Raw genomic sequence first — 54,991 nt, 5'->3', positions numbered from 1 at the left:
CACGCCTGCGTGACGTGGTTGAACTTGTTCTTGTTGAAGTCGAAGCCGCCCACCATGGCGTGAATCGCGCCGTCGCGCGGATCGAGCGCGACGAACGCGCCCTCGACTTCGGGCAGCTGCGTGATTTCCCAGGTGTCCTTCGGCGTCTTCATGACGCGGACCACCGCGCCGCGGCGGATCTTGATCTTGGGCGGCGCCTTGTCCGAGAGGCCGGACTGGGCCGGGCGCAAACCCTCGCCCACGATCTCGAAGCGCTCGCCGCTCTGGCGCACCGCGAGGATCTTCTTCGGTCCCGCTTCGAGGACCACGGCCGCCATCACGTCGCCGTTGTCGGGATGGTCCGAGAGCGCGTCGTCCACCGCGTCGTCGAGCTCCGCGCCGTCCTGGGCAGGCAGCTCCACGAACTCCTCGGGGCCGCGGTAGATCTGCCGCTTCTCGTAGTCCATGATGCCCTTGCGCAGGGCGCGGTACGCCGCTTCCTGTTCCTTGGCGACCAGGGTCGTGTACACGTTCAGCCCGCGCGTGTAGGTCTCGTCGCCGTACTGGGCGAACACGAGCTGCCGCACCGTCTCGGCCACGTACTCGGCATGGATGCCGAGCTGCGGCAGGCCGTGGCGCACCTTCAGCTCCTGCTTCTTCGCGGTCTCGGCTTCGGCGGCGGTGATGTAGCCGACGTCCTCCATCCGCTCGATGATGTAGAGCTGGCGCGCCCGCGCGCGCTGCGGATTGGTGATGGGGTTGTAGGCCGACGGCGCCTTGGGCAGCCCCGCGAGCATCGCAGCCTCGGCGATGGTGAGCTCCTTCATCGGCTTGCCGAAATAGGCCTCCGACGCGGCCGCGAAGCCGTAGGCGCGGTTGCCCAGGAAGATCTGGTTCATGTAGATCTCGAGGATCTGGTCCTTCGAGAGCAGGTGTTCCAGCTTGAACGTGAGCAGGACCTCGTAGAGCTTTCGGGTGAACGTCTTCTCGGTGGAGAGGTAGACGTTGCGCGCGACCTGCATCGTGATGGTCGAGGCGCCCTGGCTCTTGGCGCGCCCGAGGTTCGCGAGGCCGGCTCGCAGCAGGCCGCGATAGTCGACGCCGCCGTGCGAATAGAAGCGCGAATCCTCGATCGCCAGCACCGCCTCCTTCATCACCTTCGGAATCTGGCCGATGGGGGTGAGGTTGCGCCGCTCTTCGCCGAACTCGCCGATCAGGACGCCGTCGCGCGAGTAGACGCGCAGCGGCAGCTTGGGCCGGTAGTCGAGGAGGTCGGAGACGTCCGGGAGGTTCGGGTACGCGACCGCGAGCGCCACGCCGGCCACCGTGACGATGGACGCGAGCATGGCGAGCGTGAGCCCGCCGGTCCACAGCACGAAGTACAGCAGCCAGCGTTGCCAGGAAGGGCGCGGCGCGGAGACGCGGGGGACGCCGGAATTCGGTTCAGAAGGCATGGGGCTCCAGGGCAGTCGCCCGGTCGAGGACCATTATAGAAATGGACGGGGTGAGACCTGCCCGCAGAGTCGTCGGTTCCGCTGTCCGGCTTGCAGAGGCTCTGCAGCGTCGGTTTTTGGCAACGGCGCACGAGGACCGATGAGGCAAAATCCTTTGTGCGACAAGGATGTTACTGCTAGCATTCAAGTGGATTCTTAAGTTTGTTACGCCTCGAAACGAAGCGTGCAGGAGACTCGATTGGCCTTTTTCGGCTCTTTGTTCAGCCGTCAGCCGGCGCCATTGCTGGGGCTGGACATCAGTTCGTCGAGCGTGAAACTCGTGGAACTGGGGCGTGGCAAAGACGGCGGACTCATTCTCGAACGCTGTGCGATCGAGCCGCTCGAGCGCGGCTGGATCACCGATGGCAACGTCGAGAAGTTCGACGAAGTGGCCGAAGCCATGCGCCGCGTGGTCAAGAAAAGCGGCACGCGCACGCGCAACGTCGCGATGGCGCTGCCCGCGTCGGCCGTCATCACGAAGAAGATCATCCTGCCCGGCGGCATGAGCGAGCAGGAGCTCGAGGTGCAGGTCGAAACCGAGGCGAACCAGTACATCCCGTTCTCGCTCGACGAGGTGAGCCTCGACTTCTGCGTGATCGGACCCAGCACGTCCTCGGCCGGCGACGTCGAGGTGCTGATCGCCGCGTCGCGCAAGGAAAAGGTGCAGGACCGCCAGGGCCTGGCCGAGGCGGCCGGCCTGCGGCCCGTGATCGTGGACGTGGAGTCGTATGCCTCGCGCCTGGCCGCCAGCCGGCTCATCGCCGAGCTGCCGGAAGAGGGCCGCGACATGCTCGTGGCGCTGTTCGAAGTGGGCGCGTTCAACACCAGCATGCAGGTGCTGCGCAACGAGGAAGTGCTCTACGACCGCGACCAGGCCTTCGGCGGCGCGCAGCTCACGCAACTGATCGTGCGGCAGTACGGCTTTTCCCAGGAAGAGGCCGAGACCAAGAAGCGCAACGGCGACCTGCCCGAGGATTACGAGGGCGGCGTGCTGCGGCCCTTCGTCGACAGCATGGCGCAGGAGATCGCGCGCGCCCTGCAGTTCTTCTTCACCAGCACGCCGCACAACCGCGTCGACTACATCATGGTCGCCGGCGGATCGGCCGCGCTGCCGGGCCTGGCGGACGCGAACACCGCCCAGACCTCCTTTCCCTGCAACCTGGTCAATCCGTTTCACGGCATGAAGATCGGCGAGTCGGTGCGCGAGACGAAGGTGCGGCGCGACGCGCCCTCGTACCTCACCTCCTGCGGGCTCGCCATGCGGAGGTTCATGCAGTGATCCTGATCAACCTGCTGCCCCACCGGGAAGCGGCGCGAAAGCGACGCAGGGAAGGCTTCTTCGTCTCGCTGGGCATCTCGGCCCTGCTGGGCGGCGTCATCGCGGGGATGGTCTTCCTCTGGTACCAGGCCCAGATTTCCGGCCAGCAGAGCCGCAACACGATCCTGACCAACGAGATCAAGCGCCTGGAGGGGCAGATCAAGGACATCGCGACGCTGCAAAACGAGATCGCGGCGCTGCGGGCCCGCCAGCAGGCGGTGGAGGATCTGCAGGCCGACCGCAACCTGCCCGTGCATCTGGTCAACGAGCTCGTGCGCCTGCTGCCCGAGGGCATCTACTTCACCGCGCTGCGCCAGGAGAACCAGGCCGTGACCCTGACCGGGCAGGCCCAGTCGAACGAGCGAGTCTCGGAGCTGCTGCGCAACCTGGGCAACGGCAGCGCGTGGCTCACCCGGCCCGAGCTCGTGGAGATCGTTGCGGCCAACACCAACCTCGGCGGCCGCGATGCACGCCGCATCTCCAACTTCACCATCCGCGTGCGCCTGTTGCGTGCGAGCGAGGCCCAGAAGGCCGCGAGCGGCGCCTCGGCGCCCGAGAGCGCGAGGACGGGCGCCGCGCCCGGCCCGGGCTTCGCGGCCCCGGCCTCCGCGAAGAAATGAGAGCCTGACCCATGGCCACCGTCTCCCTGCCCAAAGTCGATTTCGCCGCGTTCGGCGAGAAAGTCCAGTCGCAGTTCCGCGGCCTCGATCCCAACGATCCCGCGTCATGGCCGCTCGTGCCGCGGCTCGCGCTCAATGCCGCGGTCGCGGTCGCGATCGTCGTCGGCCTGTGGTTCTTCTGGATCAGCAACTCGGCCGACGAGCTCGAGAGGGAGACCGCGAAGGAAGCGACCTTGCGCGAGGACTACAAGAAGAAGCTCGCGCAGGCGATCAACCTCGACGCGTTGCGCAAGCAGCGCGAGCAGGTGCAGCAGTACGTGACCCAGCTCGAGAAGCAGTTGCCCAGCAAGGCGGAGATGGATGCCCTGCTTTCCGACATCAACCAGGCCGGGCTCGGGCGCAGCCTGCAGTTCGACCTGTTCCGGCCCGGCCAGGTCAGCGTGAAGGAGTATTACGCCGAACTCCCGATCGCGATCCGCGTCACCGGCCGCTTCCATGACATCGGCTCGTTCGCGTCCGACATCGCGCAACTTTCGCGGATCGTGACGCTCAACAACGTGGCCATTGCCTCGGGCGGCAGGGAAGGCGTGCTCGCGCTCGAAGCAACCGCGAAGACCTTCCGCTACCTCGACACCGACGAGGTCGCCGCGCAGCGCAAGGCGGCGGCGCCGGCGAAGAAATGACGCTCGGCCTCGCCTCCCTCCTGCGCGCCGCCCTGGCGGCGTCGCTGCTCGTGTCGGCGCTCGCCGGCTGCGGCTCGGAGAGCCACGACGAACTGCAGCAGTGGATGAACGATCAGCGGTCGCAGACGCGGCCCAAGGTCCAGCCGATTCCGGAGCCGAAGAAGTACACGCCGCAAGCCTATACGCAGGAGGCGGCGGTCGATCCGTTCAGCACGCAGAAGCTCGCCCAGGCGTTGAAGAAAGACACGACGCAGAGCAGCACGAGCGCCGCCCTCATCGCGCCCGAGCAGAACCGCCGCAAGCAGCCGCTCGAGAGCTTCCCCCTCGACAGCATGTCGATGGTCGGCAGCCTCGTGCGCCAGGGCCAGCCGGTCGCGCTCCTGCAGGTCGACAAGCACCTGTACCAGGTGCGCCCCGGCGAATACATCGGCCAGAACTTCGGCCGCATCACCAAGGTAGGAGAGACGGAGGTCGAACTGCGCGAGCTCGTGCAGGATGCCACCGGCGAGTGGATCGAGCGCAAGGCGACGCTCCAGCTCCAAGAGAGGTCCAGATGAACAAGTACAAGCACATTCCTTGGCGGGCGTTGGCCGCTTTCGCGCTCCTGCTCGGCGCGGCGTTCGCGGCGCTGCCTGCGCGCGCGCAGGCCGTTGTCGAATCCGTGACGGGCTCGCTGCAAGGCGGCGCCGAAGTGATCCGTGTCGATTTCTCCCAGCCGCTCGCGGCGGTGCCATCGGGCTTCGTCGTGCAGGCGCCGGCGCGCATCGCCATCGACGTGCCCGGCGCGACCAACGGGCTCGGCCGCTCCGCCGTCGACGTCAATCTCGGCAACGTGCGCTCGGTCAACGTGGTGCAGGCCGGCGACCGCACGCGCATCGTGCTGAACCTCAAGTCCGCGTCGAACTATCGCGCTCAACTGCAGGGCAAGTCGCTGCTCCTGGTCCTCGACGGCGGGGCCGCCGCCACGGCGCAGCAGACGGCGCCGCAGGCATTTGCCGAAGCGCGCGGGCGCGACACGCAGCCGCTGCGCGACCTCGACTTTCGCCGCGGCGCCGACGGCGCCGGCCGGGTGGTGGTCGACCTCGCGAACAACCAGGTGGGCGTCGACATCCGCCAGCAGGGCCAGGGTCTCGTCGTCGAGTTCATGAAGACGACGCTGCCCGAAGGCCTGCGCCGCCGGCTCGACGTGTCGGACTTCGGCACGCCGATCCAGACCGTGACGACCACGCAGGTCGGCGACCGCGTGCGTATCGCGATCGATCCGCGCGGCACCTGGGAGCACAGCGCCTACCAGAGCGAGAACCAGTTCGTCGTCGAGGTTCGGCCGCAGCGGCTCGATCCCAACAAGCTGTCGCAGGGTCCGGGCTACACCGGCGAGAAGCTGTCGCTCTCGTTCCAGAACATCGAGGTGCGCGCACTCCTGCAGGTGATCGCCGATTTCACCAACTTCAACGTGGTGACGTCCGACTCGGTGACCGGCAACGTGACGCTGCGCCTGAAGGATGTCCCCTGGGACCAGGCGCTCGACATAATTCTGCAGGCCAAGGGCCTGGGCATGCGCAAGTCGGGCAACGTGCTGTGGATCGCGCCCAAGGATGAAATCGCCGCGAAGGAAAAGCTCGAGCTCGAATCCCGTGCCGCGATCCAGAGCCTCGAACAACTGCGCACGCAGTCGTTCCAGCTCAATTACACGAAGGCCGCCGACCTCGCCGCGCAGCTCACGCGCGGCACCGGCGCGGCCCGCATCCTGAGCGTGCGCGGCAGCGTGCTCGCCGAGTCGCGCACCAACCAGATCTTCGTGACCGATGTCGGCGAAAAGCTGGAGCAGGTCCAGGCCCTCATCGCCAAGCTCGACGTCGCCGTGCGCCAGGTCCTGATCGAAGCGCGCATCGTGGAGGCCTCCGACACGTTCGGCAAGTCGCTGGGCGTTCGGCTGGGCGGCAGCGACCTTCGCGGCGTGCGGGGCGGCGACGCCGGCTACGGCATCGGCGGCACCAACCGCGTCACGATCGGCGGCACCTACGACGCGGTGGCTTCCCAGACGCAGGAAGCGGCGAACGTGCTGAACACGATCAACACGAACTTCGTCAACATGCCCGCGACGGGTCAGGGCGGCTATCCGGCGGCGAACTTCGCCATCTCGCTCTTCAGCGCCGCGGCCAACCGCTTCCTGAACCTCGAGCTGTCCGCGCTCGAAGCCGACGGCAAGGGCAAGCTCGTGTCGAGCCCGCGCATCGTGACGGCGGACCAGCAGAAGGCACTCATCGAGCAGGGAACGGAGTTTCCCTACCAGCAGGCCACCTCGAGCGGCGCGACATCGGTGGCTTTCCGCCGGGCGACCCTGAAGCTCGAAGTGACGCCGCAGATCACGCCCGAGGGCAACATCATCCTCGACCTCGACATCACGAAGGACAGCCGCGGCGAGACCACGGCCGCCGGCATCGCGATCAACACGAAACACATCCGCACGCAGGTGCTGGTGGAGAACGGCGGCACCGTCGTGATCGGCGGCATCTTCGAGCTGACCGAGACCGAGAGCGAGGCGCGCGTCCCGCTGCTGGGCGAACTGCCGGGCGTGGGCAATCTTTTCAAGAGCCGCCAGCGCAACACGAACAAGCAGGAAATGCTGGTGTTCATCACGCCGAAGATGATCGCGGACCGCGCGGCCGCGCGCTGATCGCACAGAAACTAGGAAGGAACCGAACGAGATGATCCGATCGATCAAACTGCTGGCGGGCGTGCTGCTCGCACTGGGACTGGCGGCCTGCGGCGGCGGCGGCGGCAGCGCCGGGACGACGAGCGGCACCCAGGGGTCGAGCAGCATCCCGGCGCAGGGAACGGCAACCGCGAGCGTGACCGACTTCGCGATGTTCACCGACAAGACGACGATCAACAACAGCGGCTCCGACAAGGCGACGCTGACGGTGCAGGCGGTCGACACCAACCGCAACGTCGTGGCCGGCGCCACCGTCGCGGTGGCCGCGAACAGCAACGGCGTGTTCACCTCGCTCGCAACCGACAACAAGACCGATGCGACCGGCGCCTATCGCGGCGAACTGCAGATCGGCAGCGACAAGTCGGACCGCGACATCACCCTGGCGGTGACCGTCAACGGCATCACGAAGCAGTCCGTGGTGCGCGTGGCCGGCAGCAAGCTCACGCTCCAGGCCGTGCCCAGCGCGCCCGCCCCGGGCGAAGCCGTCGTGCTGACGGCTTCCCTCGTCGACTCGTCGAACAACCCGATCCCGAACATCCCCATCCGGCTCGGCGGCACCATCCCGGCGCTGGCGGGCACCGTCATCACGACCGACATCGCCGGCCGCGGCACGCGCTCGTTCGCGGCGCCCACCACCGCGGCGATCTACACGATCTCGGCTTCCGGAAACGGGACGAACTCGACCGACTACCAGGTGCAGGTGTTCAGCACGTCGGTCCCGGCCGCCACCATTCCCGCGGGCTCCGCGCCCTCGCTCTCGAGCTCGCCCAACGTGCTGTCGGTGAACGCGCCCAACTCCTCGACGAACAAGTCGCTCATCCGCTTCCTGTTCATCGACCCGACCAACAAGCCGATCACCAACGTGCGCGTGCGCTTCGTCGATGCGACGACCGGCATCGCCGCCGTGGGCGCGAGTCTCGCGAGCGGCACGCAGACCCTATTCACGGATGCGAGCGGCACGGTGACGACGCAGTACATCGCGGGCCAGAACTCGAGCCCCACGAACGGCGTGACGGTGCGGGCCTGCTACTCGGCCAACGACTTCGCCAATGCGACCGATTGCCCGAACTCGGTAACCACGTCGCTGACGGTGGCGGGCACGGCCCTCGCGGTGTCGGTCGGCGACGACAACCTGCTGGTCAAGAGCGGGCAGACCTACATCAAGAAGTTCTCGGTCACCGTGGCCGACTCCGCCGGACGCGCGGTGCCGAATGCCGCGGTCGACATCTCGGTGGACCTCACGCACTACGGCAAGGGCGCATTCCTCGACGCCTACACCGTCGCGGTGCCGACGGATGCCTCCGCCTACTATCCCTCGTCGTCGACGACGCCCACGACCACGCGCGTCTTTTGCATCAACGAAGACCTCAACCGCAACGGCAACGTCGATCCTTCCGAGAACCTCAACGGATCCGTCGACAGCAATGGCCAGCCCACGCTCGAGCCGCGCCGAAGCGACCTCATCATCAGCTACGTCGATCCCACGAAGACGACCACCGATGCCACCGGCGTGCTCGACATCCAGGTCCAGTATGCGCAGGTCTTCGCCACCTGGCTGGCCTACAAGATCCGCGCGACGGCGAACGTCGCCGGCTCTCAGGGCAATGCCGAGCGGACCTTCGTGACCGACGCGGTGGCCGACGACCTTCCCAACGGTGCATTCCGCACGCCGCCGTATGGCACGGGCGCCTGTAACAGCGCCAACTGACGATGTGATCCTGGCTCTCGTCGGCATGCCCGGCAGTGGCAAGTCCACTGTCGGCCGTCAACTCGCCCGCCGCCTGGCGCTGCCCTTCCACGATTCGGATGCCGTCATCGAGCAGCGTATCGGCTGCACGATCCGCGACTACTTCGCAGAGCACGGCGAGGCCGCCTTTCGCGACGAAGAGCAGGCCGCCATCGAGGCCCTCACCGACGGCGAGAGCGCGGTGATCGCCACCGGCGGGGGGACCGTCCTGCGCGAGGCGAATCGGCGGCGCCTGCACGACAAGGCGCAGGTCGTCTACCTGCGCTCCACCGCGGACGAAGTCTGGCGGCGGCTGCGCCACGACACCGTGCGGCCGCTGCTGCAGGTCGCGGACCCGCACGCGAAGCTGCGCGAGCTGTTCGCCGAGCGCGACCCGCTCTACCGCGAGGCCGCGCACTTCGTGATCGACACCGGCCGGCCCTCCGTGCCCACGCTCGTCAACATGATCCTCATGCAGCTCGAACTCGCCGGGGTGCTGCCGCCGCGCGCTTAAACTCGCTGGATGTCCCCGCGCGCAGACGTCTCCATCGATCTCGGCGATCGAAGCTATTCCATCCAGATCGGCTCGGGCCTGCTCGGCTCGCCCGACATCTTCGCGGGCCTTCCCAAGGCGGGCGCGGCGCTGATCGTCACCAACACGACGGTGAAGCCGCTCTATGCGCAACGACTGCGCGACGCCATCGGCGCCCGCTACGCGAAAGTGCATGAAGTCGTGCTGCCCGATGGCGAGGCACACAAGAACTGGGAGACGCTCAACGCGATCTTCGATGCGCTGCTCGCCAACGCCTGCGACCGCAAGACCGTGATCTTCGCGCTCGGCGGCGGCGTGGTCGGCGACATGGCCGGCTTCGCGGCGGCGAGCTACATGCGAGGCGTCCCCTTCGTCCAGGTGCCAACGACGCTGCTCGCGCAGGTGGATTCGTCGGTGGGCGGCAAGACGGCCATCAACCATCCGCTGGGCAAGAACATGATCGGCGCGTTCTACCAGCCGCTGCAGGTTGTGTGCGACCTCGACACGCTGCATACGCTGCCTCCGCGCGAGTTCAGCGCGGGCCTGGCGGAAGTGATCAAGTACGGACCCATCGCCGACATGGCATTCCTCGACTGGATCGAGGCGAACGTCGAAGCGCTGATGCGGCGCGACACCGCGGCCCTGGCGCATGCGGTCAGGCGCAGCTGCGAGATCAAGGCGCACGTGGTGGGCCAGGACGAGCGCGAAGCGGGCCTGCGCGCCATCCTCAACTTCGGCCACACCTTCGGCCACGCCATCGAAGCGGGCCTGGGTTACGGCGAGTGGCTTCATGGCGAGGCCGTCGGCTGCGGCATGGTGATGTCTATCGAACTGTCGCAGCGCCTCGGCACCGTCGACCGCGCCTTCGCGACGCGCCTGACCCGCCTGATCGAGCGCGCGGGATTGCCGGTGCGCGGCCCGGCGCTCGGGCCGGACCGCTACATCGAACTGATGCGCGTCGACAAGAAGGCGGAAGCCGGCGAGATCAAGTTCGTCGTGATCGATGCGCCGGGACACGCCAGCGTGCGCGGCGCGCCGGACGCCCTCGTGCGCGACGTGCTGGCCGCGACCTGCGGCTGACGCAATGCCGCTCGCGCCCTACGCATGCGACCCGGCGCGCACGCGCGGACGCAGATTCGACGAACCCGCCGCGCCCACGCGCACGGAGTTCCAGCGCGACCGTGACCGCATCGTCCATTCGACGGCGTTTCGCCGGCTCGTCTACAAGACCCAGGTGTTCCTCAACCACGAGGGCGACCTGTTTCGCACGCGGCTCACGCACTCGCTCGAGGTCGCGCAGCTCGGGCGCTCGATCGCGCGGCCGCTCGGCCTGAACGAAGACCTCGTCGAGGCCATCGCCCTCGCGCACGACCTCGGGCACACGCCCTTCGGGCACGCGGGACAGGATGCGCTCGACGAATGCATGCGCGAGCACGGCGGCTTCGAACACAACCTGCAGAGCCTGCGCGTGGTCGATGCGCTGGAGGAACGCTACCCGCGCTTCGATGGGCTGAACCTGTGCTTCGAGACGCGCGAGGGCATCCTCAAGCACTGTTCGCGCGCGAATGCCGTGCGGCTGGAAGCGCAGGAGCCGGGCGGGGTGGGGCGGCGTTTCCTGGATCGGACGCAACCGTCGCTGGAGGCGCAGTTGTGCAACCTCGCCGACGAGGTGGCGTACAACGCCCACGACATCGACGATGGCGTCCGCTCGGGGCTGATCACCCTGCAACAGGTGCGCGAGGTGCCGCTGTTCGACTGCTTTTGCGCCGAGACCGAGGCGGAGTTTCCCGCGCTCGGCGGCCGGCGGCTGCTCTACGAGGCGACTCGCCGCATGCTGAGCGCGCAGGTGTACGACGTGATCGATGCGACGCGGGCGGCGCTGGAGGCGGCGAGGCCCGCCGATGCCGATGCGGCGCGCGCCGCGCCGCCGTTGCTGAAGTTCAGCGAGGGAATGCGGCAGCATTCGGGCTCGCTCAAGACCTTTCTCTTCCGCAACCTCTACCGCCATCCGCAGGTGCAGGGAACGACGCATCAGGCGCGCCGCGTGGTGCGGGAGCTGTTCGACGCCTACCGCACGCAGCCGTCGCAGATGCAGCCGGATTTCGCAGCGCGCGCGGATTCGGTGCGCGCGGTGGCCGACTACATCGCCGGCATGACCGACCGCTTCGCGGCCCGGGAGCACGAACGACTCACGGGCACGCGAATCATCGACTCCGGTTCTAGAATCGGGTCATGAGACGCCCTCACGCATCGCACTTCTGGCACGGGCCGGCCACGCCATGAGCTTCCTCAACCAGCTGAAATCGCAGGCGAACGCGCTCCAGAGCCAGCGTTCGCAGCAGGACGTCCTGCTCGAGGACAACATTCAGCACGTCGAGCTGGCCTGCCGCCAGGTGCTGGCCTATCTGCAGGACCTCGCGCGGCAGCTCAACGTGATCGAGCCGCCGTCCGCCCCGTTCACGCTCGACGGCAAGACGCCCTGGCCCGCGATGAAGCTGCGCGACTTCCGCACCGATTTCCGCCGCAAGCAGTTGCGCGACCGCGAGGTGTTCGACTACCTGGGCATGGGCTGGCAGGCCATCCCGCAGATGGGGCGGGCGGTCGGCGGCCTCGTCACCGTCAATTTCCCGCCGGACCAGCAGCGCGTGGAGTCGCGCATCGCGCTCGGCATGGTGAAGCACGAGCGCAAGGAATCGCGGCACCCCGAGAAGAACACGCTGCTGGCGATCAGGTACGAATATCAGACCGAGACGCGGGGCAACGTCACGGTGTCCGCCGACCACGAGAAGGGGATGCTGAACTTCCGCCTGGTGAACACGGACGGCTTCGAGGTGCAAAACGTTCCCTGGCCCGCCGCGAAGATCACGACCGCACTGCTCGACGAACTCGCCAAGCGCATCGTCGGGCAACCCAGCAAGTTCGTCTGACCGTCATGGAAGACGCCGCGTGTGCGGTCGAGCGCGACACGCGCGCCTGGCTGGAGCGCGCGGTCATCGGCCTCAACCTGTGTCCCTTCGCGAAGGCGGTTTATGCGAAGGGGCAGGTGCACCTGGCGGTCAGCGGGGCCTCGGACGCCGAGGAAGCGTTGCGCGAACTCGAGACGGAGGCTGCGGCGCTCGTCGCACTCGCCGCGTCGGTGCGCGACACGACGCTGCTCGTCGTGCCGGGCGCGCTGGACGACTTCCTGGAGTTCGATGGGGCCGTGAAGCGCGGCGAGCGGATGCTGCGCAAGCGCGGCTACGAAGGCGTGCTGCAGCTCGCAAGTTTTCATCCTCGCTTCGAATTCGCGGGCAGCGAGCCCGGGGATGCGGCGAATCGCACGAACCGGTCGCCCTATCCGATGCTGCACCTCCTGCGCGAGGAGAGCATCGACCGCGCCGTCGAAGCATTCCCGGATGCGGCGGCGATCTACGAGCGCAACATCGAGACGCTCGAGCGGCTGGGCGACGCGGGCTGGGCGGCGCTTGGCGTGGGGCGATCGGCGTGAAGGCCGTGGCCCCGCCCGATCTCGACCTGCGGCCCGGGCAATCGCTCGAGTTGCTGAAGGAACTGCACATCCTCACGCGCGACGGGCGCATCAACCAGGACTCGCGGCGCAAGCTGAAGCAGGTCCATCACCTCCACCAGTTCATCGAGCGGCTGCTGCTGGAGCTGCCGGAGTCGGAGGCGGGGCCGACGCTCGCGGATCACGGGGCGGGCAAGTCGTACCTCGGCTTCCTCCTGTACGACCTCTACTTCCGGCCGCTCGGCCGCGGGCACATCTACGGAATCGAGACTCGGGTCGAGCTCGTCGAGCGCTCCCGCGAACTCGCGCGGCGGCTGGGCTTCGAGCGGATGTCCTTCCTGCACGTGAGCGCGGCGGACTCGGTGGAGGCCGCGGAACTGCCCGCGACCATCGACGTCGTGACCGCGCTCCATGCCTGCGACACCGCGACGGACGATGCCATCGCCTTCGGGCTGCGCAAGAACGCGCGATTCATGGTGCTCGTGCCCTGCTGCCAGGCCGAAATCGCGGCCTGCCTGCGGCAGAACAAGGCGCTGGCCCTCGCGCGCACGCCCCTGGCGGAACTCTGGCGGCATCCCTTGCATACGCGGGAGCTCGGCAGCCAGGTCACGAACGTGCTGCGCTGCCTCTATCTCGAGGCCATGGGCTACCAGGTAACGGTCACCGAGCTGGTCGGCTGGGAGCACAGCATGAAGAACGAGCTCATCATTGCCCGTCGCACCGGCCAGCGTAAGCGTGCCTCGGCCGACCGCCTGCTCGCCCTGCTCGCGGAGTTCGGCCTCTCCGACCTCGCCGCCACGCGCTTCAAACTGGAAAATTAATTGGGGTCAGATTCCAATTTATGATCGGCCGATGGCCCGTCTCCCGCGCTTGACCGTCCCGGGCTACGCGCACCACATCATCCAGCGCGGCAACAACCGCCAGCCGATCTTCTCGGGTACCGCCGACTATGAGGCGCTGCTCGGCATGCTCGACGAATACGCACGCGAGCAGAAGGTGGCCGTGCATTCCTATGTGTTGATGAGCAATCACTTCCATGTGCTCGCAACACCGGAGACCGCCGAAGGTGTTCCCCAGATGATGCAAGCCCTGGGCCGCCGTTACGTCCGCTACTTCAACCAGCGCCAGGCGCGCACCGGAACGCTCTGGGAAGGACGTTATAGGTCGACGCTGATCCAGGCCGAGCGCTATCTCCTCGCGTGCATGGTCTACATCGACCTGAACCCGGTGCGCGCCGGTATGGTCGACGACCCGGCGGACTACCGGTGGTCCAGCCACGGCTTCTACATCGGAAAGACAGCGGATCGAGTCGTCACACCTCATCCTCTTTACTGGGAATTGGGCAACACGCCCTTTGCCCGGGAGGCCGCCTATCGCGACCTGGTCAATGCAGGCGTTGGCATCGACCAGCAGCGTGTACTCACAACCTCGACATTGAGCGGCTGGGCGCTTGGCGAACCGGATTACGTCGCGGAACTGCAAAGGCGTACGTCGCGCCGGCTCGCGAAGGGGAAAGTCGGGCGCCCAACGCTTGAGAAATGATCTGTCCCCATTTTTTGGCGAGATGACGAGAGGGGGAAATTAATTGGGATCTGACCCCAATTAATTTTCTTGGCAAGCGGGAGGCGGTGAACTATCCTCGGGTTTCCCCGGATCAGAAGGAGGGTGCCATGACGACGGCTGCCGAAATTTCTCATTTGCAAGAACAGGGCCTGTATCAGGCCGGCCATGAGCACGATGCGTGCGGCGTGGGCTTCGTGGCGCACATCAAGGGCGAGAAAAGCCACAACATCGTCCAGCAGGCGCTGAAGATCCTCGAGAACCTGGATCACCGCGGCGCCGTCGGCGCGGACAAATTGATGGGCGACGGCGCCGGCATCCTCATCCAGCTGCCCGACGCGCTCTACCGCGACGAGATGGCCAAGCAAGGCGTCGAACTTCCGCCCGTGGGCGAGTACGGCGTCGGCATGATCTTCCTGCCGAAGGAGCATGCCTCGCGCCTGGCCTGCGAGCAGGAAATGGAGCGTGCGATCAAGGCCGAAGGCCAGGTGCTGCTCGGCTGGCGCGACGTGCCGGTCGACACTGCCATGCCGATGTCGCCCGCGGTTCGCAAGAAGGAGCCGATCATCCGCCAGGTGTTCGTCGGCCGCGGAACGGACGTGATCGTGCAGGAGGCGCTGGAGCGCAAGCTGTACGTGATCCGCAAGACGGCGAGCGCCGCCATCCAGAAGCTCAAGCTGAAGTATTCGAAGGAATACTACGTCCCCAGCTTCTCCAGCCGCACCGTCATCTACAAGGGCCTGCTGCTGGCCGACCAGGTCGGCGTCTATTACAACGACCTGCGCGATTCGCGCTGCGTCTCGGCGCTCGGCCTCGTGCATCAGCGTTTCTCGACCAACACCTTCCCCGAGTGGCCGCTCGCGCACCCGTACCGCTACGTCGCGCACAACGGCGAGATCAACACGGTCAAGGGCAACTACAACTGGATGCGCGCCCGCGAAGGCGTCATGTCCTCGCCCGTGCTCGCGGCCGACCTGAAAAAGCTCTATCCGATCTCCTTCCCCGACCAGTCGGACACGGCGACCTTCGACAACTGCCTCGAACTGCTGACGATGGCGGGCTACCCGCTCGCGCAGGCCGTGATGATGATGATCCCCGAGCCGTGGGAACAGCACACGCTCATGGACGAGCGCCGCAAGGCCTTCTACGAATACCACGCCTCGATGCTCGAGCCCTGGGACGGCCCGGCCTCCATCGTCTTCACCGACGGCCGCCAGATCGGCGCGACGCTCGACCGCAACGGCCTGCGTCCGTCGCGCTATTGCGTGACCGACGACGACCTCGTCATCATGGGTTCCGAGTCCGGCGTGCTGCCGGTGCCCGAGAACAAGATCGTGCGCAAGTGGCGCCTGCAGCCCGGCAAGATGTTCCTGATCGACCTCGAGCAGGGCCGCATGATCGACGACGAGGAGGTCAAGGCCTCGCTCGCGAACTCGAAGCCCTACAAGCAGTGGATCGAGAACCTGCGCATCAAGCTCGATGACCTGTCCGACACCTCGGGCGACGCGCCGAGCAGCGACGTCGAGCTGCTCGACCGCCAGCAGGCCTTCGGCTACACGCAGGAAGACATCAAGTTCCTGATGTCGCCCATGGCGCAGGCGGGCGAAGAGGGCATCGGCTCGATGGGCAACGACAGCCCGCTCGCCGTGCTGTCGGACAAGAACAAGCCGCTCTACAACTACTTCAAGCAGCTGTTCGCGCAGGTGACGAACCCGCCGATCGATCCGATCCGCGAAGCCATCGTCATGTCGCTCGTGTCCTTCATCGGACCGAAGCCCAACCTGCTGGACATCAACCAGGTGAATCCGCCGATGCGGCTGGAGGTGAGCCAGCCGATCCTGGACTTCGCCGACATCCAGAAGCTGCGCGAGATCGAGAAGCACACGCACGGCAAGTTCCGCAGCTACACGCTCGACATCACCTATCCGCTCGCGTGGGGCAGCGAAGGCGTCGAGGCGCAGCTCGCGTCGCTGAATGCCGAGGCCGTCGATGCGCTCAAGTCCGGGAAGAACATCCTGATCATCAGCGACCGCGCCGTTGGCCCGGATAAGGTCGCGATCCCGGCGCTGCTCGCGCTGTCGTCGATCCACCAGCATCTGGTGCGCGAGGGCCTGCGCACGACCGCGGGCCTCGTGGTCGAGACCGGCTCCGCGCGCGAGGTCCATCACTTCGGCGTGCTCGCGGGCTACGGCGCGGAAGCCGTGCATCCCTACCTCGCGATGGAGACGCTCGTTTCCATCCACAAGGATCTGCCGGGCGACCTGAACGCCGAGAAGGCGATCTACAACTACATCAAGGCGATCGGCAAGGGTCTCTCCAAGATCATGTCGAAGATGGGCGTGTCGACGTACATGTCCTACTGCGGCGCGCAGCTGTTCGAGGCCATCGGCCTGAACGGCGACACGATCGAGAAGTACTTCACCGGCACCTCGAGCCGCGTCGAGGGCATCGGCGTCTTCGAGATCGCCGAGGAAGCGATCCGCATGCACCGAGGCGCCTTCGGCGACGACCCCGTGCTCGCGGGCATGCTCGACGCCGGCGGCGAGTACGCCTGGCGCACGCGAGGCGAAGAGCACATGTGGACGCCCGACGCCATCGCGAAGCTGCAGCACAGCGCGCGCGCGAACAACTGGAACACCTACAAGGAATACGCGCAGCTCATCAACGACCAGAGCCGCCGCCACATGACGCTGCGCGGCCTGTTCGAGTTCAAGGTCGATCCGTCGAAGGCGATCCCCGTCGACGAAGTGGAGCCCGCGAAGGAGATCGTCAAGCGCTTCGCGACCGGCGCGATGTCGCTCGGCTCGATCTCGACCGAGGCGCACGCCACGCTCGCAGTCGCCATGAACCGCATCGGCGGCAAGAGCAACACCGGAGAAGGCGGCGAGGACCCGGCACGCTATCGCCAGGAGCTCAAGGGCATTCCGATCAGCGCGGGCCAGACCATGGCGCAGATCATCGGCAAGGACGTCGTCGAAGTCGACATCCCGCTGAAGGAAGGCGACTCGCTGCGCTCGCGCATCAAGCAGGTCGCGTCGGGCCGCTTCGGCGTCACGGCGGAATACCTCGCGTCGGCCGACCAGATCCAGATCAAGATGGCGCAGGGCGCGAAGCCCGGCGAGGGCGGCCAGCTTCCCGGCGGCAAGGTGTCGAAGTACATCGGCAAGCTGCGCTACTCGGTGCCCGGCGTGGGCCTGATCTCGCCGCCGCCGCACCACGACATCTACTCCATCGAAGACCTCGCGCAGCTGATCCACGACCTGAAGAACGTCGCGACGCATTCGAGCATCAGCGTGAAGCTGGTGTCCGAGGTCGGCGTCGGCACGATCGCGGCGGGCGTCGCGAAGTGCAAGGCCGACCACGTGGTGATCGCGGGCCACGACGGAGGCACGGGCGCGTCCCCCTGGTCGTCGATCAAGCATGCAGGATCGCCCTGGGAAATCGGCCTGGCGGAGACGCAGCAGACGCTGGTGCTGAACCGCCTGCGCAGCCGCATCCGCGTGCAGGCCGACGGCCAGATGAAGACCGGCCGCGACGTCGCCATCGGCGCGCTGCTGGGCGCCGACGAGTTCGGCTTCGCGACCGCGCCGCTGGTGGTCGAGGGCTGCATCATGATGCGCAAGTGCCACCTCAACACCTGCCCGGTCGGCGTCGCCACGCAGGACCCTGTGCTGCGCAAGAAGTTCGCGGGCAAGCCCGAGCACGTCGTCAACTTCTTCTTCTTCGTCGCCGAGGAAGTGCGGCAGATCATGGCGCAGCTGGGCATCCGCAAGTTCGACGACCTGATCGGCCGGGCGGACCTGCTGGACATGAAGAAGGGCATCGCGCACTGGAAGGCGCGCGGCCTCGACTTCAGCCGCCTGCTCGCGCAGCCGCAGGTGCCGGCCGACGTGCCGCGCTACCACACCGAGTCGCAGGACCACCGGCTGGAAAAGAGCCTCGACCGCATCCTGATCGAGAAGTCCCGCCCCGCCATCGAACGCGGCGAGCGCGTGCAGTTCATCGAAGTCACGCGCAACGTCAACCGTTCGGTGGGCGCGATGCTCTCGGGCGAGATCACGAAGGCGCATCCCGAAGGCCTGCCCGACAACACGATCCACATCCAGCTCGAAGGCACGGGCGGACAATCGTTCGGCGCGTTCCTCACGCGCGGCGTCACGCTGTACCTGATCGGCGACGCGAACGACTACACCGGCAAGGGCCTGTCCGGCGGCCGTGTCGTCGTGCGCCCCAGCATCGACTTCCGCGGCGTCGCGACCGAGAACATCATCATCGGCAACACGGCCTTGTACGGCGCGACGTCCGGCGAGGCGTTCTACAGCGGCGTGGCCGGCGAGCGATTCGCGGTGCGCCTGTCCGGCGCGACGGCGGTCGTCGAGGGCACCGGCGACCACGGCTGCGAATACATGACGGGCGGCACGGTGGTCGTGCTCGGCAAGACCGGCCGCAACTTCGCGGCGGGCATGTCGGGCGGCGTGGCCTATGTGTACGACGAGGACGGCCAGTTCGCCAGCCGCTGCAACACGGCCATGGTCTCGCTGGAGCGCGTGACGAGCACGGCCGACCAGAAGGCCACGGGCGGCAAGACCCTGATGCACCGCGACCAGACCGACGAGGCGCAGCTGCGCAAGCTGCTGGAGGACCACCATCGGTGGACCGGCAGCCGCCGCGCGCGGGACCTGCTCGACCAGTGGGCGACGGCTCGCGCGAAGTTCGTCAAGGTGTTCCCCAACGAGTACAAGCGCGCGCTCGCCGAGATGTACGAGCGCGAGGTGGAGCTCGCGAGCGCCGGCACGAACGCGCACGTCGCGATGCCCGAACCCGCGCCCGCCAAATAAGAGACGGAAGAAAGATCATGGGAAAAGTCACCGGCTTCCTGGAATACGAGCGCATCGAGGAGGGCTATCGCCCGGTGCCCGAGCGCGTGAAGCACTACAAGGAGTTCGTGATCGGCCTCACGAACGACGAGGCCAAGGTGCAGGGCGCGCGCTGCATGGACTGCGGCACGCCCTTCTGCAACAGCGGCTGCCCGGTCAACAACATCATTCCGGACTTCAACGACCTCGTGTACCGCCAGGACTGGCGCAATGCGTGGGCGGTGCTCGACTCGACGAACAACTTCCCGGAGTTCACCGGCCGCATCTGCCCCGCGCCGTGCGAGGCCGCGTGTACGCTCAACGTGAACGACGAGCCGGTGGGCATCAAGTCGCTGGAGCACGCGATCATCGACCGCGCGTGGGAAAACGGCTGGGTGACGCCGCGCGTCGCGCGCATCAAGACCGGCAAGAAGGTCGCCGTGGTCGGCTCCGGCCCGGCCGGCATGGCCGCCGCGCAGCAGCTCGCGCGCGCCGGTCACGACGTCACGCTGTTCGAGAAGAACGACCGCGTGGGCGGCCTGCTGCGCTACGGCATCCCCGACTTCAAGATGGAGAAGTCGCACATCGACCGGCGGGTGGAGCAGATGAAGGCCGAAGGCGTCACCGTCCGTACGGGCGTGATGATCGGCAAGCTGCCTGGCGACTCGAAGGTCACCAACTGGGCGAAGGAAACGATCTCGCCCGAACAGCTGCAGAAGGACTTCGACGCCGTGCTGCTGACCGGCGGCGCCGAGCAATCGCGCGACCTGCCGGTGCCGGGGCGCGAACTCGACGGCGTCCACTTCGCGATGGAGTTCCTGCCGCAGCAGAACAAGGTGAATGCGGGCGACAAGGTCAAGAACCAACTGCGCGCCGACGGCAAGAACGTCATCGTGATCGGCGGCGGCGACACCGGCAGCGACTGCGTGGGCACGAGCAACCGCCACGGCGCGAAGAGCGTGATCCAGTTCGAGCTGATGCCCATGCCGCCCGAGCACGAGAACAAGGAGCTGACCTGGCCGTACTGGCCGTACAAGCTGCGCACCTCGTCCTCGCACGAGGAAGGTTGCGAGCGCGAGTTCGCCATCGCCACCAAGGAGTTCACCGGCGCGAACGGCAAGGTTACCGGCCTCACCACCGTGCAGGTCGAATTCAAGGACGGCAAGTTCAACGAGGTCCCCGGCACCGAGAAGAAGTACGAGGCCGACCTCGTGCTCCTGGCCATGGGCTTCGTGAGCCCGGTGCAGTCGATCCTCGAAGGCTTCGGCGTGCAGAAGGACGCGCGCGGCAACGCGAAGGCGACGACCGACTTCACGGGCGGCTATGCGACGAACGTCGAGAAGGTGTTCGCCGCCGGCGACATGCGCCGGGGCCAGTCGCTGGTGGTGTGGGCGATCCGCGAAGGCCGGCAGGCGGCTCGGTCCGTGGACGAGTTCCTGATGGGATTCAGCGACCTCCCGCGGTGAGCGGCGGCCTCGGACCCAGGTGACCGCGCCGGGCGGCTCGCCCCGGCCGCGTGGCGATTCAAAGGCCCGTATCATCCGAACCTTTGCCCCACGCCCGATGACCGACCTCCCCGGCCCCGGTGCATTGGTCGAATGCCGCAACCTGAGTTTCGGCTACGGACCGCGCCGCATCCTCGACGACCTGAGCTTCACCGTGCCGAAAGGCAAGGTGACGGCGCTCATGGGCGCGTCCGGCGGGGGCAAGACCACGGTTCTGCGCCTGATCGGCGGGCAGGTGAAGCCGCAGCGCGGCGAGCTGCTGTTCGACGGCCAGGACATCGCCGGGGCGAACGCAGAAACGATGTACGCACTGCGCCGGCGCATGGGCATGCTGTTCCAGTTCGGTGCGCTTTTCACCGACATGAGCGTGTTCGACAACGTCGCGTTCCCCTTGCGCGAACATACGCCGCTGCCCGAGACGCTGGTGCGCGACATCGTGCTGATGAAGCTCAATGCCGTGGGCCTGCGCGGCGCGCGCGACCTGATGCCCAGCGAAATCTCGGGCGGAATGGCGCGCCGCGTGGCGCTCGCGCGCGCCATCGCCCTCGACCCCGAACTCGTGATGTACGACGAGCCCTTCGCCGGCCTCGACCCGATTTCCCTCGGCACCGCGGCGCAATTGATCCGCCGCCTGAACGACACGCTGGGGATCACGAGCATCGTCGTCTCGCACGATCTCGTCGACACCTTCGCGATCGCCGACCAGGTCATCATCCTCGCCAACGGAAAGATCGCGGCACAGGGCACGCCCGAGGAAGTTCGCGCTTCGGCCGATCCGCTCGTCCACCAGTTCGTGCATGCGAAGGCCGAAGGCCCGGTGCGCTTCCACTACCCCGGCCCCTCCGTCGCCGACGATTTCAGCGCGGGATTGAAATGACGAGGCCGCTATGAGCTGGTACCGCCCCGCCGACGTCGGATTCGCCACGCGCCGCAAGCTCGCGGACATCGGCTATTCGGCACGCCTCTTCCTGCGGCTGGTCGCGCTGTTCGGCGCCAGCATGCGCCGCTTCGGCCTGGTGCGCGACCAGATCCATTTCCTCGGCAATTATTCGCTCGCCATCATCACGGTGTCGGGCCTCTTCGTCGGCTTCGTGCTGGGCCTGCAGGGCTACTACACCCTGCAGCGATACGGCTCGTCCGAGGCGCTCGGCCTGCTCGTTGCGCTCAGCCTCGTGCGCGAACTCGGACCCGTCGTCACGGCCCTGCTCTTCGCCGGCCGCGCGGGCACGTCGCTCACGGCCGAGATCGGCCTCATGAAGGCGGGCGAGCAGATCTCCGCGATGGAGATGATGGCCGTCGACCCGGTGCGGCGCATTCTCGCGCCCCGTTTCTGGGCGGGCGTGATCGCCATGCCCCTGCTGGCCGCGGTGTTCAGCGCCGTCGGCATCCTCGGCGGCTGGGTCGTGGGCGTCGTGCTGATCGGCGTGGACCCCGGCGCCTTCTGGAGCCAGATGCAGGGCGGCGTCGGCGTGTTCAGCGACGTGGGCAATGGCGTGGTCAAGAGCTTGGTCTTCGGCGTCACCGTGACCTTCGTCGCGTTGCTGCAAGGCTACGGCGCGCAGGCGACGCCCGAAGGCGTGTCGCGCGCCACGACGCGCACCGTGGTGATGGCGTCGCTGGCGGTGCTCGCGCTCGATTTCGTGCTCACCGCGATGATGTTCAGTATCTAGAAAGATAGAAAGAGACCAAGGATTTCGCCATGGAACGATCCGGCAAAGACGTGTGGGTGGGCCTCTTCGTCCTCATCGGGGGCGCGGCGATCGTGTTCCTCGCGCTGCAGGCGGCCAACCTGCTGTCGCTCAATTTCCAGCAGACGTATCGCGTGATCGCGAAGTTCGACAACATCGGCGGGCTCAAGCCGCGCGCGGCGGTCAAGAGCGCGGGCGTGGTCGTGGGGCGGGTGGAGTCGATCACCTTCGACGACAAGTCCTACCAGGCGGCCGTCGCGCTCGCCCTCGAGAGCCGCTACCGCTTCCCGAAGGACAGCTCGCTCAAGATCCTCACGAGCGGCCTGCTTGGTGAGCAATACATCGGGGTGGAGGCGGGCGCCGGCGAGAAAAATCTGGCAGGAGGCGATACCATTACCTCGACACAGTCCGCGGTGGTGCTGGAAAATCTGATCGGCCAGTTCCTCTACAACAAGGCCGCCGAGGGCGGTCCGGCGGCGGGAGCGGCAGCAAAGAAATGAAGATGCAAGGATTCGGGCCCTTCGGGCCTTTCGGGCGCGTCGCGCGGGCGACAGTGGCGGTATTTCTTGCCGGCGCGGTGCTGGCCCTTTCGGGCTGCGCCACGCCGGAGCAGCGCGTGTCGCGCGATCCGTTCGAGCCGTTCAACCGCGGTGTGATGGAGTTCAACGAGGGCGTCGACCGCGCACTGCTCAAGCCGGTGGCCACGGCCTACCGGCAGGCGGTCCCCGGGCTCGTGCGTACCGGCGTGTCCAACTTCTTCGGCAACATCGGCGACGTCTGGTCGGCGGTCAACAGCCTGCTGCAGCTGAAGATCGGCAACGCGTTCGAGAGCGCCATGCGCGTGCATGTGAATACCTTCTTCGGGATGGGCGGCCTGTTCGATCTCGCCAGCGAGTTCAACATCGAGCGGCACAAGGAAGACTTCGGCCAGACCCTCGGCCGCTGGGGCGTTCCCGCGGGCCCGTTCCTCATGCTGCCGTTGCTGGGGCCGTCGACCGTGCGCGACACGCTGGCCATGCCGGTCGACCGCCGCTTCGACCCGTTTCACGACGTCAACCCCGACTCGAGCCGCAATGCCTTCTACGCGCTGCGCCTGATCGACAAGCGGGCCAACCTGCTGATGGTGGGGGACGTGCTCGAGAACGCCGCGCTCGACCGATACACCTTCACGCGCGATGCATACCTGCAGAGGCGGCGCGCCGAGATCACGAGCGACGGCGAGCGCGATCGCGACCGGGACGCGGGCCAGACGCCGAAGCTGGACGAAGCGCCGGCCGGCAGCCCGCGGGCCGCGCCGGCCAGGCCCTGAGGGCGAAGTTGCACGCTGTTTCCCCGCAAGGCATGCCGGGGCGGAACTGCCGGGCGGGTGAAGCATTCCAACCCGGCACGGCGGTTCGTCCGCCCTTGAAAGGTAATCAGATGATGAAAAGACGTGTTCTCGGGCAGTGGTTCGCCGCGGTGCTCTCCGCTTCCCTCCTGGCGCTCGCGCCGCTCGCCCATGCCGCCGACGAGGCGCCGGACGCCTTGATCAAGCGCCTGTCCGACGAGGTTCTTTCGACCATTCGCGCCGACGCGACCCTCAAGCAGGGCGACGTGGCCAAGATCATGACGCTGGTCGACGGCAAGATCATGCCGAACGTGAACTTCCAGCGCATGACCGCCGCGGCCGTCGGCCCGGCCTGGCGCCAGGCGACGCCGGAGCAGCAAAAGCGCCTGCAGGACGAGTTCAAGACCCTGCTGGTCCGCACGTATTCGGGTGCGCTCGCGCAGATCGACGACCAGACCGTCAGCCTGAAGCCGCTGCGCGCTTCGCCGACGGACACCGAGGTCGTGGTGCGCAGCGAGGTTCGCGGCCGCGGCGAGCCGATCCAGCTCGATTACCGGCTCGAGAAGACGCCGGGTCAGGGAGCGGGCTGGAAGATCTACAACCTGAACGTGCTGGGCGTGTGGCTGGTCGAGACCTACCGCAGCCAGTTCGCTCAGGAGATCACCGCCAAGGGCGTCGACGGCCTCATCGCGACGCTCGCGGAGCGCAACAGGTCCAACGCGGCCCGCAAGGGCTGACGCAGCGCCATGCTCGTGCTGCCGGAGCGCCTGACGCACGACGATGCCGCCGCCTGCGGCCGCATGCTCGCGCAGGCGCTGCGCGCGATTCCCGGCGACCGGGCGGTCGCGGACGCGTCGGCCCTGCGGGTTTTCGATTCGTCCGCGCTGGCCGTGCTGCTCGATTGCCGCCGCGAGGCGCTGGCGCTCGGCAAGGTGTTCTCGGTCGGCCACATGCCGCCGCTGCTGCGCGAGCTGGCCACCCTGTACGGCGTGGCCGAACTGCTGCCGCACGCGGCGTAGTGCCATTGTCCGGGCTTCCGGGCGCGAAGAGGGCGGCTGACTAGAATCACGGGCTCCCATGCCCAAGCCCGCCGCCATTACGTTCTCCGCCGTCTCCAAGACCTATGCCACGGGCCGGGCGAGCTTCCAGGCGCTCGACGGCGTGAGTTTCGCTATCGAGGAAGGCGAGTTCTTCGGACTCCTCGGCCCCAACGGCGCCGGCAAGACCACCCTCATCAGCATCCTGGCCGGGCTCGTGCGCGCCACCTCCGGCAGTGTCACGGTCCGCGGTCACGACGTGCAGGCGGACTACGCGCAGGCGCGCCGCCAGCTGGGCGTGGTCCCGCAGGAGCTGGTGTTCGACCCCTTCTTCACCGTGCGCGAGGCGCTGCGCATCCAGTCGGGCTACTTCGGCGTCCGCGACAACGGCGCCTGGATCGACGAGTTGCTCGAAAGCCTGGGCCTGGCCGACAAGGCCGGCTCCAACATGCGGCAGCTCTCGGGGGGCATGAAGCGCCGCGTGCTGGTCGCGCAGGCCCTCGTGCACCGGCCGCCGGTGATCGTGCTCGACGAGCCGACCGCGGGCGTCGACGTCGAGTTGCGCCAGACGCTGTGGCAGTTCATCGCCCGCCTCAACAAGCAGGGACACACCGTCTTGCTCACCACGCACTACCTCGAGGAGGCCGAGGCGCTGTGCGGCCGCATCGCCATGCTCAAGCAGGGCCGCGTCGTCGCGCTGGAGCGCACGAGCGAGCTGCTGAAGGCCGCGTCGTCGAACGTGCTGCGCTTCAAGATCGACGGCGCACTTCCCGCGGAATTCGAGGGCAAGGCGCGCGTCACGGGCCGCATCGTGCAGTTGCCCGCGCACGATGCGCACGAGATCGAGCGGCACCTCGCCGTCATCCGGCAGGCGGGCCTTCGCGTGGAGGACGTGGAGATCCGCAAGGCCGATCTCGAGGACGTGTTCCTCGACGTGATGGCGGAGGAGAAAGGGGTCGCTGCATGAGCCGCCGCGCCGCCCCAAGGCTCATGGCCCCGCAGCGCGTAGCACGGAGGGAAGCCGAATGACCGGCTGGCAGACGCTTCTCTACAAGGAAACCCTGCGGTTCTGGAAGGTCGGCTTCCAGACCGTTGCCGCGCCCGTGCTCACCGCGCTGCTCTACCTGCTCATCTTCGGCCATGTCCTCCAGGACCACGTGAAGGTGTACGGCCGCATCGAGTACACGGCCTTCCTCGTGCCCGGGCTCGTGATGATGAGCGTGCTGCAGAACTCGTTCGCCAACAGCTCCTCGTCGCTCATCCAGAGCAAGATCATGGGCAGCCTCGTCTTCGTGCTGCTCACGCCCCTGTCGCACTGGAGCTGGTTCGTCGCCTACGTGGGCTCTTCGGTCGCGCGCGGGCTGTGCGTGGGACTCGGGGTCTTCCTCGTCACGGCGGGGTTCACGAACATCCATTTCGCGGCCCCGGCGTGGATCCTCGTGTTCGCGGTGCTGGGCTCGGGCATGCTCGGCGCGCTCGGTGTCATCGCGGGCCTGTGGGCCGAGAAGTTCGACCAGATGGCGGCGTTCCAGAACTTCATCATCATGCCGATGACGTTCCTTTCGGGCGTCTTCTATTCCATCCACTCCCTGCCGGCGTTCTGGCAGCAGGTCAGCCACCTCAACCCGTTCTTCTACATGATCGACGGCTTTCGCTACGGATTCTTCGGCGTGAGCGACGTCTCGCCATGGCTGAGCCTCGCGATCGTGGGCGGCGCGATGGCCATCGTGAGCGCGATCGCCGTGCATCTGCTCAGAATCGGCTACAAGATCAGATCGTGACCATGGAATCGACATGACTGCTGATGAGCTGCGCGACATCATTCGCATGGGCCTCGTGTGCGAACACCTGGAGGTGAAGGGCGACGGACGGCACTGGGAAGCGGTGATCGTGTCGGAGGACTTCGCCGGAAAGCGTCCGATCCAGCGGCATCAGCGTGTTTACGCGACGCTCGGTGCGAGAATGCAGACGGACGAGGTTCACGCCTTGTCCATGAAGACATTCACGCCGTCCGAATGGGCGGCGCAATCCACCAACTGACACTGCCATGGACAAGCTTCTGATCCGCGGGGGCCGCGAGCTCCGCGGCGAGGTCCGGATTTCCGGCGCGAAAAACGCCGCCCTGCCCGAACTCTGCGCGGCCCTGCTCACCGCCGAGCCCGTGACGCTGCAGAACGTGCCGCGCCTGCAGGACGTGGCGACGATGCTCAAGCTGATCCGCAACATGGTCGTCACCGCCGATGTCGATGGCGACACCGTGCGCATGGACTCGAGCAAGCTGAGTTTCCCCGAGGCGCCCTACGAGATGGTGAAGACCATGCGCGCTTCGGTGCTGACGCTCGGGCCGCTGCTCGCGCGCTTCGGCGAGGCGACGGTGTCGCTGCCGGGCGGCTGCGCGATCGGTTCGCGGCCGGTCGACCAGCACATCAAGGGCTTGCAGCGCATGGGCGCGGAGATCGTGGTCGAACATGGCTACATGATCGCCAAGGTGCCCAAGGGCCGCGAACGGCTCAAGGGCGCGAGCATCACCACCGACATGGTGACCGTGACGGGCACCGAGAATTTCTTGATGGCCGCGACGCTGGCCGAGGGCGAAACCATCCTCGAGAACGCGGCGATGGAGCCGGAGATCGTCGACCTCGCCGAAATGCTGATCGCGATGGGCGCGAAGATCGAGGGCCACGGCACCTCGAAAATCCGGATCCAGGGCGTCGACAAGCTGCATGGCTGCACGCATCGCGTGGTCGCCGACCGCATCGAGTGCGGCACGTTCCTGTGCGCCGTGGCGGCCACGGGCGGCGAAGCGCTGCTGCGGCATGGCCGCGCGGACCACCTCGAAATCGTCATCGACCTGCTGCGCGCGGCGGGCGCCAAGGTGACGCAGGTGGAAGAAGGCATCCGCATCGAATCCCACGGGCGGCTGCAGGCGCAAAGCTTCCGCACCACGGAATATCCCGGCTTCCCCACCGACATGCAGGCGCAGTTCATGGCGCTCAACTGCATCTCGGAAGGCTCCGCCAAGATCACCGAGACGATCTTCGAGAACCGCTTCATGCACGTGAACGAACTCGTGCGCCTGGGGGCGAACATCCACGTCGACGGCAAGTTCGCGGTCATGCAGGGCGTCGAGAAGATGTCCGGCGCGATCGTGATGGCGACCGACCTGCGCGCGTCCGCCAGCCTGGTCATCGCCGGACTGGTCGCCGATGGCGAAACCATGGTCGACCGCATCTACCACCTGGACCGCGGCTACGAGCGCATGGAAGAGAAACTCACCGGTCTCGGCGCCGACATCGAACGGATCAAATGACCCCCCGCGCAAGCCTCCCCGGGGGCTTGCGTAAAATTCGGGGATGACAGTCACGCTCGCCCTGTCCAAGGGCCGCATTTTCGAGGAGACCGCGCCGCTGCTCGCGCGCGCGGGCATCGAGGTGCTCGACGATCCTGAGAAGTCTCGCAAGCTGATCCTCGCCACGAGCGAGCCCGGCCTGCGCGTCGTGGTCGTTCGCGCGACCGACGTGCCCACGTACGTGCAATACGGCGGCGCCGACCTCGGCGTGACGGGCAAGGACACCTTGATCGAGCATGGCGGCGAGGGCCTCTACCAGCCCCTCGACCTGCAGATCGCGAAGTGCCGCGTGAGCGTGGCGGTCCGCTCGGATTTCGACTACGCCAATGCGGTGCGCCAGGGCGCGCGGCTGCGCGTCGCGACGAAGTACACGGCGATCGCACGCGATTTCTTCGCGGCCAAGGGCGTCCACGTCGACCTGATCAAGCTCTATGGCAGCATGGAGCTCGCCCCGCTGACCGGCCTGGCCGACGCCATCGTCGACCTCGTGTCCACGGGCGGGACGCTGCGTGCGAACAACCTCGTCGAGGTCGAACGCATCATGGAAATCAGCTCGCGCCTGGTCGTGAACCAGGCCGCGCTGAAGCTCAAGCGCGAACCCATCCGCCGCCTTATCGACATCTTCTCGAAGAGTGTTGTCCCCGCCCCTGCACTGAATTGACATGGCCGATCCTGCCCGCCCCTTGCGCCTGTCCACAGCAGACGCCGGCTTCGACGCCGCGTTCATGCAGCGGCTGCACTGGTCGGCGGAGACCGATGCGGGCGTGGAGCAGGCGGTCGAGCGCATCCTCGCGGACGTGCGTTCGCGCGGCGACGCCGCCGTGCTCGAGTACACGAACCGCTTCGACGCGGTGGGTGCGAACTCGCTGCGCGAACTGGAACTCTCCGCGTCCGAGCTGAAGTCGGCGTTCGACGGCCTGCCGGCGAAGCAGCGCGATGCGCTGGAGTCGGCGGCCCAGCGCGTGCGCCGCTATCACGAAGCGCAGAAGCGGGCCTCGGGCGAAAGCTGGCAGTACCGCGACGAAGACGGCACGCTGCTCGGGCAGAAGGTCACGCCGATCGACCGCGTGGGCATCTACGTGCCGGGCGGCAAGGCGGCGTATCCGTCGTCGGTGCTGATGAACGCGATTCCCGCGCACGTCGCAGGCGTGGGCGAGATCGTCATGGTCGTGCCCATGCCGCGCGGCGAGCGCAATGCGCTCGTGCTGGCGGCGGCGCACGTGGCCGGCGTCTCGCGCATCTTCGCCGTGGGCGGCGCGCAGGCCGTGGGCGCGCTCGCGTACGGCACGGCGTCGATCCCGCGCGTCGACAAGATCACCGGCCCCGGCAACGCCTACGTCGCGAGCGCCAAGCGGCGCGTGTTCGGCCAGGTCGGCATCGACATGATCGCGGGTCCGAGCGAAATCCTCGTGCTCGCCGACGGCAGCACACCGGCGGACTGGGTCGCGATGGATCTGTTCTCGCAGGCCGAGCACGACGAACTCGCGCAGAGCATCCTGCTGTGCCCCGATGCGAAGTACATCGACGAGGTCCAGCGCGCCATCGACCGGCTGCTGCCGGAGATGCCGCGCGCGGGGATCATCGCGAAGTCGCTTTCCGGACGCGGCGCGCTGATCCACACGCGCTCGATGGACGAGGCCTGCGAGATCAGCAACCGCGTCGCGCCGGAGCACCTGGAGATCGCGAGCCGGGAACCGCACCGGTGGGAGCCGCTGCTGCGGCATGCCGGCGCGATCTTCCTCGGCGGCTTCACCAGCGAATCGCTCGGCGACTACTGCGCCGGGCCGAACCACGTGCTGCCCACCAGCACGACGGCGCGTTTCTCCAGCCCGCTGGGGGTCTACGACTTCCAGAAGCGCAGCAGCCTCATCGAGGTGAGCGAAGCGGGCGCGGCGAAGCTCGGCCCCATCGCCGCCGAACTCGCCTACGGCGAGGGCCTGCAGGCGCATGCGCGCGCCGCCGAGATGCGATACGAGCGCTGAAAGCCCGATGCCATGACCCGAACCCGCAACACCGCAGCGCTGATCCGCCAGGACGTGCAGTCCATGCACGCCTACGCCATCCAGGACTCGCGCGGGCTCGTCAAGCTCGATGCGATGGAGAATCCGCACCGCCTGCCGCCCGAGCTGCGCCGCGCGCTCGGCGAGCGGCTGGCCGACGTCGCGCTCAATCGCTACCCCGGCGCGCGCATCGACGAGCTGCGGGCCGCGCTGGCGAAGCACGCCAGGATGCCGGCCGGCTTCGACCTCATGCTCGGCAACGGCTCCGACGAGCTCATCTCGCTGCTGGCGGTGGCGTGCGACGTGCCGGGCGCATCGATCCTTGCGCCGCTGCCCGGCTTCGTGATGTACGCGATGAGCGCGCAGCTGCAGGGCCTGAAATTCCACGGCGTGGACCTCACGCCGGACTTCGAGCTCGACGAGAAGGCGATGCTGGCCGCCATCGAGCAGCATCGTCCCTCGATCGTCTATCTCGCGTACCCGAACAACCCCACGGCCAATCTCTGGAGCGATGCGACCATCGAGAAGATCGTGGAGGCCGCGCCGGGGTTCGTCGTCATCGACGAGGCCTACCAGCCCTTCGCCAGCCGCAGTTATCTAGACCGCGTCGCGCGCCACGATCACGTGCTGCTGATGCGCACGATGAGCAAGTTCGGCCTGGCCGGCGTCCGCATCGGCTACATGATCGCGCCGAAGGCGCTGATCGCCGAGGTCGACAAGGTGCGTCCGCCCTACAACATCAGCGTCCTCAATGCCGAGGCCGCGCTCTTCGCGCTGGAGTACGAGGACGTGTTCGCCGCGCAGGCCCGCGAGATCCGCTCGGAGCGCGAGCGGCTGCAGCAGGCGCTTGCCGACATGCCCGGCGTCAAATCCTTCCCCAGCGAAGCCAACATGATCCTCGTGCGCGTGCCGGATCCGGCCGCTGCCTTCGAAGGACTCAAGTCCCGCGGGGTGCTGGTCAAGAACGTTTCTAGAATGCATCCTTTGCTGGCCGGTTGCCTGCGCCTGACCGTCGGGACGCCCGACGAGAACACGCAGCTGATCTCGGCCCTGCGAGCCTCCTTATGACCGTCGATTCCAGCCCTCCCGCAAACCGCACCGCCGAAGTCACGCGCAATACCGCCGAGACGCAGATCACCGTGCGCGTCGGACTCGACGGCACGGGCCGGGCGAGCCTGTCCACCGGCATCGGCTTCTTCGACCACATGCTGGACCAGATCGCGCGCCACGGCCTGATCGACCTCGCCATCGAGGCGAAGGGCGACCTCCACATCGACGGCCACCACACGGTGGAGGACGTCGGCATCACCCTCGGCCAGGCGGTCAACAAGGCGGTGGGCGACAAGAAGGGCATCCGCCGCTACGGCCATGCCTACGTTCCGCTCGACGAGGCGCTGTCGCGCGTGGTCATCGACTTCTCCGGCCGCCCGGGCCTCGTGCTGAACGTCCCCTTCAAGAGCGGGATGATCGGCACCTTCGACACGCAGCTTGCGCACGAGTTCTTCCAGGGCTTCGTCAACCACGCGTTCGTCACGCTGCACATCGACAACCTTCGCGGCGAGAACGCGCACCACCAGTGCGAGACCGTGTTCAAGGCCTTCGCCCGCGCGCTGCGCTCGGCGCTGGAGCTCGACCCGCGTTCGGCCGGCACGATCCCGTCCACCAAGGGCAGTCTCTGACGCCTGCGCGCCCGGAACGCCACCCGTCCAACGCATGAGAACCGTCGCAGTCGTCGATTACGGCATGGGCAACCTGCGCTCCGTGTCGCAGGCGGTCATGCACGTCGCGCGCGACAGCGGCCTGCAGGCGGTTATCACTTCGCGCCCGGAGGACGTGCGCGCAGCCGAGCGGGTCGTCCTGCCGGGGCAGGGCGCCATGCCGGACTGCATGCGCGAGCTTCGCGACTCGGGCCTGCTCGAGTCCGTGCTGGAGGCCGCGGCCGCCAAACCCCTCTTCGGCGTGTGCGTCGGCATGCAGATGCTGCTCGATCGCAGCGACGAGGGGCCCACCGAAGGCCTGGGCCTGATCCACGGGGAGGTCCGCAAATTCGACCTGGCGGGCCGCCTGCAGGCCGATGGCAGCCGCTTCAAGGTGCCCCAGATGGGCTGGAACCGCGTCTGGCAGACGCAGCCCCATGCCCTGTGGCAGGGCGTCCCGGACGGCAGCTATTTCTATTTCGTCCACAGTTTCTACGCCCGGCCGTCCGATTCGCGCCACAGCGCGGGGGAGGCGGATTACGGGGGCCGCTTTACCGCGGCCGTGGCTCGCGATAATATTTTTGCGACCCAGTTCCATCCCGAGAAAAGCGCCGACCAGGGACTCGCCCTCTACCGCAACTTCCTGACCTGGAATCCCTGAGTCTCTTCGCCACTTCCTGACGCCGCGCAAGCCCCCGATGCTCCTCATTCCCGCGATAGACCTGAAAGACGGCCATTGCGTCCGCCTGAAACAGGGCGACATGGACCAGGCCACCACCTTCAGCGAGGACCCGGCGGCCATGGCGCGCCAATGGCTCGCGCGCGGCGCGCGCCGGCTGCACCTCGTGGACCTCAACGGCGCCTTCGCCGGCAAGCCGCAGAACATGGTCGCCATCAAGTCGATCCTGAAGGCCGTGGGCAGCGACATCCCGGTGCAGCTGGGCGGCGGCATCCGCGACCTGGACACGATCGAGCGCTACATCGACGCCGGCCTGCGCTACGTGATCATCGGGACGGCCGCCGTGAAGAACCCCGGCTTCCTCAAGGACGCCTGCAGCGCCTTCGGCGGGCACGTGATCGTGGGCCTCGACGCCCGGGACGGCAAGGTCGCCACCGACGGCTGGAGCAAGCTCACGGGCCACGAGGTGGTCGACCTGGCGCGCAAGTTCGAAGACTACGGCGTCGACGCCATCGTCTACACCGACATCGGCCGCGACGGCATGCTCTCGGGCATCAACATCGAAGCGACGGTGAAGCTCGCGCAGGCGCTGTCCATTCCCGTCGTTGCCTCGGGCGGGCTTTCGAACCTCGAGGACATCCGCAATCTGTGCGCGGTGGAGGACGAGGGCATCGAGGGCGTGATCTGCGGGCGCGCAATCTATTCCGGCGACCTCGATTTCGTCAAGGCGCAGGAACTGGCCGACGAACTGGGTTCCTGACCGTCATTCCCGCGAAGGCCCCTCGGGAGCCCTGGGTCCCCGCCTTCGCGGGGACGACGACAATACGCTCATGCTCGCCAAACGCATCATCCCCTGCCTCGACGTCACCGGAGGCCGGGTCGTCAAGGGCGTCAACTTTCTCGAACTGCGCGATGCCGGCGACCCGGTGGAGATCGCCGCGCGCTACAACGAGCAGGGCGCCGACGAACTGACCTTCCTCGACATCACGGCCACCAGCGACGGGCGCGACCTCATCCTGCACATCATCGAGGCGGTGGCGTCGCAGGTGTTCATCCCCCTTACCGTGGGCGGCGGGGTGCGCACGGTGGATGACGTGCGCCGGCTGCTCAATGCGGGCGCCGACAAGACCAGCTTCAATTCGGCCGCCATCGCGAACCCGGAGGTCATCGAGGCCGCATCGGCGAAATACGGCGCGCAGTGCATCGTCGTCGCCATCGACGCCAAGCGGCGCAGTGCGGAAGAAGCCGCCACGCGCGGCCCCGGCTGGGATGTCTACAGCCATGGCGGGCGGCGCAACACGGGCCTCGACGCCGTGCAATGGGCCTCCGACATGGCGAGACGCGGCGCCGGCGAGATCCTGCTCACCAGCATGGACCGCGATGGCACCAAAGCGGGCTTCGACCTCGAACTCACCCGGGCCGTGAGCGATGCGGTGCCCGTTCCCGTGATCGCCTCCGGCGGCGTCGGCAACCTCGACCACCTGGCCGACGGCGTGCAGCAGGGCGGGGCGGATGCGGTCCTGGCGGCCAGCATCTTCCATTACGGCGAATACACGGTGCATCAGGCGAAGGAACGCATGGCCGCCCGCGGGATCCCCGTCCGGCTTTGAAGGCGCCTTCCAGGGCGCCCGCCGCCGCCGGTTCGGGAGGCGACAATACGGCCATGGATTGGCTCGATCAAGTGCGCTGGGATTCACAGGGGCTCGTTCCGGCGATTGCCCAGGAGGCTTCGACCGGCGACGTGCTGATGTTCGCGTGGATGGACCGCGAGGCGTTGCGCAGGACGGCCGAACTTGGCCGCGCGGTGTACTTCAGCCGCTCGCGCGGCAACCTGTGGTTCAAGGGCGAGGAGTCGGGCCACGTGCAGCAGGTCCACGAGGTGCGCCTCGACTGCGACAACGACGTGGTGCTGCTCAAGGTCACGCAGCTCGGGCATGATCCCTCCATTGCCTGCCACACCGGCCGTCACAGCTGTTTTTTCCATCTTCTGAAGGACGGTCGCTGGCAGGAAGTCGATCCGGTCTTGAAAGACCCGCAGGCCATCTACAAGTGAGTGCCATGACGAGCAACGATTCCCTCGCGCGCCTCGCCGCCGTGATCGAGAGCCGCAAACCGGCGAACGGCGGCGATCCGCAGACGAGCTACGTCGCCCGCCTGCTGGACAAGGGTCCCGACGCGTTCCTCAAGAAGATCGGCGAGGAAGCGACCGAGGTCGTCATGGCCGCCAAGGACAACGACCCGCCCAAGATCGTGAGCGAGGTCGCCGATCTCTGGTTCCATTGCATGATCGCGCTCGCGCACCACGGCCTTGCGCCGGCCGATGTGATCCGCGAACTCGAACGCCGCGAGGGGCTCGGCGGACTCGACGAAAAGGCATTGCGCAAGGCGCGCAGGCGCGAAGGAGAAGCAGGCTCATGAACGATTCCGACGTCATCACCGTCAAGAACCAGGGCGACCGCACGATCATGCACGTGCTGTACGGCCTGCACACGCTTGCGCCGTTCACCTTCCTCACGCTCTCGGTCATCGCGCTGATCGTCAACTACGTGAAACGGCCGGACGAGCACGATCCGCTCTACGTCACCCACCACAACTACATGATTTCCACCTTCTGGTGGGCCGTCCTGTGGTTCCTGCTGACCAGCTGGCTCTGGATCTTCTTCCTGCTGCCCGGAATGGTGGCGTGGACGGTCATCGGCCTGTGGTATCTCTACCGCTACATCCGCGGCTGGATGCGCTTCAACAATCACCAGGCACCGGCATGAGCCACGACCCGAACTGCATCTTCTGCAAGATCGTCGAGGGGAAAATCCCTTCGAGGAAGGTCTACGAGGACGATGACATCCTCGCGTTCCACGACATCCAGCCCTGGGCGCCGGTCCACTTCCTGCTGATCCCGAAAGAGCACGTCACCTCGATGGCGCACGTCGAGGATGCGCATGGCCCCATGCTCGGCAAGCTGATGACGCTGATTCCGAAACTGGCGCGGCAGGAGGGGTGCAGGCCGTATCCCGAGGGCGGTTTCCGCGTGATCGTCAATACCGGCGGCGATGGCATGCAGGAAGTGCAGCACCTGCACGTTCACGTGATCGGCGGCCCGCGCCCCTGGAAAAAGGGCTAGGGGCAGGCCCGCGAACAAGCCCGGCCGCTGCGGATGAACTTCGGCCAACCCGTAGAATCCCACCAGTCTGTACAGGAGTCTCGCAATGGGTTCGTTTTCGATTTGGCACTGGCTCATCGTTTTGCTGGTGGTCGTGCTGATCTTCGGCACCAAGAAGCTGAAGAACATGGGCTCCGACCTCGGCGGCGCCGTGAAGGGCTTCAAGGACGGCATGAAGGACGGGTCCACCACCACGGCCGATGCCCCCGTGCCGCCCGCGGGCCAGGTGACCGGCGCGGTTCCTCCGCAAGCCGAACGGACCACCATCGACGTCGAGGCGAAGAACAAGTCCTGACGCACCCGGCACCGATCCCGTGATCGACCTCGGTCTCTCGAAGATGGCGCTCATCGGCGCCGTGGCCCTCATCGTCATCGGGCCGGAAAAACTGCCGCGCGTCGCGCGGACGATCGGCACGCTGCTGGGCAAGGCCCAGCGCTACGTCGCCGACGTCAAGGCCGAGGTCAATCGCTCCATGGACCTCGACGAACTCCGCAAGATGAAGGAGACGGTCGAGACCGCGGCGCGCGACGTCGAGGGATCGATGCACACCGCCGCGAGCGACTTCGAGAAGGACTGGGCCGATGCGACGACGACCGCGCACACGGCCCTGCCCGAGCCGCCGTCGTTCCCCGAGTACAAGCACCCGAAGAAGAAGTGGCGCCAGAAGCAGGGCGCCGTGCCGCACTGGTACAAGGCGCGCGCGGGCGTTCGCAGCAAGGCGCTCTCGGGCGCGGCGCGCGTCGCGAAGTACCGGCCGCACAAGTTCAACTGATGTCCGATCCCACCAAGGAAGACGAGCTCGCCGGCACCGAGCAGCCCTTCGTCGCTCACCTCGTCGAACTGCGCGACCGGCTCATCCGCGCACTGCTCGCCGTCGGCGTTGTCGCGGCCGTGCTGGCCGTGTGGCCAGGACCGGCCGCGCTCTACGACATCCTCGCCGCGCCGCTGATCGCTCACCTGCCCAAGGGCGCCACCCTGATCGCCACGTCGGTCATCTCGCCCTTCATCGTGCCGCTGAAGATCCTGCTGATGGCGGCCTTCCTCATCGCGCTGCCGGTCGTCCTCTACCAGGTGTGGGCCTTCGTCGCGCCGGGACTCTATTCGCACGAGAAGAAGCTCGTGATGCCGCTGGTGATCTCGAGCACCATCCTCTTTTTCCTCGGCGTCGGCTTCTGCTATTTTTTCGTGTTCGGGCAGGTGTTCTCGTTCATCCAGAGCTTCGCGCCGAAGAGCATCACGGCCGCGCCGGACATCGAGGCCTATCTCAGTTTCGTGATGACGATGTTCCTGGCGTTCGGCGCCGCCTTCGAAGTGCCGATCGTCGTGATCGTGCTCGCGCGCATGGGCATCGTGCCGGTGGAGAAGCTCAAGGAGTTCCGCGGCTATTTCATCGTCCTGGCGTTCATCATCGCGGCGATCATCACGCCGCCGGACGTGGTGTCGCAGCTCGCGCTCGCGGTGCCGATGTGCATCCTGTACGAGATCGGCATCTGGGCTGCGCAGATCTTCATCAAGCACACCAAGGCGCCCGAAGAGGCCGAGAAGCCGCCGGAAGAAGCCGCGAAGCCCTGAGCCGGGCGCGGGATCAACGCGGAAGCTGCGGCACCTGCGGATACTGAGGCTGCTGCGGTTGCTGTTGTTGCGCCAGCGAGCGGGGTTTCGGCCGCTTGCCCGGCGTCACGTCGACGTCGACACCGTCGTCGCGGCGCTGCAGGCGGAACTTCGCCGGCACGCCGGGCTTCAGTCCGGCCACGCCGCTGAGGAGTTCGGACACCGTGCTCACCGGTTTCCCGGCCACTTCCACGATCACGTCGCCCGGCCGGATGCCGGCCTGCGCTGCCGGCCCGTTCTGCAGCACGCCGGTGATGAGCACGCCCTTGCGCGTCTTCACGCCGAAGGTCTCCATGAGCTCGGGGGACAGCTCCGCCGGCTCCACGCCGATCCAGCCCCGCGTGACCACGCCCTCCTTCACGATGCCCTCGAGCACCTGCTTGGCGGTCGACACGGGAATCGCGAAACCGATGCCCATGCTGCCGCCGGAGCGCGAATAGATCGCCGTGTTGATGCCCATCAGGTGGCCGTTGACGTCGACCAGCGCGCCGCCCGAGTTGCCGGGGTTGATGGCCGCGTCGGTCTGGATGAAATTCTCGAAGGTGTTGATGCCCAGCTGGTTGCGCCCCACCGCGCTCACGATGCCGGAGGTCACGGTCTGGCCCACGCCGAACGGGTTGCCGATGGCGAGCACCTGGTCGCCGACCTGCAGCGCGTCGGAATTGCCCAGCGTGATGGCGGGCAGGCGGTCGAGCGACACGCGCAGGATGGCGAGGTCGGTCTCCGGGTCGGTGCCGATCACCTTGGCCTGCGTGCGCCGGCTGTCGTTGAGGACGACTTCGATTTCCGACGCGCCTTCGACCACGTGGTTGTTGGTCAGGATGTAGCCTTCGGCGCTGATGATGACGCCGCTGCCCAGGCCCGCTTGCGGATGGTTGTTGGCCTGGTCGCCGAAGAAGAACTTGAACCAGGGGTCGTTGGCATACGGGTGCTGGCGGCTCGGCCCCTTGCTGGTGTTGATGCTGACGACCGCGGCCGAGGCGCGCTGCGCGGCCTGTCGCAGGCTGCCCGCGGGCACGTACCCGGGGGCGGCGGGCGCGGGCGCCTCCACCAGCGACACGCCGGTGGTGCCGGTCGACACGGCGCGCTGCCGAACCCACTCGGGCTTGAGCGTGACGACCACGAAATAGGCGGCCAGCAGCACGGTGACCGCCTGCGAGAAAACGAGCCAGTAGCGCTTCATGCCGCGAGTGTAGACCTCGCGCGCACGCGCAGGGCGGCGGGCGGTCAGGCGCGGGTCGGCACCAGCGGCGCGGCGGGCCGGGGGGGCGTGCGGCCGCCGAAGTCGGCATCTTCGACCGGCACGGGCGTCTCGGTGTGGGGGTCGAGCACCGCCGCCCGGGAGCGGATGCCGCGCGCGAATTCGGCGAGGCGCTGCGCGTCGTGCAGGATGTCCTCGACCGCCGTGCTGCCGGGCGTGAGATGGACGATGCCGACGCCGACGTCCGGCTGCAGCCGGATACGCGTGCGGTTCGCGCCCGACACGTCGAGCGGCCGACGCAGGGCGCTGGCGATGCGCAGGCCCAGCGTGCGCAGGTGGGCGGGGGTGGGGATGGTCTCGACGAGCACGATGAAGCAGCGCTCCCAGTAGCGCCCGACCGGGTTGACCACGCCCACCTCGGACTGGATGCGGTGGCCCATGGCGACGAAGAGTTCGTTGAGGCCGCTGGCGCCCACCTGCGCGGCGAGGTTCTCGGTGTCGAAGACGATGATGGCCACCACCGCGCCGTCGCGTCCCGTGCTGCGGCGGCGGCGCTGCGCCCGGACGAGCTTCTGGACGAGGGCGAACGCGCTGAACAACTGCGTGAGCGGGTCGAGCTGCGCCAGCGCGCTGCGCCCCGCGCGCACGGCGCTGTCCTGGCGGCTGCGCAACCACACCATCAGCCCGACGCTTCCGGTGAAGACGACGGCGCAGAAGGCCACGACCCCCTGGCTGAATGTGCCGAGTTCCCACACGCCGCTCGCCTGGCCGTAGAGGCCGGCGATCGCGGGGAGCGCCAGTGCGCCGCCGGCGGCCATGCCGAGGGCGAGGCGGTCGCCGAGCAGGTGCGCGCGGACGGTGAGCCACAGCAGCATGGCGCCATTGAGCAGGCAGACGGCGGCGGAAGCGGGCAACTGGTGGTCCCAGGGCAGTGCGAGGCAGGCGACGCCGGCCAGCGGCGTGACGAAGGCGCCGGCCCGCAGGCCGCTGGCCATGACGCCGTCGCGCTGCCGGGCCTGCAGCCAGCCGCGAACCCAGAAGTCGCCCATGGCATTGCAGGCGGGGCCGATGACGACCTGCACGATCCGCAGGAGGTGGGGGTCGAGCGCGGGCCAGATCTGGCCCGGCAGGCCGCTCATGAAGAAGACGAACAGCAGCGTGAGCAGGTGATACGCCAGGGCCTGGGCGCTCGCGCGGCTGCGGTTGACGGCGGCTTCGACGGCGCCGAAGAGCACGACGGCGCCCATGGCGCCCATCGCCATGCTCCAGATCACCAGTTCGAGCACGCTCATCGGATCTCCGTCGTCGTGCATCAATACTGTGCCGGCGCAATGGGGTTGCGATACAGACGAACGTAGGAGAATCGGCGCCATGGCCGACCGCGACGCGCTGCTGCGCACTTTCGACGAACTGCTGGAGCCCGGGCGCTTCAGGGACTACGGGCCCAACGGGCTGCAGGTGGAAGGGCGGGGCGAGGTCCGCCGCATCGTCTCGGGGGTCACCGCAAGCCTGGCGCTCATCGAGGCGGCGATCGCCGCGCACGCCGATGCGATCTTCGTCCACCACGGGCTTTTCTGGCGAGGCCAGGACGGGCGCGTCACGGGCTGGATGAAGAAAAGGCTCGCCGCCTTGCTCGCGCACGACGTCAGCCTCTTCGCCTACCACCTGCCGCTCGATGCGCACCCCGAACTGGGCAACAACGCGCAACTGGGCGCGAAACTGGGCCTGCGCGCGGCGTCGCGCTTCGGCGAGCAGGACCTCGGCTTCCTCGGTGGCCGCGCCGATGGCGGCGCATTTGCCGGCGCGGGCGACCTCGCCCGCCACGTGGAGCAGTCGCTCGGCCGCACCGTCACATGCGTGGACGGCGCGCGCGGTCCCGTGTCGCGCATCGCCTGGTGTACGGGCGGGGCGCAGGGCTATTTCGAAGCCGCCATCGCCGCGGGCGCGCAGGCCTTCCTCACGGGCGAGATTTCCGAGCCGCAGGCCCACTACGCGCGCGAAAGCGGGGTGAGCTTCCTCGCCTGCGGCCACCACGCCACGGAACGCTATGGCGCGCCGGCCGTCGCCGCCGAGGCGGCGAGGCGGCACGGCATCGAGCACCGTTTCATCGATATCGACAATCCGGCATGAGCCCGCCCCTGGCGATCACGATGGGCGACCCGGCCGGCATCGGCCCGGAGATCGTCGCGAAGGCGTTCCGCGAGCAGCCCGCGCTGCTGCGCGGCGCATTCGTCGCGGGCGACGTCGCCTGCATGCGGCGCGCGGCGCAGTGGGTGGCGCAAGGGCGCACGGCACTTCCGGTCGCACTTGTCGAACATCCGGCACAGGCTTTCGACGCGCCGCCGAACTGCATTCCCGTGATGCAGGTCGCCGCCGCCGCGCCGCCGCCCGCACCCGGCCGAATCGATGCCGCGGCTGGGCGCATGGCCGCGGAGTGCGTCGTTTGGGCCGCGCGCGCCGCGCTGCGTGGCGAGATCGCGGCACTCGTCACGGCGCCCCTGCACAAGGAGGCGCTTTCCGCGGCCGGATTCGCCTACCCCGGCCACACCGAACTCCTGCAGGCCGAATCGGCGTCGCACCTGGGCAGGGCCGTCGCCGACGTGCCCGTGCGCATGATGCTGGCCAACGACGAACTGCGCACCGTGCTCGTGAGCATCCACATGGCGCTGCGCGCGGCCATCGACGCCGTGACCGTTCCCGCCGTGCTCGAGACCCTGCGCATCGCGCACGCCTCGCTGGCGCCGCCGCTCGGGCGCATGCCGCGCATCGCGGTGGCGGGCCTGAATCCGCACGCGGGCGAGGGCGGCCTCTTCGGCCGCGAGGAGATCGAGACGATCGCCCCGGCCGTCGCGCTGGCGCGTGCCGAGGGCATCGACGCGCACGGCCCCTTCGCGCCCGACACCGTCTTCATGCGCGCCCGTCGCGGCGAGTTCGACGTCGTCGTCGCCATGTACCACGACCAGGGACTGATCCCGGTGAAGTACCTCGGTGTGGAAAAGGGCGTGAACGTGACCCTGGGGCTGCCGCTGGTGCGCACCAGCCCCGACCACGGGACGGCGTTCGACATCGCCGGGACGGGCCGGGCCGACGCGGCGAGCCTCGTCGAGGCGGTGCGGGTCGCGCGCTCGCTCGTCACGCGCGCGCGGGACGCGGCGCCGCGTGGAATTGCCCACAACCGCTCCGCTACAATCGCGGGTTGACCCCAATTCTGCTTTCCCCTTCGAGGATCCCATGAGCAACACCCCCGAGGATGCCAGCAAGCGGACGTGGCTGATCGCGTCCACCTGTGCCGGTGTCGTGGGTGCCGGCTTCACCGCCGTGCCCTTCGTCTCCAGCTTCCAGCCATCGGAGCGGGCCAAAGCGGCCGGCGCGCCGGTCGAGGTCGACATTTCCGCGCTGCGCCCCGGCGAGAAGCTCACGGTTGAGTGGCGCGGCAAGCCGGTGTGGATCATGAAGCGCACGCCCGAGCAGCTCGCCTCGCTCGGCAAGCACGAGTCGCAGCTGGCCGATCCCAAGTCCGTCCGCACGGCTTTCCCGACGCCCGACTACGCGAAGAACCAGGCCCGTTCGATCAAGCCCGACGTCTTCGTGGCCGTCGGCATCTGCTCGCACCTCGGCTGCTCGCCCAGCGACAAGCTGCAGGCCGGCCCCCAGCCCTCGCTGCCGGACGACTGGCAAGGCGGCTTCCTGTGCCCGTGCCACGGTTCCACCTTCGACCTCGCCGGCCGCGTGTTCGCCAACAAGCCGGCGCCGGACAACCTCGAAGTTCCCCCGCACATGTACCTGTCCGACACCCGCCTGCTGATCGGCGAAGACAAGAAGGCGTGAGGCGGAAATGGCCGAATTCAAGGAAATCTCCCCCAACGCCAGCTACAGCGCCAAGCTGACCAACTGGTTCGACAACCGCTTTCCGACGGCGTTCGCGGCCTACCGCGACCACATGTCGGAGTACTACGCGCCGAAGAACTTCAACTTCTGGTACTTCTTCGGTTCGCTGGCGATGCTGGTGCTCGTCATCCAGATCGTCACGGGCATCTTCCTCGTGATGCACTACAAGCCGGACGCGGCGCTCGCGTTCGGCTCGGTCGAGTACATCATGCGCGACGTCCCCTGGGGCTGGCTGATCCGCTACATGCACTCCACCGGCGCCTCGGCGTTCTTCGTGGTGGTGTACCTGCACATGTACCGCGGCCTCATCTACGGCAGCTACCGCAAGCCGCGCGAACTCGTCTGGGTGTTCGGCTGCCTGATCTTCCTGATGCTGATGGCCGAAGCCTTCTTCGGCTACCTCCTCCCGTGGGGACAGATGTCCTACTGGGGCGCGCAGGTGATCGTGAACCTGTTCGCGGCGGTGCCTTTCATCGGCCCCGACCTCGCGCTGCTGATCCGCGGCGACTACGTCGTGAGCGATGCCACGCTCAACCGCTTCTTCAGCTTCCACGTCATCGCCATCCCGCTGGTGCTGCTCGGCCTCGTCGCCGCGCACATCCTGGCGCTGCACGATGTGGGTTCGAACAACCCGGACGGTGTCGAGATCAAGGGCCCCAACGCCCCGAAGGACGCCAACGGCAAGCCGCTCGACGGCATTCCGTTCCATCCGTACTACTCGGTCCACGACATCCTGGGCGTCTCGGTGTTCCTGATGGTGTTCACCGCGATCATCTTCTTCGCGCCGGAATTCGGGGGCTACTTCCTCGAGTACAACAACTTCATCCCGGCCGACTCGCTGAAGACGCCCGCGCACATCGCCCCGGTGTGGTACTTCACGCCCTACTACTCGATGCTGCGCGCCACCACCGACGTGATGGTCAACGTGTTCTGCGTGCTCGTGGGACTCGCCGCCCTGGTGGCCCTGGTCAAGGGCAAGCTGCCCGGCTTCCTGAAGATCGCCATCGTGGTGGCTGCCGTCGTCGCGATCGGCCTGCTGAAGGTGTTCGACGCCAAGTTCTGGGGTGTCGTCGTCATGGGAGCCGCGGTCATCATCCTGTTCTTCCTGCCGTGGCTCGACCGCAGCCCCGCCAAGTCGATCCGGTACCGTCCGGGCTGGCACAAGGCGGTGTACGGCGTCTTCGTCGTGTTCTTCGTCATCCTCGGCTACCTGGGCATCCAGCCGCCGTCGGACCTCGGGACGATCGTCGCGCAGGTCGGCACGGTCTTCTATTTCGGTTTCTTCCTGCTGATGCCGTGGTGGAGCCGCATGGGCGAATTCAAGCCCGTGCCCGATCGCATCACCTTCGCGGCGCATTGAGCGGAGGACGGCACCCATGAAAAAACTTCTCCTGATCCTCGTGGCCGCATTCGGCATCGCCGGCGCGCATGCGGCCGGCGGCGACAGCATCGCCTGGGACAAGGCGCCCAACAAGACCAACGACCTGCCCGCGCTGCAGAACGGCGCGAAGCTGTTCGCCAACTACTGCCTGAACTGCCACTCGGCCGCGTTCATGCGCTACAACCGCCTGACCGACATCGGCCTGTCGGAGCAGCAGATCAAGGACAACCTGCTGTTCGGCGACGCGAAGGTCGGCGACACTATGAAGGCCGCGATCGACCCGAAGGATGCGAAGGAATGGTTCGGCGCCAACCCGCCCGACCTCACCCTGATCGCCCGTTCGCGTTCCGGCCACGGCGGCACCGGCGCCGACTACCTCTACACCTACCTGCGCACGTACTACCGCGACGACGAGAAGCCCACGGGCTGGAACAACCTCGCGTTCCCGAACGTCGGCATGCCGCATGCGCTGTGGGAACTGCAGGGCGAGCGCGAGCCGGTATTCGGCACCGTCAAGTCGCACGGGCTCGACGTCAAGGTCTTCCAGGGCTGGAAGCAGGTCAGCGCCGGCGCCATGACCCCGCAGCAGTACGACGCCGCGGTCGGCGACCTCGTCGGCTTTCTGCAATGGATGGGCGAGCCGACGCAGAACACGCGCGTGCGCGTGGGCGTCTGGGTTCTATTGTTTCTCGGCATCTTCACAGTGATTGCGTGGCGCCTGAACGCCGCCTTCTGGAAGAACGTCAAGTAACCCGCATCTGCCTTCATTCAGGGACACGGTGGCGCGACGCTCCCGTGTCCTTCCCCTTTTAGAAACGGAGCTCCGCCATGATGGTGCTGTACTCGGGAACCACCTGCCCCTTCTCCCACCGCTGCCGTTTTGTCCTGTTCGAAAAGGGCATGGACTTCGAGATCCGCGACGTCGACCTGTACAACAAGCCCGAGGACATCAACGTGATGAACCCCTACGGGCAGGTGCCGATCCTGGTCGAGCGCGACCTGATCCTGTACGAGTCGAACATCATCAACGAGTACATCGACGAGCGCTTCCCCCATCCGCAGCTGATGCCCGGCGACCCGGTCGACCGCGCGCGCGTGCGCCTGTTCCTGCTCAATTTCGAGAAGGAACTGTTCGTTCACGTGAGCACGCTCGAGTCGCGCGCCGCGAAGTCCAACGAGAAGCTGCTCGAAAAGGCGCGCAACCACATCCGCGACCGCCTCACGCAGCTCGCCCCGGTGTTCCTCAAGAACAAGTACATGCTGGGCGACAATTTCTCGATGCTCGACGTCGCCATCGCGCCCCTGCTGTGGCGTCTGGACTACTACGGCATCGAGCTGTCGAAAAACGCGGCGCCGCTGCTGAAGTACGCCGAGCGCATCTTCTCGCGCCCCGCGTACATCGAGGCGCTCACGCCGTCCGAGAAGGTGATGCGCAAATGACTGTGACCCCTACGCTCCTCGACTGAGCTGCTTCCATGAACGCGCTGGAGTCCACGTCCACCCGCCCCTACCTGATCCGGGCGCTGTACGACTGGTGTACCGACAACGGCTTCACGCCGTACGTGGCGGTGCTGGTCGACGACAGCGTGCAGGTGCCGCGCGAGTACGTGAAGAACGGCGAGATCGTGCTGAACATCAGCTTCGACGCGACCAGTTCGCTCAAGCTGGGCAACGAGTTCATCGAGTTCAAGGCGCGCTTCGCGGGGACCGCCCGCGAGATCATGGTGCCGGTCAACCGCGTCATCGCGATCTATGCGCGCGAGAACGGCCAGGGCATGGCGTTCCCCGTGCCCGTCCCCGGCGGCCCCGACGAAGCCGCGCCCCGGCCGTCGCCGCTTTCCAGCGTGCCGGCGGCGGGCGGGGTCGAGCCCGAAGGCAAGGTCGTCCAGCTCGTGCCCGAAGGCGGCGGCACGCCCCCCGAGACCGAGCCGCCGAAGCCGCCGGGCGGCGGTCCGCGGCCGGCGCTCAAGCGCATCAAGTGATCTAATCGCGTTCCGGAATCGCCGGTTTAGCTCAGCCCGGTAGAGCACCCGCCTTGTAAGCGGTAGGTCATCTGTTCGAATCAGATAACCGGCACCACCCCATCTCGATTTCCATGTTCGACCCTCGTCACCGGACGAGCGGGTGGTAAAGACTACTTTCCACCTCTTTCAACCTTCAGCCTAATTGAGTTAACCTCGCATGCCCGCTGAGCGAGCAAGCGCTGCATGGCTGGAAGCACCTGCCGCAGCTTCGCGGCGGCGGCGTTGTTTTCCACGAGCAGGCACCAGGTCGCACCGTCGATCGGGCCGGGTCGTACGGCGGAACGCAGCGCCACGGGGATCACGGCCTTCACCGCTTCGAGCCGATCCGCGGATTCGCGTGCCAGTTGCACGAGCCGCGCGAGCGTCGGGGCGGCCTCCGCGGCATCGCGCAGGCTGACCGGTTGGTTGCGTCGGTGGGGAGTCAAGGGCGAAAGAACGAGGGACACCAAGGGTGCATTTCATTATCACGGATGCCTGGCTCGCCAGGAGCCGCGCGATCCACCTCAGCGGAACGCGGCTGGTCCTGGCCTTCTTCGGGCTTTCTCTGGCGCTGATGCTGCTGGCGGCGAGCCTCTATCACTGGGTCTTCCTCAAGGGCGCTCGCGAAGGCTGGCCGGTCGTCGGCACCCTCGTGAGGCTGGTGGTGAAAGACGAATTCGAGCAACGCGACCGCTTCATGCGCGAGAACCTCGACGCCATGGCGCGCCGGGTCGGCGAGATGCAGGCCAAGCTGGTGCAGCTCGAAGCGCTCGGCGAGCGCGTCTCGGGCCTCGCCGGCGTCAACCCGAACGACATCAAGGTCAACGCCGGCCGCGGGGGCATGCTCGTCGAGGGCCGCTCGCTGACCATGGAAGAGCTGCAGGCCACGCTCGCGGACCTCGAGCGCCTGTCCGGCACCAAGTCCGACCTGCTCACGGTGATGGAGTCGCGCCTCTTCGATCAGCGGATCAAGAAGATGATGATCCCCACGCAGCAGCCGGTGAAGGCAGGGCATCTCGGCTCCTCGTTCGGCTGGCGCATCGACCCGTTCAATGGCCGCTCGGCGCTGCACACCGGGCTCGATTTCCAGGCGGACCCCGGCACCCCGATCCAGGCAGCCGCCGGCGGCGTGGTCGTGACTTCCGAATACCATTTCGCGTACGGGAACATGGTCGAGATCGACCACGGCAACGACCTCGTGACGCGCTATGCGCATGCTTCGCGCCTGCTCGTGAACAAAGGCGACATCGTCCGGCGCGGCCAGCATATCGGCGACGTGGGCTCGACCGGGCGCTCCACCGGTCCCCATCTGCACTTCGAGGTGTTGGTCCAGGGTGTGCCGCAGGACCCCCAGAGGTTCCTGGCAGCCGCGCAGCCAGGCCCCCCAGCCCAGCTGGTGCGCAGGTAAAATCCCTCGTTTTGCAGGTGAACCGGCCGTTGCAAACGGCCGCCCGCGCCCGCATCTCGATGGCGAACAATTAAAGGACAGCGCCGACCCGCGGCCCTCGCGGCGAGTCGGCACGCTTGCATGGCGAACAACATCCTCACCAAGATCTTCGGCTCCCGCAACGACCGCCTGCTCAAGCAGTACCGGCGTACCGTGCAGGACATCAACAAGCTGGAGCCGTCCCTCGAGAAGCTGAGCGATGCCGAGCTGAAGGCCAAGACGGACGAATTCCGCCAGCGCGTCGCCGGCGGCGAGACGCTCGACGCGCTGCTGCCCGAGGCCTTCGCCGTGGTGCGCGAGGCCTCCAAGCGCGTCATGAAGATGCGCCACTTCGACGTGCAGCTCATGGGCGGCATCGCGCTGCACCAGGGCAAGATCGCCGAGATGCGCACGGGCGAGGGCAAGACGCTCACCGCCACGCTGCCGGTCTACCTGAATGCGCTGACCGGCAATGGCGTCCACCTCGTCACGGTGAACGACTATCTCGCCAATCGCGATGCGCAGTGGATGGGCCGCATCTACAACTTCCTCGGCCTCACGGTCGGCGTGAACCTGCCGCAGATGCCGCGCGAGGAGAAGCAGGCGGCGTACCGCGCCGACGTGACGTACGGCACGAACAACGAATACGGCTTCGACTACCTGCGCGACAACATGGTCTACGAGCCGGCGGACCGCGTGCAGCGCAAGCTCAATTACGCGATCGTCGACGAGGTCGACTCGATCCTGATCGACGAGGCGCGCACGCCGCTCATCATCAGCGGCCAGGCCGACGACCACACCGACCTGTACGTCGCGCTCAACCGCGTCGTGCCGCTGCTCACGAAGCAGGAGGGCGAGGCCGATCCGCGCACGGGCGAGGGCGTGACGAAGCCCGGCGACTTCACGATCGACGAGAAGACGCACCAGGCCTTCCTCACCGAGCAGGGCCACGAAAACGCGGAGCGGATCCTCTTCAACCTCGGCCTGATCCCCGAGGGCGCCTCGCTCTACGACCCCGCCAACATCTCGCTGCTGCACCACCTCAACTCGGCACTGCGCGCGAATCACCTCTACCACCGCGACCAGCACTACGTGGTGCAGGACGGCGAGATCGTCATCGTCGACGAGTTCACCGGTCGCCTGATGACGGGCCGCCGCTGGAGCGACGGCCTGCACCAGGCCGTGGAGGCCAAGGAAGGCGTTGCGATCCAGCCCGAGAACCAGACGCTCGCGTCGATCACGTTCCAGAACTATTTCCGCCTGTACGGCAAGCTCTCGGGCATGACGGGCACGGCCGACACCGAGGCGTACGAATTCCAGGAAATCTACGGACTCGAGACCGTCGTGGTCCCGCCGAACCGGCAGAGCCACCGCGATGATCAGCTCGACCGCGTCTACAAGACCACACGCGAGAAGTACGAGGCCGCGATCAAGGACATCCACGAGTGCTACGACCGCGGCCAGCCGGTCCTCGTGGGCACGACCTCCATCGAAAACTCCGAACTCATCTCGCAGCTCCTGCAGAAGGAGAACCTGCCGCACCAGGTCCTCAACGCGAAGCAGCACGCGAGCGAAGCCGACATCGTGGCGCAGGCCGGCCGCGCGAAGATGATCACCATCGCCACCAACATGGCCGGCCGCGGCACCGACATCGTGCTCGGCGGCAACGTCGAGAAGGCGATCGCGGCGGTCGAGGCGGATGAGTCGCTCGACGAGGCGGAGAAGCAGCGTCGCATCGCCGACCTTCGTGCGCAGTGGCAGAAGGACCACGAGGCGATCGTGGCGCTGGGCGGACTGCGCATCATCGCGACCGAGCGTCACGAGTCGCGCCGCATCGACAACCAGCTGCGCGGCCGCTCCGGCCGCCAGGGCGACCCGGGCTCGTCGCGCTTTTACCTGTCGCTCGACGATCCGCTGATGCGCATCTTCGCGGGCGACCGGGTACGCGCGATCATGGACCGCCTGAAGATGCCCGACGGCGAAGCCATCGAGGCTGGGATCGTGACGCGCAGCATCGAAAGCGCGCAGCGCAAGGTCGAGGGCCGCAACTTCGACGTCCGCAAGCAGCTGCTCGAATACGACGACGTTTCCAACGACCAGCGCAAGGTCATCTACCAGCAGCGCAACGACATCCTCGACGCGAAGGATCTCGCCTCCGCCATCGCCGGCCTGCGCGAAGGCTGCTTCACCGACCTCGCACACCAGTACGTGCCACCGGAGTCGGTCGAGGAGCAGTGGGACCTCCCCGCGCTCGAGAAGGCGCTGGCCGACGACTGGGGCATCGTGCTCGACCTGCGCCAGCTGGCCGAGGCGTCCGACTCGCTCACCGACGAGGATATCGTCGAGAAGGTCGTCGCCGCCGGCAATGCCGCTTTCGATGCCAAGGTGCAGCAGATCGGACCCGAGAACTTCACGCAGTTCGAACGCATCGTGCTGCTGCAAAGCATCGACACGCATTGGCGCGAGCACCTCGCCGCGCTCGACTACCTGCGCCAGGGCATCCACTTGCGCGGCTACGCGCAGAAGCAGCCCAAGCAGGAGTACAAGCGCGAAGCTTTCGAGCTCTTCGGCCAGATGCTGGATGCGGTCAAGAACGAAGTGACGAAGGTCCTGATGACCGTGAAGGTGCAGTCCGGCGAACAACTCGAGCAGGCGGCCGAGGAGATCGAGGACCGCGCCGAGCGCATCGCCAACGTCACCTACACCGCGCCGACGGAGACCGGGGAGAGCGAGAGCACGCTCGACGCGACGACGGCGCGGCAGGCGTCGCAGGCCGCCGGCGACATGCCGCGGGTCGGACGCAACGACCCCTGTCCTTGCGGCAGCGGCAAGAAGTACAAGCTCTGCCACGGCAAGCTGAGCTGACCGGCGGCCGCGCGCCCACGGATCGCCACGCTCGCCGCGATCTTTCGAAACCCTGTCAGATCTGACAGGGGTTCAACCCTGGACCTGCCGCTTTTCCTGCCGTGCGAGCCAGCGCGCGTAACTGTTGTTCGGATCGGGCCCCTGGCTCGACGCCACCGGAAAAAGCGCCCCGAACAATTCGCCGCTGCCGCCGATCGGCGTGGCGGGTTCGAGCCGCACCTCCCCGCCGCCGAGGGCCTGGCGCAATTCGAAGTTCGCGAGCTTGCGCCCCGCCCGGATGTCGTCGATGCCGGCGCGCGGCACGCCCTCGAGCTCGGCGAGTTCCGCGAGCGCACGCAGGCCGTCGCGCGTTTCGAGTTGCAGCCAGCCGACGTTGCCCTGGCTGTCCATGCCGAGGACGCCGAAGGGATCGCCGATCGCGACGTGCTCGACCCAGTGCCGCTTCACGAAATCGGACAGGTCGCGCGCGATGTCGGGATTGCGCAGCAGCGTGTTGTGCTCGGCGCCGAGCGTGACGCGCCAGGTCTGAGCGTGGCGCGCGTGCGGCGTCGCGAGCAGGAGCTCCACGGCCTCGATCAGCCGCCGGGAGATGTCGGGCGACTGCTTTGCGATGAACTGGTCGATGAGGCCGCGGTTGAAGGCGCGCACGGCCACCTGCTCGTCGGCCTGCCCGGTGAGCAGCACGCGCGAGCCCGGCCAGTCGGTGAGTTCGGCGAGCGCCTGCAGGCCGTCCATGCCCGGCATCGAATAGTCGAAGACGCAGACGCGGGTCAGCGCATAGCGCTCGGTGTACTTCGCCCAGTAGCCGAGCACCTGGGGAATGAGCGGCTTGCCCTCGCGCCAGCGCTCGATGATCTGCTGCTGGTTCCAGGCATCCGCCTCCCAGAAGGGCGGCTCCTGCTGCAGGTAGGCGATGCATTCGGAAGGGCGCATGAAGAGGCGCAGGTGCCACTGGCGCGGCAACACCAGCGCGAGCATCTCCAGGTAGTCCGGGTCGTCGTCGAGGAAGACGATCGTCCCGGGACGATGAAACAGGGGGAAACTCATTCGGCTCCTCGGGTGCGCAGAGGCAATTCGATGGTGAAGGTGGCGCCTTGCGCGGGCTCCGACCGCACGCGGATGCTTCCGCCCGCGGACTGCACGACACGTCGGCAGAACGCGAGGCCCAGGCCGTGTCCGGTGCCGTGGTCGGTGGAGAAGAAGGGCTCGAAGATACGCGGCTGCAGGGCGGGGTCGATGCCGACGCCGCGGTCGGCCACGACGAGCGTGCCCTGCGCGCCGTTCACGCCCACCTCGACCAGCACGTCGCCCGGCTGGCTCGCGCTGCCGCCGGCGGCCAGCGAGCGCAGCGCGTTCTTCAGCAGGTTGTCGATCACCTGCAGGAAGAGGCCCTGCGAGCCGCGGAAGCTGAAGTCGCCGTTGATGCGCAGGTGGACGGCCGCGCGCTCCCGCGTGCTGCGAAACGGATACTGGCTGATCGACTGCTGCACGAGCGCGGCCGCGGAGATGGTGTCGGTGCTGCGCGGCAGGCGCAGCAGGCGCGCGTTCGCGATCTGCATGTCGATCTGCCGGTTCATGTTTCGCACGAGGGTATGCAGCCGGGCCGCGAGCTGCTGCAGGCGACCTGCCGCCTCGGCCGGGCAATCGTTCGCCGTGCCGCGCATCGCGTCGCCCACGAGCGCCATGGTGGCGAGCGGCGTGCGCAGTTCGTGCGCCATGATGCCGACGGTGGTGAGGATCTGCGCGAGGTTCTCGCGGCGCAGGTTGGCCGACGAGAGCCCCAGCAGCATGCCCATGCACACCGAGAACGCGATCATCATCATGTCGGTGAGCATGAGTTCGCGCGGCATCGGGGGAACGTCGGGCCCCACCAGCTCGAACGCGATGCGCGCGGCGAGAGCGCCGAGCGCGAGGCCCACGGTGGCGATGCGCCAGTCGGTCGCGAAGTAGTAGATGAGCACCATCGCGCACACGCTCGCGAGCCAGACGCCGTTGCCGCCGTTGCAGTAGAACATCCACGAGAAGAGAAACGGCAGCTCGAACCAGAACACCGCGCTGAACACGCGGCCCGCGAGCCGGCTCGAAGGATCGCGGCTCACGATGTCGCTCACGAGCAGCAGGCCCAGCGAGGCGGTGAACAGACGCAGCCCGAGGTTCTCATAGGGCTGGGGCAGCCACACGCCCCACACGAACCAGAAGAGCGGATGGCCGACGAGCGTGAAGAAACCGAGTCCCTTCATGCGCAGCGGCGAGGGATGCAGCACGGGCACGAGCGGCGCCGTGACCACTTCCTCCTTGAGCCATTGCGTCACGCGATGCCATGCGGAAGGAACTTCGGGCGAGTGGGCCGGGATGGCAAGACGATGTTCGCGGGCGCTTTGGGGCACGAGAGCGTGAAACGTTTCGATGCGGAAGGACCGTGCTATTGTCCCGGTTCTTTCGAGACCCGTCGATGCAGTTACCTGTTAACTTTGACAGTGTGGGCTTGGACGGCATCCTCAGCGACTGGTTGTCCGCGCTGCGCGAATTTTCCGTCGAAGCCGTAGCGGTGCTGGGCCCCGATCCATTCGGTACGGCCGAAGACCGGCTGGTGGTGGCGGTGCATCCGCCCGTGATGGCCGATGCCGCCCTCGCGCTCGCGCAAAGCCGCGACTTCGGCGCGCCGTGGCGCGACTCCGATGCGCCGCTGGTGGCCTGGCAATACATTGCCAAATCCGATCATCTCGGCGCGAGTCGCTGGCGGATGCTGTGGATGGCCCACGGCTTCCAGACGGTCGTGCGCGTGGAGTTCTCGCTGCCCGCCGGCCGCGCGTTCGAGTGCTTCATGTTCAGTCCGCGCGAACTCACGGATCGTGCGGAGGCCGCATCGCTCGTGTGGTCGGCGCTGAATATCTGGCCGCTCGTGAAGCGATCCATCTCGCACGCCCGCTCGACGCTCAGCCCGCGCGAACGCGAATGCCTGGTGCTCGCGTTCGAAGGCCTCACCGCGAAGGAGAGCGCGCTGCGGCTGCGCTGCACCGAGCGCACGGTCAACTACCACCTCGCCAATGCGATGAGCAAGCTGCGCGTGGACAACAAGATGGCGGCGATACAGCGCGCCTGCTGGATCGGAGCCATCTAGGCCGCCAGCTCGCCCTCACGGTAATGCGGTAAAAAGCGGTCCATGCCCTTCCTCGCCATCGACATCGGCAACACCCGCCTGAAGTGGTCCCTGTTCGAGAGCGCCCGATCCGGCGCGCGCTCGCTCGCGCAAGGGGCCGAGTTCCTGGAAAACGTCGACAAGCTCTCCGAAGGCCCATGGCAGTCGCTGCCCGCGCCGTCGCACATGCTCGGCTGCTGCGTGGCGGGCGACGCCATGAAGCGCCGCGCCGAGGAGCAGATGGACGAGCTGTGGAACTTCTCGCACCACTGGGTCGTGTCGACCGCCGCGGAAGCGGGCCTCACGAACGGCTACGACCATCCGACGCGGCTCGGCGCGGATCGCTGGGTCGCCATGATCGGTGCGCGGCACCGGGTCCTCGCGCGCGGCGAGCCGCGGCCCTTCGTGCTCGCGATGATCGGCACCGCGGTCACGGTCGAAGCCGTCGACGCGTCGGGCCATTTCATGGGCGGCTTCATCCTTCCCGGCCACGGCATCATGCTCAAGGCGCTCGAGTCGGGCACGGCGGGCCTGCACGTGCCCACCGGCGAGGTGCGCGAGTTCCCCACCAACACGAGCGACGCGCTCACCAGTGGCGGCACTTTCGCCATCGCGGGGGCGATCCAGCGCATGGTGCAGCATGTCCGCCAGGCGAGCGGCGTCGAGCCCGTGTGCTTCATGACCGGCGGCGCGGGCTGGAAGATGGCGCCGCACCTGTTCGGCGGCGAATTCGAACTCGTCGAGCAGCTGATCTTCGACGGCTTGCTCGAGATCGCGCAGCGGCGCGCGGCTGCGTGATTCCCTGACCTTTGGGCCGAGACTTCCGTCTCGTTGATCCCGCGATAGCGCTGCCCTAGATTCCGCCCAGTTCAGCTGGGAGGAAAGATGCGAGCCACCATCGCCGCCGCCGTGCTCGCGGCGTTTTCGAGTTTCAATGCCGGAGCTGTCGAGCCCTTGCAGTGGAAGGTCTCGATACTCGGGCAGTCGTGGTCGCCCGTGGGCACGGGGCTCTCGTTCGCCGGCGCGTGCGAAGCCTTTTTCCAGGGCTTCGCATTCGTTCAATACCCGGGAGAAACCTATCGCAGGATCACGCGCATGGACTCCGGTCCGCCGTGGGTCTGCGACATCGAGATCGGCGGCGCGAGCGGATATTTCTACCGGCAGCGCGGCAACGGCTATCCGCTGATCTTCTACCAGGGCAATCTCGATGCGGTGAGCTGCAACGGCATCTCGGGCTGGGCGTGGAATTCGTACCAGCCGACGACGCCCATGATCGTGACCCTGCTGGCGGATGGCGAATTCCTGACGAATGTCGAGGCGGGCCTGTTCCGCCAGGATCTGCTGAATGCCGGCAAGGGCAATGGCTTCCATGCGTTCAACCTGCCGCTGCCGCCGCAGCTCGCGGACGGGCGTGCGCACCGCGTGCAGGCGAAGATCGGCGAGCAATGGCTCGACTATGGTCAAAGCGGCTTCAGCGTGACGTGCGCGCCGAAGGCGGTGATCGAGCTGAGCGGAGAGAGCCGGACCCGTGCGCTGCCCGCCGGACCGGCGCTGCTGCAGACGGCCACGGTGACCCAGGGCGGTGCGGCCCTCGCGGGCGAGACGGTCAGCATCCAGATGACGCAGGGCGGCGTGGCCAGTGGCCTTACCGACGCCGCCGGACGATTCAGCTTCGTCTACGTTCCGCCTGCGCAGTTCGCGGGCAGCGACACGCTCACCGGGACGTGCAGCACGTGCAGCCTTCCGGCGACGAAGGTGATCGAGGTCGAGCAATGCGTCGTTTGCGATGAGGCGACGCCGTGAGGGCCCGCGTCGATCGATCGGTCCTTCGGTGGTTGTCCGGGACAGTTCTGGCAGTGGCAGTCGTCGCGGCACACGCCGCCATCCAGCCGGCATCCGGCGAAGCGGTCGAGACCGAAGTGGACTGGGTGGACGAGGGCGCGCATTCGCTGACCTTCACGCGCCGCTATCGCAGCGGTGCTTCGCTCGTCACGGGCCTGGGCACGTGGTCGCATCCGTGGTCGGCGACCTTCTCGCGGTCGGGTG

General features: G+C 67.3%; 58 protein-coding genes and 1 tRNA gene (1 of these 59 cut by a window edge). 53 read left to right on the top strand and 6 right to left on the bottom strand.

Translation table 11 applies throughout. The features are described 5' to 3' along the window. A protein-coding gene (locus AB7E83_RS14600) for a penicillin-binding protein 1A (RefSeq protein ID WP_428570645.1) crosses the window boundary here: on the bottom strand, nucleotides 1-1,433 show its 5' portion. Its footprint begins 1,045 nt before the window's first position; 1,433 of the gene's 2,478 nt are visible here — the first part of the coding sequence; it begins with the start codon at nucleotides 1,431-1,433; the stop codon falls past the left edge of the window. Nucleotides 1,434-1,671: 238 nt separating this feature from the next. Between AB7E83_RS14600 and AB7E83_RS14595 the strand changes: the two genes are divergently transcribed. The 39 genes from AB7E83_RS14595 (at nucleotide 1,672) to tatC (ending at nucleotide 37,003) form a co-directional block, all read left to right on the top strand. Continuing rightward, nucleotides 1,672-2,751 (top strand): pilus assembly protein PilM, encoded by a 1,080-nt coding sequence (locus AB7E83_RS14595; protein WP_428570643.1) that lies wholly within the window; start codon nucleotides 1,672-1,674, stop codon nucleotides 2,749-2,751. Next, entirely contained in the window at nucleotides 2,748-3,410 is a 663-nt protein-coding gene (locus AB7E83_RS14590; RefSeq protein ID WP_428570641.1) for a PilN domain-containing protein, read from the top strand. The genes AB7E83_RS14595 and AB7E83_RS14590 overlap by 4 nt, the downstream gene beginning before the upstream one ends. Before the next feature lie 11 nt (nucleotides 3,411-3,421). Then, a complete protein-coding gene (locus AB7E83_RS14585) occupies nucleotides 3,422-4,093 on the top strand; it encodes a type 4a pilus biogenesis protein PilO (protein ID WP_428570639.1) in 672 nt (223 codons plus the stop codon). Then, on the top strand, nucleotides 4,090-4,650 hold the full coding sequence (locus AB7E83_RS14580) for a pilus assembly protein PilP (protein WP_428570637.1): 561 nt from the start codon (nucleotides 4,090-4,092) through the stop codon (nucleotides 4,648-4,650). The genes AB7E83_RS14585 and AB7E83_RS14580 overlap by 4 nt, the downstream gene beginning before the upstream one ends. Then, the gene (gene pilQ / locus AB7E83_RS14575; protein WP_428570635.1) at nucleotides 4,647-6,770 is read left to right on the top strand and encodes a type IV pilus secretin PilQ; all 2,124 of its coding nucleotides are present in this window, start codon (nucleotides 4,647-4,649) and stop codon (nucleotides 6,768-6,770) included. The genes AB7E83_RS14580 and pilQ overlap by 4 nt, the downstream gene beginning before the upstream one ends. 31 nt (nucleotides 6,771-6,801) lie before the next feature. Further along, nucleotides 6,802-8,517 (top strand): hypothetical protein, encoded by a 1,716-nt coding sequence (locus tag AB7E83_RS14570; RefSeq protein WP_428570633.1) that lies wholly within the window; start codon nucleotides 6,802-6,804, stop codon nucleotides 8,515-8,517. A 4-nt stretch (nucleotides 8,518-8,521) separates the two neighbouring features. Continuing rightward, entirely contained in the window at nucleotides 8,522-9,049 is a 528-nt protein-coding gene (locus tag AB7E83_RS14565; RefSeq protein WP_428570631.1) for a shikimate kinase, read from the top strand. A 9-nt stretch (nucleotides 9,050-9,058) separates the two neighbouring features. Then, entirely contained in the window at nucleotides 9,059-10,147 is a 1,089-nt protein-coding gene (gene aroB / locus AB7E83_RS14560; protein ID WP_428570630.1) for a 3-dehydroquinate synthase, read from the top strand. 4 nt (nucleotides 10,148-10,151) lie between these two features. Then, a complete protein-coding gene (locus AB7E83_RS14555) occupies nucleotides 10,152-11,303 on the top strand; it encodes a deoxyguanosinetriphosphate triphosphohydrolase (protein ID WP_428570628.1) in 1,152 nt (383 codons plus the stop codon). Between the two features lie 43 nt (nucleotides 11,304-11,346). Beyond that, nucleotides 11,347-11,994 carry a hypothetical protein gene (locus AB7E83_RS14550; RefSeq protein ID WP_428570627.1) on the top strand — a complete coding sequence of 216 codons (648 nt, stop codon included), beginning with the start codon at nucleotides 11,347-11,349 and terminating at the stop codon, nucleotides 11,992-11,994. 5 nt (nucleotides 11,995-11,999) lie between these two features. Beyond that, nucleotides 12,000-12,554: a DUF1415 domain-containing protein gene (locus AB7E83_RS14545; RefSeq protein WP_428570625.1), complete on the top strand. Its 555-nt coding sequence runs from the start codon at nucleotides 12,000-12,002 to the stop codon at nucleotides 12,552-12,554. After that, nucleotides 12,551-13,393 (top strand): class I SAM-dependent methyltransferase, encoded by an 843-nt coding sequence (locus tag AB7E83_RS14540; protein WP_428570623.1) that lies wholly within the window; start codon nucleotides 12,551-12,553, stop codon nucleotides 13,391-13,393. The genes AB7E83_RS14545 and AB7E83_RS14540 overlap by 4 nt, the downstream gene beginning before the upstream one ends. 31 nt (nucleotides 13,394-13,424) lie before the next feature. Then, complete coding sequence (locus AB7E83_RS14535; protein WP_428570621.1) at nucleotides 13,425-14,114, top strand: REP-associated tyrosine transposase; 690 nt, start codon at nucleotides 13,425-13,427, stop codon at nucleotides 14,112-14,114. Between the two features lie 128 nt (nucleotides 14,115-14,242). Then, the gene (locus tag AB7E83_RS14530) at nucleotides 14,243-18,970 is read left to right on the top strand and encodes a glutamate synthase-related protein (RefSeq protein WP_428570619.1); all 4,728 of its coding nucleotides are present in this window, start codon (nucleotides 14,243-14,245) and stop codon (nucleotides 18,968-18,970) included. A 17-nt stretch (nucleotides 18,971-18,987) separates the two neighbouring features. Then, nucleotides 18,988-20,454, top strand: a complete 1,467-nt coding sequence (locus tag AB7E83_RS14525; RefSeq protein WP_428570617.1) for a glutamate synthase subunit beta — start codon at nucleotides 18,988-18,990, stop codon at nucleotides 20,452-20,454. Nucleotides 20,455-20,551: 97 nt separating this feature from the next. After that, entirely contained in the window at nucleotides 20,552-21,370 is an 819-nt protein-coding gene (locus AB7E83_RS14520) for an ABC transporter ATP-binding protein (RefSeq protein ID WP_428570616.1), read from the top strand. Nucleotides 21,371-21,380: 10 nt separating this feature from the next. Further along, the gene (gene mlaE / locus AB7E83_RS14515; protein ID WP_428570614.1) at nucleotides 21,381-22,163 is read left to right on the top strand and encodes a lipid asymmetry maintenance ABC transporter permease subunit MlaE; all 783 of its coding nucleotides are present in this window, start codon (nucleotides 21,381-21,383) and stop codon (nucleotides 22,161-22,163) included. A 29-nt stretch (nucleotides 22,164-22,192) separates the two neighbouring features. Further along, the gene (gene mlaD, locus AB7E83_RS14510) at nucleotides 22,193-22,681 is read left to right on the top strand and encodes an outer membrane lipid asymmetry maintenance protein MlaD (RefSeq protein ID WP_428570612.1); all 489 of its coding nucleotides are present in this window, start codon (nucleotides 22,193-22,195) and stop codon (nucleotides 22,679-22,681) included. A 2-nt stretch (nucleotides 22,682-22,683) separates the two neighbouring features. Then, nucleotides 22,684-23,490, top strand: a complete 807-nt coding sequence (locus tag AB7E83_RS14505; protein ID WP_428570610.1) for an MlaA family lipoprotein — start codon at nucleotides 22,684-22,686, stop codon at nucleotides 23,488-23,490. Between the two features lie 110 nt (nucleotides 23,491-23,600). Then, nucleotides 23,601-24,245 (top strand): MlaC/ttg2D family ABC transporter substrate-binding protein, encoded by a 645-nt coding sequence (locus tag AB7E83_RS14500; protein ID WP_428570608.1) that lies wholly within the window; start codon nucleotides 23,601-23,603, stop codon nucleotides 24,243-24,245. A 9-nt stretch (nucleotides 24,246-24,254) separates the two neighbouring features. Then, on the top strand, nucleotides 24,255-24,527 hold the full coding sequence (locus tag AB7E83_RS14495; RefSeq protein ID WP_428570607.1) for an STAS domain-containing protein: 273 nt from the start codon (nucleotides 24,255-24,257) through the stop codon (nucleotides 24,525-24,527). Between the two features lie 58 nt (nucleotides 24,528-24,585). Then, entirely contained in the window at nucleotides 24,586-25,512 is a 927-nt protein-coding gene (locus tag AB7E83_RS14490; RefSeq protein ID WP_428570605.1) for an ABC transporter ATP-binding protein, read from the top strand. Between the two features lie 58 nt (nucleotides 25,513-25,570). Then, on the top strand, nucleotides 25,571-26,326 hold the full coding sequence (locus tag AB7E83_RS14485) for an ABC transporter permease (RefSeq protein ID WP_428570603.1): 756 nt from the start codon (nucleotides 25,571-25,573) through the stop codon (nucleotides 26,324-26,326). Between the two features lie 13 nt (nucleotides 26,327-26,339). After that, the gene (locus tag AB7E83_RS14480; protein WP_428570601.1) at nucleotides 26,340-26,585 is read left to right on the top strand and encodes a BolA family protein; all 246 of its coding nucleotides are present in this window, start codon (nucleotides 26,340-26,342) and stop codon (nucleotides 26,583-26,585) included. 7 nt (nucleotides 26,586-26,592) lie between these two features. Next, nucleotides 26,593-27,855 (top strand): UDP-N-acetylglucosamine 1-carboxyvinyltransferase, encoded by a 1,263-nt coding sequence (gene murA, locus AB7E83_RS14475; protein WP_428570599.1) that lies wholly within the window; start codon nucleotides 26,593-26,595, stop codon nucleotides 27,853-27,855. 43 nt (nucleotides 27,856-27,898) lie between these two features. Further along, nucleotides 27,899-28,555, top strand: coding sequence for an ATP phosphoribosyltransferase (hisG, locus tag AB7E83_RS14470; protein WP_428570597.1), 657 nt, complete (start codon nucleotides 27,899-27,901; stop codon nucleotides 28,553-28,555). A gap of 1 nt (nucleotide 28,556) precedes the next feature. After that, nucleotides 28,557-29,876 carry a histidinol dehydrogenase gene (hisD, locus tag AB7E83_RS14465; RefSeq protein WP_428570595.1) on the top strand — a complete coding sequence of 440 codons (1,320 nt, stop codon included), beginning with the start codon at nucleotides 28,557-28,559 and terminating at the stop codon, nucleotides 29,874-29,876. 12 nt (nucleotides 29,877-29,888) lie between these two features. Continuing rightward, nucleotides 29,889-30,962 (top strand): histidinol-phosphate transaminase, encoded by a 1,074-nt coding sequence (gene hisC, locus AB7E83_RS14460; RefSeq protein ID WP_428570593.1) that lies wholly within the window; start codon nucleotides 29,889-29,891, stop codon nucleotides 30,960-30,962. Then, entirely contained in the window at nucleotides 30,959-31,573 is a 615-nt protein-coding gene (gene hisB / locus AB7E83_RS14455; protein ID WP_428570591.1) for an imidazoleglycerol-phosphate dehydratase HisB, read from the top strand. Before hisC ends, hisB begins: the two co-directional genes overlap by 4 nt. A gap of 34 nt (nucleotides 31,574-31,607) precedes the next feature. After that, nucleotides 31,608-32,252: an imidazole glycerol phosphate synthase subunit HisH gene (gene hisH / locus AB7E83_RS14450; RefSeq protein ID WP_428570589.1), complete on the top strand. Its 645-nt coding sequence runs from the start codon at nucleotides 31,608-31,610 to the stop codon at nucleotides 32,250-32,252. Between the two features lie 37 nt (nucleotides 32,253-32,289). Further along, nucleotides 32,290-33,030 (top strand): 1-(5-phosphoribosyl)-5-[(5-phosphoribosylamino)methylideneamino]imidazole-4-carboxamide isomerase, encoded by a 741-nt coding sequence (hisA, locus tag AB7E83_RS14445; protein WP_428570587.1) that lies wholly within the window; start codon nucleotides 32,290-32,292, stop codon nucleotides 33,028-33,030. A 70-nt stretch (nucleotides 33,031-33,100) separates the two neighbouring features. Next, nucleotides 33,101-33,880: an imidazole glycerol phosphate synthase subunit HisF gene (hisF, locus tag AB7E83_RS14440; protein ID WP_428570585.1), complete on the top strand. Its 780-nt coding sequence runs from the start codon at nucleotides 33,101-33,103 to the stop codon at nucleotides 33,878-33,880. Nucleotides 33,881-33,933: 53 nt separating this feature from the next. Continuing rightward, nucleotides 33,934-34,323, top strand: a complete 390-nt coding sequence (gene hisI / locus AB7E83_RS14435; protein ID WP_428570583.1) for a phosphoribosyl-AMP cyclohydrolase — start codon at nucleotides 33,934-33,936, stop codon at nucleotides 34,321-34,323. 5 nt (nucleotides 34,324-34,328) lie between these two features. After that, nucleotides 34,329-34,688, top strand: a complete 360-nt coding sequence (locus AB7E83_RS14430) for a phosphoribosyl-ATP diphosphatase (RefSeq protein ID WP_428570582.1) — start codon at nucleotides 34,329-34,331, stop codon at nucleotides 34,686-34,688. Further along, the gene (locus tag AB7E83_RS14425; protein WP_428570580.1) at nucleotides 34,685-35,035 is read left to right on the top strand and encodes a DUF4870 family protein; all 351 of its coding nucleotides are present in this window, start codon (nucleotides 34,685-34,687) and stop codon (nucleotides 35,033-35,035) included. Before AB7E83_RS14430 ends, AB7E83_RS14425 begins: the two co-directional genes overlap by 4 nt. Further along, complete coding sequence (locus AB7E83_RS14420; RefSeq protein WP_428570578.1) at nucleotides 35,032-35,391, top strand: histidine triad nucleotide-binding protein; 360 nt, start codon at nucleotides 35,032-35,034, stop codon at nucleotides 35,389-35,391. The genes AB7E83_RS14425 and AB7E83_RS14420 overlap by 4 nt, the downstream gene beginning before the upstream one ends. An 85-nt stretch (nucleotides 35,392-35,476) precedes the next feature. Continuing rightward, nucleotides 35,477-35,725, top strand: a complete 249-nt coding sequence (tatA, locus tag AB7E83_RS14415; protein WP_428570576.1) for a Sec-independent protein translocase subunit TatA — start codon at nucleotides 35,477-35,479, stop codon at nucleotides 35,723-35,725. A 19-nt stretch (nucleotides 35,726-35,744) separates the two neighbouring features. Further along, a complete protein-coding gene (gene tatB, locus AB7E83_RS14410) occupies nucleotides 35,745-36,203 on the top strand; it encodes a Sec-independent protein translocase protein TatB (protein ID WP_428570574.1) in 459 nt (152 codons plus the stop codon). Then, on the top strand, nucleotides 36,203-37,003 hold the full coding sequence (gene tatC / locus AB7E83_RS14405) for a twin-arginine translocase subunit TatC (protein WP_428570572.1): 801 nt from the start codon (nucleotides 36,203-36,205) through the stop codon (nucleotides 37,001-37,003). Before tatB ends, tatC begins: the two co-directional genes overlap by 1 nt. Before the next feature lie 13 nt (nucleotides 37,004-37,016). Here the strand turns inward: tatC and AB7E83_RS14400 are convergent, their stop codons facing one another. Together AB7E83_RS14400 and AB7E83_RS14395 are read right to left on the bottom strand one after the other, a co-directional pair. Further along, the gene (locus AB7E83_RS14400) at nucleotides 37,017-38,225 is read right to left on the bottom strand and encodes a S1C family serine protease (protein WP_428570570.1); all 1,209 of its coding nucleotides are present in this window, start codon (nucleotides 38,223-38,225) and stop codon (nucleotides 37,017-37,019) included. A gap of 44 nt (nucleotides 38,226-38,269) precedes the next feature. Beyond that, entirely contained in the window at nucleotides 38,270-39,535 is a 1,266-nt protein-coding gene (locus tag AB7E83_RS14395) for a diguanylate cyclase domain-containing protein (RefSeq protein WP_428570567.1), read from the bottom strand. A 79-nt stretch (nucleotides 39,536-39,614) separates the two neighbouring features. On the opposite strand from AB7E83_RS14395, the gene AB7E83_RS14390 reads away from it, so the two are divergent. From AB7E83_RS14390 to AB7E83_RS14355, 8 genes are all read left to right on the top strand, one after another. Next, on the top strand, nucleotides 39,615-40,373 hold the full coding sequence (locus AB7E83_RS14390; protein ID WP_428570565.1) for a Nif3-like dinuclear metal center hexameric protein: 759 nt from the start codon (nucleotides 39,615-39,617) through the stop codon (nucleotides 40,371-40,373). After that, nucleotides 40,370-41,443 (top strand): 4-hydroxythreonine-4-phosphate dehydrogenase PdxA, encoded by a 1,074-nt coding sequence (pdxA, locus tag AB7E83_RS14385; RefSeq protein ID WP_428570563.1) that lies wholly within the window; start codon nucleotides 40,370-40,372, stop codon nucleotides 41,441-41,443. Before AB7E83_RS14390 ends, pdxA begins: the two co-directional genes overlap by 4 nt. Nucleotides 41,444-41,474: 31 nt before the next feature. Beyond that, nucleotides 41,475-42,071: a ubiquinol-cytochrome c reductase iron-sulfur subunit gene (petA, locus tag AB7E83_RS14380; protein WP_428570561.1), complete on the top strand. Its 597-nt coding sequence runs from the start codon at nucleotides 41,475-41,477 to the stop codon at nucleotides 42,069-42,071. A 7-nt stretch (nucleotides 42,072-42,078) separates the two neighbouring features. After that, nucleotides 42,079-43,491 carry a cytochrome b gene (locus AB7E83_RS14375; protein ID WP_428570559.1) on the top strand — a complete coding sequence of 471 codons (1,413 nt, stop codon included), beginning with the start codon at nucleotides 42,079-42,081 and terminating at the stop codon, nucleotides 43,489-43,491. A 16-nt stretch (nucleotides 43,492-43,507) separates the two neighbouring features. After that, the gene (locus AB7E83_RS14370) at nucleotides 43,508-44,263 is read left to right on the top strand and encodes a cytochrome c1 (RefSeq protein ID WP_428570557.1); all 756 of its coding nucleotides are present in this window, start codon (nucleotides 43,508-43,510) and stop codon (nucleotides 44,261-44,263) included. 77 nt (nucleotides 44,264-44,340) lie between these two features. Then, a complete protein-coding gene (locus tag AB7E83_RS14365) occupies nucleotides 44,341-44,952 on the top strand; it encodes a glutathione S-transferase N-terminal domain-containing protein (protein WP_428570555.1) in 612 nt (203 codons plus the stop codon). A gap of 35 nt (nucleotides 44,953-44,987) precedes the next feature. Further along, nucleotides 44,988-45,494 (top strand): ClpXP protease specificity-enhancing factor, encoded by a 507-nt coding sequence (locus AB7E83_RS14360; RefSeq protein WP_428570553.1) that lies wholly within the window; start codon nucleotides 44,988-44,990, stop codon nucleotides 45,492-45,494. 20 nt (nucleotides 45,495-45,514) lie between these two features. Further along, nucleotides 45,515-45,591, top strand: a tRNA-Thr gene (locus AB7E83_RS14355). Nucleotides 45,592-45,646: 55 nt separating this feature from the next. On the opposite strand, the gene AB7E83_RS14350 is transcribed toward AB7E83_RS14355, so the two are convergent. Next, complete coding sequence (locus tag AB7E83_RS14350) at nucleotides 45,647-45,961, bottom strand: hypothetical protein (RefSeq protein ID WP_428570551.1); 315 nt, start codon at nucleotides 45,959-45,961, stop codon at nucleotides 45,647-45,649. Nucleotides 45,962-45,987: 26 nt separating this feature from the next. Here AB7E83_RS14350 and AB7E83_RS14345 point away from each other — a divergent pair, with 26 nt between their 5' ends. Together AB7E83_RS14345 and secA are read left to right on the top strand one after the other, a co-directional pair. Beyond that, on the top strand, nucleotides 45,988-46,923 hold the full coding sequence (locus tag AB7E83_RS14345; protein ID WP_428570549.1) for a M23 family metallopeptidase: 936 nt from the start codon (nucleotides 45,988-45,990) through the stop codon (nucleotides 46,921-46,923). A 120-nt stretch (nucleotides 46,924-47,043) separates the two neighbouring features. Beyond that, nucleotides 47,044-49,806, top strand: a complete 2,763-nt coding sequence (secA, locus tag AB7E83_RS14340) for a preprotein translocase subunit SecA (protein ID WP_428570547.1) — start codon at nucleotides 47,044-47,046, stop codon at nucleotides 49,804-49,806. A gap of 72 nt (nucleotides 49,807-49,878) precedes the next feature. On the opposite strand, the gene AB7E83_RS14335 is transcribed toward secA, so the two are convergent. After that, nucleotides 49,879-50,853, bottom strand: a complete 975-nt coding sequence (locus tag AB7E83_RS14335; RefSeq protein ID WP_428570545.1) for a response regulator — start codon at nucleotides 50,851-50,853, stop codon at nucleotides 49,879-49,881. Further along, entirely contained in the window at nucleotides 50,850-52,118 is a 1,269-nt protein-coding gene (locus AB7E83_RS14330; protein ID WP_428570543.1) for a sensor histidine kinase, read from the bottom strand. Before AB7E83_RS14330 ends, AB7E83_RS14335 begins: the two co-directional genes overlap by 4 nt. 107 nt (nucleotides 52,119-52,225) lie before the next feature. Here AB7E83_RS14330 and AB7E83_RS14325 point away from each other — a divergent pair, with 107 nt between their 5' ends. The 4 genes from AB7E83_RS14325 to AB7E83_RS14310 form a co-directional block, all read left to right on the top strand. Continuing rightward, entirely contained in the window at nucleotides 52,226-52,927 is a 702-nt protein-coding gene (locus AB7E83_RS14325; protein WP_428570701.1) for a helix-turn-helix transcriptional regulator, read from the top strand. Between the two features lie 42 nt (nucleotides 52,928-52,969). Continuing rightward, on the top strand, nucleotides 52,970-53,743 hold the full coding sequence (locus AB7E83_RS14320; RefSeq protein ID WP_428570541.1) for a type III pantothenate kinase: 774 nt from the start codon (nucleotides 52,970-52,972) through the stop codon (nucleotides 53,741-53,743). Between the two features lie 87 nt (nucleotides 53,744-53,830). Continuing rightward, on the top strand, nucleotides 53,831-54,748 hold the full coding sequence (locus AB7E83_RS14315; protein WP_428570539.1) for a carboxypeptidase-like regulatory domain-containing protein: 918 nt from the start codon (nucleotides 53,831-53,833) through the stop codon (nucleotides 54,746-54,748). Nucleotides 54,749-54,801: 53 nt separating this feature from the next. After that, nucleotides 54,802-54,991: DUF6531 domain-containing protein (locus AB7E83_RS14310; protein WP_428570537.1), on the top strand; the 190-nt coding region annotated here is incomplete at its 3' end.

Origin of the sequence: Ramlibacter sp. (genome assembly GCF_050250995.1) — a bacterium.
In the GTDB taxonomy this organism is placed as follows: domain Bacteria; phylum Pseudomonadota; class Gammaproteobacteria; order Burkholderiales; family Burkholderiaceae_C; genus Ramlibacter.
The sequence above is the reverse complement of the archived record's forward strand: the minus strand, read 5'-3'. Positions and strand labels throughout refer to the sequence as shown.

What these genes read in the sequence shown, in the direction of transcription:
- hisH (WP_428570589.1), top strand. Translation starts at nt 31,608, where the DNA reads ATGAGAACCGTCGCAGTCGTCGATTACGGCATGGGCAACCTGCGCTCC.
- AB7E83_RS14335 (WP_428570545.1), bottom strand. Translation starts at nt 50,853, where the DNA reads ATGAGTTTCCCCCTGTTTCATCGTCCCGGGACGATCGTCTTCCTCGAC.
- AB7E83_RS14320 (WP_428570541.1), top strand. Translation starts at nt 52,970, where the DNA reads ATGCCCTTCCTCGCCATCGACATCGGCAACACCCGCCTGAAGTGGTCC.
- pilQ (WP_428570635.1), top strand. Translation starts at nt 4,647, where the DNA reads ATGAACAAGTACAAGCACATTCCTTGGCGGGCGTTGGCCGCTTTCGCG.
- AB7E83_RS14545 (WP_428570625.1), top strand. Translation starts at nt 12,000, where the DNA reads ATGGAAGACGCCGCGTGTGCGGTCGAGCGCGACACGCGCGCCTGGCTG.
- hisC (WP_428570593.1), top strand. Translation starts at nt 29,889, where the DNA reads ATGACCCGAACCCGCAACACCGCAGCGCTGATCCGCCAGGACGTGCAG.
- AB7E83_RS14495 (WP_428570607.1), top strand. Translation starts at nt 24,255, where the DNA reads ATGCTCGTGCTGCCGGAGCGCCTGACGCACGACGATGCCGCCGCCTGC.
- AB7E83_RS14500 (WP_428570608.1), top strand. Translation starts at nt 23,601, where the DNA reads ATGATGAAAAGACGTGTTCTCGGGCAGTGGTTCGCCGCGGTGCTCTCC.
- pdxA (WP_428570563.1), top strand. Translation starts at nt 40,370, where the DNA reads ATGAGCCCGCCCCTGGCGATCACGATGGGCGACCCGGCCGGCATCGGC.
- hisI (WP_428570583.1), top strand. Translation starts at nt 33,934, where the DNA reads ATGGATTGGCTCGATCAAGTGCGCTGGGATTCACAGGGGCTCGTTCCG.
- AB7E83_RS14420 (WP_428570578.1), top strand. Translation starts at nt 35,032, where the DNA reads ATGAGCCACGACCCGAACTGCATCTTCTGCAAGATCGTCGAGGGGAAA.
- AB7E83_RS14425 (WP_428570580.1), top strand. Translation starts at nt 34,685, where the DNA reads ATGAACGATTCCGACGTCATCACCGTCAAGAACCAGGGCGACCGCACG.
- AB7E83_RS14535 (WP_428570621.1), top strand. Translation starts at nt 13,425, where the DNA reads ATGGCCCGTCTCCCGCGCTTGACCGTCCCGGGCTACGCGCACCACATC.
- petA (WP_428570561.1), top strand. Translation starts at nt 41,475, where the DNA reads ATGAGCAACACCCCCGAGGATGCCAGCAAGCGGACGTGGCTGATCGCG.
- aroB (WP_428570630.1), top strand. Translation starts at nt 9,059, where the DNA reads ATGTCCCCGCGCGCAGACGTCTCCATCGATCTCGGCGATCGAAGCTAT.
- mlaD (WP_428570612.1), top strand. Translation starts at nt 22,193, where the DNA reads ATGGAACGATCCGGCAAAGACGTGTGGGTGGGCCTCTTCGTCCTCATC.
- AB7E83_RS14395 (WP_428570567.1), bottom strand. Translation starts at nt 39,535, where the DNA reads ATGAGCGTGCTCGAACTGGTGATCTGGAGCATGGCGATGGGCGCCATG.
- AB7E83_RS14555 (WP_428570628.1), top strand. Translation starts at nt 10,152, where the DNA reads ATGCCGCTCGCGCCCTACGCATGCGACCCGGCGCGCACGCGCGGACGC.
- AB7E83_RS14505 (WP_428570610.1), top strand. Translation starts at nt 22,684, where the DNA reads ATGCAAGGATTCGGGCCCTTCGGGCCTTTCGGGCGCGTCGCGCGGGCG.
- tatC (WP_428570572.1), top strand. Translation starts at nt 36,203, where the DNA reads ATGTCCGATCCCACCAAGGAAGACGAGCTCGCCGGCACCGAGCAGCCC.
- AB7E83_RS14375 (WP_428570559.1), top strand. Translation starts at nt 42,079, where the DNA reads ATGGCCGAATTCAAGGAAATCTCCCCCAACGCCAGCTACAGCGCCAAG.
- hisG (WP_428570597.1), top strand. Translation starts at nt 27,899, where the DNA reads ATGACAGTCACGCTCGCCCTGTCCAAGGGCCGCATTTTCGAGGAGACC.
- AB7E83_RS14485 (WP_428570603.1), top strand. Translation starts at nt 25,571, where the DNA reads ATGACCGGCTGGCAGACGCTTCTCTACAAGGAAACCCTGCGGTTCTGG.
- hisF (WP_428570585.1), top strand. Translation starts at nt 33,101, where the DNA reads ATGCTCGCCAAACGCATCATCCCCTGCCTCGACGTCACCGGAGGCCGG.
- AB7E83_RS14520 (WP_428570616.1), top strand. Translation starts at nt 20,552, where the DNA reads ATGACCGACCTCCCCGGCCCCGGTGCATTGGTCGAATGCCGCAACCTG.
- AB7E83_RS14390 (WP_428570565.1), top strand. Translation starts at nt 39,615, where the DNA reads ATGGCCGACCGCGACGCGCTGCTGCGCACTTTCGACGAACTGCTGGAG.
- AB7E83_RS14550 (WP_428570627.1), top strand. Translation starts at nt 11,347, where the DNA reads ATGAGCTTCCTCAACCAGCTGAAATCGCAGGCGAACGCGCTCCAGAGC.
- hisB (WP_428570591.1), top strand. Translation starts at nt 30,959, where the DNA reads ATGACCGTCGATTCCAGCCCTCCCGCAAACCGCACCGCCGAAGTCACG.
- AB7E83_RS14580 (WP_428570637.1), top strand. Translation starts at nt 4,090, where the DNA reads ATGACGCTCGGCCTCGCCTCCCTCCTGCGCGCCGCCCTGGCGGCGTCG.
- AB7E83_RS14490 (WP_428570605.1), top strand. Translation starts at nt 24,586, where the DNA reads ATGCCCAAGCCCGCCGCCATTACGTTCTCCGCCGTCTCCAAGACCTAT.
- murA (WP_428570599.1), top strand. Translation starts at nt 26,593, where the DNA reads ATGGACAAGCTTCTGATCCGCGGGGGCCGCGAGCTCCGCGGCGAGGTC.
- tatA (WP_428570576.1), top strand. Translation starts at nt 35,477, where the DNA reads ATGGGTTCGTTTTCGATTTGGCACTGGCTCATCGTTTTGCTGGTGGTC.
- AB7E83_RS14430 (WP_428570582.1), top strand. Translation starts at nt 34,329, where the DNA reads ATGACGAGCAACGATTCCCTCGCGCGCCTCGCCGCCGTGATCGAGAGC.
- hisA (WP_428570587.1), top strand. Translation starts at nt 32,290, where the DNA reads ATGCTCCTCATTCCCGCGATAGACCTGAAAGACGGCCATTGCGTCCGC.
- AB7E83_RS14480 (WP_428570601.1), top strand. Translation starts at nt 26,340, where the DNA reads ATGACTGCTGATGAGCTGCGCGACATCATTCGCATGGGCCTCGTGTGC.
- hisD (WP_428570595.1), top strand. Translation starts at nt 28,557, where the DNA reads ATGGCCGATCCTGCCCGCCCCTTGCGCCTGTCCACAGCAGACGCCGGC.
- AB7E83_RS14365 (WP_428570555.1), top strand. Translation starts at nt 44,341, where the DNA reads ATGATGGTGCTGTACTCGGGAACCACCTGCCCCTTCTCCCACCGCTGC.
- AB7E83_RS14570 (WP_428570633.1), top strand. Translation starts at nt 6,802, where the DNA reads ATGATCCGATCGATCAAACTGCTGGCGGGCGTGCTGCTCGCACTGGGA.
- AB7E83_RS14400 (WP_428570570.1), bottom strand. Translation starts at nt 38,225, where the DNA reads ATGAAGCGCTACTGGCTCGTTTTCTCGCAGGCGGTCACCGTGCTGCTG.
- AB7E83_RS14525 (WP_428570617.1), top strand. Translation starts at nt 18,988, where the DNA reads ATGGGAAAAGTCACCGGCTTCCTGGAATACGAGCGCATCGAGGAGGGC.
- AB7E83_RS14360 (WP_428570553.1), top strand. Translation starts at nt 44,988, where the DNA reads ATGAACGCGCTGGAGTCCACGTCCACCCGCCCCTACCTGATCCGGGCG.
- secA (WP_428570547.1), top strand. Translation starts at nt 47,044, where the DNA reads ATGGCGAACAACATCCTCACCAAGATCTTCGGCTCCCGCAACGACCGC.
- mlaE (WP_428570614.1), top strand. Translation starts at nt 21,381, where the DNA reads ATGAGCTGGTACCGCCCCGCCGACGTCGGATTCGCCACGCGCCGCAAG.
- AB7E83_RS14315 (WP_428570539.1), top strand. Translation starts at nt 53,831, where the DNA reads ATGCGAGCCACCATCGCCGCCGCCGTGCTCGCGGCGTTTTCGAGTTTC.
- AB7E83_RS14585 (WP_428570639.1), top strand. Translation starts at nt 3,422, where the DNA reads ATGGCCACCGTCTCCCTGCCCAAAGTCGATTTCGCCGCGTTCGGCGAG.
- AB7E83_RS14530 (WP_428570619.1), top strand. Translation starts at nt 14,243, where the DNA reads ATGACGACGGCTGCCGAAATTTCTCATTTGCAAGAACAGGGCCTGTAT.
- AB7E83_RS14370 (WP_428570557.1), top strand. Translation starts at nt 43,508, where the DNA reads ATGAAAAAACTTCTCCTGATCCTCGTGGCCGCATTCGGCATCGCCGGC.